Origin of the sequence: Dysgonomonas sp. (genome assembly GCF_035323175.1) — a bacterium.
Taxonomy (GTDB): domain Bacteria; phylum Bacteroidota; class Bacteroidia; order Bacteroidales; family Dysgonomonadaceae; genus Dysgonomonas.
The window spans coordinates 1-57,671 of sequence record NZ_DAOKYH010000001.1; the positions used below are offsets into that span (position 1 = coordinate 1).

The 57,671-nt window shown below is 41.8% G+C and carries 43 protein-coding genes and 1 tRNA gene (1 of these 44 running past the window's edge); 22 read left to right on the top strand and 22 right to left on the bottom strand.

What is annotated here, in order from left to right:
• The first annotated feature begins 31 nt into the window (after positions 1 to 31).
• The 6 genes from PKC55_RS00005 to PKC55_RS00030 all read left to right on the top strand — a co-directional run bounded on the left by PKC55_RS00005 (position 32) and on the right by PKC55_RS00030 (position 3,995).
• The gene (locus tag PKC55_RS00005) at positions 32 to 1,231 is read left to right on the top strand and encodes a hypothetical protein (protein WP_324371298.1); all 1,200 of its coding nucleotides are present in this window, start codon (positions 32 to 34) and stop codon (positions 1,229 to 1,231) included.
• A gap of 186 nt (positions 1,232 to 1,417) precedes the next feature.
• The gene (locus PKC55_RS00010; protein ID WP_324371300.1) at positions 1,418 to 1,696 is read left to right on the top strand and encodes a hypothetical protein; all 279 of its coding nucleotides are present in this window, start codon (positions 1,418 to 1,420) and stop codon (positions 1,694 to 1,696) included.
• Complete coding sequence (locus tag PKC55_RS00015) at positions 1,693 to 1,974, top strand: hypothetical protein (RefSeq protein WP_324371302.1); 282 nt, start codon at positions 1,693 to 1,695, stop codon at positions 1,972 to 1,974. The genes PKC55_RS00010 and PKC55_RS00015 overlap by 4 nt, the downstream gene beginning before the upstream one ends.
• Complete coding sequence (locus PKC55_RS00020; RefSeq protein ID WP_324371304.1) at positions 1,974 to 2,456, top strand: terminase small subunit; 483 nt, start codon at positions 1,974 to 1,976, stop codon at positions 2,454 to 2,456. Before PKC55_RS00015 ends, PKC55_RS00020 begins: the two co-directional genes overlap by 1 nt.
• A 338-nt stretch (positions 2,457 to 2,794) precedes the next feature.
• Positions 2,795 to 3,241 carry a hypothetical protein gene (locus tag PKC55_RS00025; RefSeq protein ID WP_135104689.1) on the top strand — a complete coding sequence of 149 codons (447 nt, stop codon included), beginning with the start codon at positions 2,795 to 2,797 and terminating at the stop codon, positions 3,239 to 3,241.
• A 325-nt stretch (positions 3,242 to 3,566) separates the two neighbouring features.
• Positions 3,567 to 3,995 carry a hypothetical protein gene (locus PKC55_RS00030; protein ID WP_324371308.1) on the top strand — a complete coding sequence of 143 codons (429 nt, stop codon included), beginning with the start codon at positions 3,567 to 3,569 and terminating at the stop codon, positions 3,993 to 3,995.
• A gap of 130 nt (positions 3,996 to 4,125) precedes the next feature.
• Here the strand turns inward: PKC55_RS00030 and PKC55_RS00035 are convergent, their stop codons facing one another.
• Complete coding sequence (locus PKC55_RS00035; protein ID WP_324371310.1) at positions 4,126 to 8,136, bottom strand: hybrid sensor histidine kinase/response regulator transcription factor; 4,011 nt, start codon at positions 8,134 to 8,136, stop codon at positions 4,126 to 4,128.
• A 358-nt stretch (positions 8,137 to 8,494) separates the two neighbouring features.
• Between PKC55_RS00035 and PKC55_RS00040 the strand changes: the two genes are divergently transcribed.
• The 7 genes from PKC55_RS00040 (at position 8,495) to PKC55_RS00070 (ending at position 21,548) form a co-directional block, all read left to right on the top strand.
• Entirely contained in the window at positions 8,495 to 11,488 is a 2,994-nt protein-coding gene (locus PKC55_RS00040; RefSeq protein ID WP_324371312.1) for a SusC/RagA family TonB-linked outer membrane protein, read from the top strand.
• Positions 11,489 to 11,506: 18 nt separating this feature from the next.
• Positions 11,507 to 13,105, top strand: coding sequence for a RagB/SusD family nutrient uptake outer membrane protein (locus PKC55_RS00045; RefSeq protein WP_291029134.1), 1,599 nt, complete (start codon positions 11,507 to 11,509; stop codon positions 13,103 to 13,105).
• 97 nt (positions 13,106 to 13,202) lie between these two features.
• Complete coding sequence (locus tag PKC55_RS00050) at positions 13,203 to 14,153, top strand: glycoside hydrolase family 43 protein (RefSeq protein ID WP_324371315.1); 951 nt, start codon at positions 13,203 to 13,205, stop codon at positions 14,151 to 14,153.
• Positions 14,154 to 14,314: 161 nt separating this feature from the next.
• Complete coding sequence (locus PKC55_RS00055; protein ID WP_324371317.1) at positions 14,315 to 15,970, top strand: sialidase family protein; 1,656 nt, start codon at positions 14,315 to 14,317, stop codon at positions 15,968 to 15,970.
• A gap of 320 nt (positions 15,971 to 16,290) precedes the next feature.
• Positions 16,291 to 18,258, top strand: a complete 1,968-nt coding sequence (locus PKC55_RS00060) for a hypothetical protein (RefSeq protein WP_524536930.1) — start codon at positions 16,291 to 16,293, stop codon at positions 18,256 to 18,258.
• A 250-nt stretch (positions 18,259 to 18,508) separates the two neighbouring features.
• Positions 18,509 to 19,522: a family 43 glycosylhydrolase gene (locus PKC55_RS00065; RefSeq protein ID WP_324371321.1), complete on the top strand. Its 1,014-nt coding sequence runs from the start codon at positions 18,509 to 18,511 to the stop codon at positions 19,520 to 19,522.
• 217 nt (positions 19,523 to 19,739) lie between these two features.
• Positions 19,740 to 21,548, top strand: coding sequence for a glycoside hydrolase family 2 protein (locus tag PKC55_RS00070; RefSeq protein ID WP_324371323.1), 1,809 nt, complete (start codon positions 19,740 to 19,742; stop codon positions 21,546 to 21,548).
• A 71-nt stretch (positions 21,549 to 21,619) separates the two neighbouring features.
• On the opposite strand, the gene PKC55_RS00075 is transcribed toward PKC55_RS00070, so the two are convergent.
• The 6 genes from PKC55_RS00075 to PKC55_RS00100 form a co-directional block, all read right to left on the bottom strand.
• Entirely contained in the window at positions 21,620 to 22,402 is a 783-nt protein-coding gene (locus PKC55_RS00075; RefSeq protein WP_324371325.1) for a Cof-type HAD-IIB family hydrolase, read from the bottom strand.
• A gap of 123 nt (positions 22,403 to 22,525) precedes the next feature.
• Positions 22,526 to 22,948 carry a hypothetical protein gene (locus tag PKC55_RS00080; protein ID WP_291029145.1) on the bottom strand — a complete coding sequence of 141 codons (423 nt, stop codon included), beginning with the start codon at positions 22,946 to 22,948 and terminating at the stop codon, positions 22,526 to 22,528.
• Positions 22,949 to 23,219: 271 nt separating this feature from the next.
• Complete coding sequence (locus PKC55_RS00085; RefSeq protein ID WP_291130405.1) at positions 23,220 to 24,932, bottom strand: SusD/RagB family nutrient-binding outer membrane lipoprotein; 1,713 nt, start codon at positions 24,930 to 24,932, stop codon at positions 23,220 to 23,222.
• 20 nt (positions 24,933 to 24,952) lie between these two features.
• Complete coding sequence (locus PKC55_RS00090; protein ID WP_291130402.1) at positions 24,953 to 28,120, bottom strand: SusC/RagA family TonB-linked outer membrane protein; 3,168 nt, start codon at positions 28,118 to 28,120, stop codon at positions 24,953 to 24,955.
• Between the two features lie 352 nt (positions 28,121 to 28,472).
• The gene (gene lptB, locus PKC55_RS00095; protein WP_006844650.1) at positions 28,473 to 29,255 is read right to left on the bottom strand and encodes an LPS export ABC transporter ATP-binding protein; all 783 of its coding nucleotides are present in this window, start codon (positions 29,253 to 29,255) and stop codon (positions 28,473 to 28,475) included.
• A 53-nt stretch (positions 29,256 to 29,308) separates the two neighbouring features.
• Positions 29,309 to 30,328: a branched-chain amino acid aminotransferase gene (locus PKC55_RS00100; protein ID WP_296951690.1), complete on the bottom strand. Its 1,020-nt coding sequence runs from the start codon at positions 30,326 to 30,328 to the stop codon at positions 29,309 to 29,311.
• 251 nt (positions 30,329 to 30,579) lie between these two features.
• On the opposite strand from PKC55_RS00100, the gene PKC55_RS00105 reads away from it, so the two are divergent.
• Complete coding sequence (locus PKC55_RS00105; protein WP_291130397.1) at positions 30,580 to 31,320, top strand: CPBP family intramembrane glutamic endopeptidase; 741 nt, start codon at positions 30,580 to 30,582, stop codon at positions 31,318 to 31,320.
• 464 nt (positions 31,321 to 31,784) lie between these two features.
• Here PKC55_RS00105 and def read toward each other — a convergent pair whose 3' ends face one another.
• Entirely contained in the window at positions 31,785 to 32,423 is a 639-nt protein-coding gene (def, locus tag PKC55_RS00110) for a peptide deformylase (RefSeq protein ID WP_291130395.1), read from the bottom strand.
• A gap of 256 nt (positions 32,424 to 32,679) precedes the next feature.
• Here def and PKC55_RS00115 point away from each other — a divergent pair, with 256 nt between their 5' ends.
• From PKC55_RS00115 to PKC55_RS00125, 3 genes are all read left to right on the top strand, one after another.
• Entirely contained in the window at positions 32,680 to 33,168 is a 489-nt protein-coding gene (locus tag PKC55_RS00115) for an RNA polymerase sigma factor (protein WP_135104704.1), read from the top strand.
• A gap of 9 nt (positions 33,169 to 33,177) precedes the next feature.
• Positions 33,178 to 33,786 (top strand): hypothetical protein, encoded by a 609-nt coding sequence (locus PKC55_RS00120; protein WP_291130393.1) that lies wholly within the window; start codon positions 33,178 to 33,180, stop codon positions 33,784 to 33,786.
• Between the two features lie 147 nt (positions 33,787 to 33,933).
• Complete coding sequence (locus PKC55_RS00125; protein ID WP_291130391.1) at positions 33,934 to 34,851, top strand: TraB/GumN family protein; 918 nt, start codon at positions 33,934 to 33,936, stop codon at positions 34,849 to 34,851.
• A 94-nt stretch (positions 34,852 to 34,945) separates the two neighbouring features.
• Here PKC55_RS00125 and PKC55_RS00130 read toward each other — a convergent pair whose 3' ends face one another.
• The 9 genes from PKC55_RS00130 to PKC55_RS00170 form a co-directional block, all read right to left on the bottom strand.
• Positions 34,946 to 35,329, bottom strand: a complete 384-nt coding sequence (locus PKC55_RS00130; RefSeq protein ID WP_291130389.1) for a DUF2752 domain-containing protein — start codon at positions 35,327 to 35,329, stop codon at positions 34,946 to 34,948.
• Positions 35,330 to 35,341: 12 nt separating this feature from the next.
• A complete protein-coding gene (locus PKC55_RS00135; RefSeq protein WP_291029156.1) occupies positions 35,342 to 35,899 on the bottom strand; it encodes a CD225/dispanin family protein in 558 nt (185 codons plus the stop codon).
• A 27-nt stretch (positions 35,900 to 35,926) separates the two neighbouring features.
• The gene (locus tag PKC55_RS00140; RefSeq protein WP_414647320.1) at positions 35,927 to 38,311 is read right to left on the bottom strand and encodes a transglycosylase domain-containing protein; all 2,385 of its coding nucleotides are present in this window, start codon (positions 38,309 to 38,311) and stop codon (positions 35,927 to 35,929) included.
• 183 nt (positions 38,312 to 38,494) lie between these two features.
• Positions 38,495 to 40,933, bottom strand: a complete 2,439-nt coding sequence (gene priA / locus PKC55_RS00145) for a replication restart helicase PriA (protein ID WP_291128731.1) — start codon at positions 40,931 to 40,933, stop codon at positions 38,495 to 38,497.
• A 9-nt stretch (positions 40,934 to 40,942) separates the two neighbouring features.
• Positions 40,943 to 41,560, bottom strand: a complete 618-nt coding sequence (locus tag PKC55_RS00150) for an outer membrane beta-barrel protein (RefSeq protein ID WP_135104711.1) — start codon at positions 41,558 to 41,560, stop codon at positions 40,943 to 40,945.
• A gap of 545 nt (positions 41,561 to 42,105) precedes the next feature.
• Positions 42,106 to 43,887, bottom strand: coding sequence for a TonB-dependent receptor (locus PKC55_RS00155; RefSeq protein ID WP_291128734.1), 1,782 nt, complete (start codon positions 43,885 to 43,887; stop codon positions 42,106 to 42,108).
• 27 nt (positions 43,888 to 43,914) lie between these two features.
• Entirely contained in the window at positions 43,915 to 46,911 is a 2,997-nt protein-coding gene (locus PKC55_RS00160) for a tetratricopeptide repeat protein (RefSeq protein ID WP_291128737.1), read from the bottom strand.
• On the bottom strand, positions 46,908 to 47,429 hold the full coding sequence (locus PKC55_RS00165; RefSeq protein ID WP_283685811.1) for an NUDIX domain-containing protein: 522 nt from the start codon (positions 47,427 to 47,429) through the stop codon (positions 46,908 to 46,910). The genes PKC55_RS00160 and PKC55_RS00165 overlap by 4 nt, the downstream gene beginning before the upstream one ends.
• A 68-nt stretch (positions 47,430 to 47,497) precedes the next feature.
• On the bottom strand, positions 47,498 to 48,085 hold the full coding sequence (locus tag PKC55_RS00170) for a DUF3109 family protein (RefSeq protein ID WP_283685812.1): 588 nt from the start codon (positions 48,083 to 48,085) through the stop codon (positions 47,498 to 47,500).
• Positions 48,086 to 48,290: 205 nt separating this feature from the next.
• On the opposite strand from PKC55_RS00170, the gene PKC55_RS00175 reads away from it, so the two are divergent.
• Positions 48,291 to 48,362 (top strand) — tRNA-Arg (locus PKC55_RS00175).
• Between the two features lie 406 nt (positions 48,363 to 48,768).
• On the opposite strand, the gene PKC55_RS00180 is transcribed toward PKC55_RS00175, so the two are convergent.
• Positions 48,769 to 50,271 (bottom strand): phage tail-like protein, encoded by a 1,503-nt coding sequence (locus PKC55_RS00180; RefSeq protein WP_291128951.1) that lies wholly within the window; start codon positions 50,269 to 50,271, stop codon positions 48,769 to 48,771.
• A gap of 414 nt (positions 50,272 to 50,685) precedes the next feature.
• Entirely contained in the window at positions 50,686 to 50,853 is a 168-nt protein-coding gene (locus PKC55_RS00185; RefSeq protein ID WP_167755438.1) for a hypothetical protein, read from the bottom strand.
• A gap of 382 nt (positions 50,854 to 51,235) precedes the next feature.
• Here PKC55_RS00185 and PKC55_RS00190 point away from each other — a divergent pair, with 382 nt between their 5' ends.
• The 4 genes from PKC55_RS00190 to PKC55_RS00205 all read left to right on the top strand — a co-directional run bounded on the left by PKC55_RS00190 (position 51,236) and on the right by PKC55_RS00205 (position 54,355).
• Positions 51,236 to 51,418 (top strand): hypothetical protein, encoded by a 183-nt coding sequence (locus tag PKC55_RS00190; protein ID WP_283685816.1) that lies wholly within the window; start codon positions 51,236 to 51,238, stop codon positions 51,416 to 51,418.
• Positions 51,419 to 51,629: 211 nt separating this feature from the next.
• Positions 51,630 to 52,493, top strand: coding sequence for a hypothetical protein (locus PKC55_RS00195; RefSeq protein WP_291128949.1), 864 nt, complete (start codon positions 51,630 to 51,632; stop codon positions 52,491 to 52,493).
• 94 nt (positions 52,494 to 52,587) lie between these two features.
• A complete protein-coding gene (locus tag PKC55_RS00200; RefSeq protein ID WP_291128947.1) occupies positions 52,588 to 53,367 on the top strand; it encodes a 4Fe-4S binding protein in 780 nt (259 codons plus the stop codon).
• A 7-nt stretch (positions 53,368 to 53,374) separates the two neighbouring features.
• The gene (locus PKC55_RS00205; protein WP_135104720.1) at positions 53,375 to 54,355 is read left to right on the top strand and encodes a Gfo/Idh/MocA family protein; all 981 of its coding nucleotides are present in this window, start codon (positions 53,375 to 53,377) and stop codon (positions 54,353 to 54,355) included.
• Between the two features lie 11 nt (positions 54,356 to 54,366).
• Here the strand turns inward: PKC55_RS00205 and PKC55_RS00210 are convergent, their stop codons facing one another.
• The 3 genes from PKC55_RS00210 to infB form a co-directional block, all read right to left on the bottom strand.
• Positions 54,367 to 55,536, bottom strand: a complete 1,170-nt coding sequence (locus PKC55_RS00210) for an MFS transporter (RefSeq protein WP_324371353.1) — start codon at positions 55,534 to 55,536, stop codon at positions 54,367 to 54,369.
• A 71-nt stretch (positions 55,537 to 55,607) separates the two neighbouring features.
• Positions 55,608 to 56,132, bottom strand: a complete 525-nt coding sequence (locus tag PKC55_RS00215) for an OmpH/Skp family outer membrane protein (RefSeq protein ID WP_006843393.1) — start codon at positions 56,130 to 56,132, stop codon at positions 55,608 to 55,610.
• 210 nt (positions 56,133 to 56,342) lie between these two features.
• Positions 56,343 to 57,671: the final stretch of a translation initiation factor IF-2 gene (infB, locus tag PKC55_RS00220; RefSeq protein WP_291127659.1), read on the bottom strand. Its footprint extends 1,644 nt past the window's final position; the window shows 1,329 of its 2,973 coding nt (coding positions 1,645-2,973); the start codon falls outside the window, past its right edge; its stop codon occupies positions 56,343 to 56,345.

Sequence of the window (57,671 nt, forward strand, 5' to 3'; positions counted from 1 at the left end):
AAAAAGAACTATTAAACTAATTATTAAGCTTATGAAGAAAATTTTATTGATGATTACCCTGATATGCGGATATATGGGAAGTATGTGGGGGCAGATCAGTTCTATTTCAGGTAATCCGAATGTAGTTACAGGAGAGACATGGATGTATTCATTATACTTTAACTCTCCTTTAGATGCGGATACTAATTTTATAATCAAGGTAGAAAAAGGTTCTTTCCAGTATGGTAAAGAAACAGAAAAAGTAGAAAGGGTAAAGAAAGGAGTTAGACGATATGACTTTTTCGTAACATGGGGAGATACCGCAGCGGATGACGCTAAAGTTATAGCATATAAACAAGGTGATTTGCCTTCTAATATCAAGACCTTAAAGGTCAAAATTACAGGTATTCCTCCTAAACCAGAGCCAGAAAAGCCAAAAGAGATTATTTATGGTTTAGCTGGTCCAGCATCAGTCTTTCCTGAAGATACAATAACATATCATTTCCATATACAGAGTAATACGATAAAAGAGGGAGACCTTTCTTGGTACTATGAAGGTGATTATTATACGAGAATTCCCAATAAGCCGCAGGATGATTTTAGGACTATAACTTTTACAGTCAAGTATACGGATAAAGACTTACCGACATCAGTCAACGTAGTTTATAAAGGGATGAACAACTTTGCTAACACTACAATTAAAGGAATGCCATTTACTATTACGTCGTTAGGAGAGCCAATCGTCAATTTTGGAGTTAATAATCTTTATAAATTAAATATTCCAGCCAAATTGAAAGGTGAAAAACCTATCACTTGGCTTGCCGGCAATAATATGACTTTAGTTTCAGGGCAAGGTACAACAAATGCTACATTTAAATCTACAGGATACGGTTTGGGTACAGTTAAAGCAATGGTTATGTATGAGGGAAAAAGTTATACAATAGAGAATTCTGTGGTAGAGATAGTTAATCCGGATGCAATACTTATTACAACTGATTTCTCAAGATTCTTTGCTGGCAATCATTATAGTGCTTATATCCCCAATGTATTGCCCGGGTACAAATATACTTGGAGTATTTCGGGTGCAACGATTGTTAGTTCTAATAATAATAGTGTCTACTTTAAGGTTGCTAACTTTGACTTGGATGCTTCTGTTTTGATTACTGTTACAACCCAAAGTGGTAAGCGAATTTCAAAAAGTATCCCTGTAAAAGGCCTCGGAGGCGGTGGAGGTGTCTATCCTGAAATTTGATAATTAAGGTACGCTTTTAGGGTGCTATACTAATCACTTCTTACTATCTCTTTGTTATTTTCAAAAGAGTAAAATGTAAATATCCTCTCTCCATTCCATCTTATAGGGTGAAATGCCAGAGAGGATATTTTTCTCTTTCCTCCCCCAAAAACTGCATTATTTCTCTACAAAATTATCTTATTATATATGGATGCGCTAATTATCATTATTACGATGCTGTGTTGCATTGTCACCTCCCTTTACTGCGGAGTGGTGCTGTCGCTAAGGCTTCCCGAAGTGTGGACTTTGCTCGACCGAAAGCCTTTCAATTGTCGTCCCTGTCTCACCTTTCATCTCACATGGATGCTGTTGGGAATATTTGCTTTTGCGAGGCAATCGTGGACTTTGGCAGGTATCGGCATTGTGGTTGCATTCATTGTATTTTTCATTGTAAAATATATCGACAACAAAAAAATAGTAAAATGACAAATCTAGCATTAAGATCAGAAGTAGAAGCATTGGTACGCGAAGTAGAGAAAACACACCGTTACTCGATGAGCCGTATCTATGGATTATATAATCGGGTTTTCGGCACAAACGAAACCCCTCAGTCGTGCGCCAGTTGCCTGATACGCAAAGTAAGAGAGTTGAAAAACTGGCTTGCTAAAAGCTCCGATAACGAGCGTGTTGCAGATCGAGAAACTCCCGCACTAAAACCTGCAAGAGCAAAGACAGAAAAGAAACATTTGAAAAAAGATAAATAATGGCTGCCCGCAAAACCTGTTACAAAAGCCGTGAAAACAACGGCAGGGAGATAAGGTATGAAAGCCCGGGCAGCCTTCTCGCACAGGCATATAAATACTTCGAGTGGTGCGACAGTAATCCCTGGCACAAAGCCGAGCTGATTCGCTCGGGAGCAAGGGTAGGAGAGGTGGTAGAGCTTCCTGTGTCACGCCCATACACCATCGAAGGCCTGTGCGTTTTTTGTGGGATCAGTCTTGCTACTTTCTCGCGATATGAGTCTGACCCTCACTTTGGTGAGGCTATAGAGCATCTCCGATTGACAATCCGTCAGCAGCAGCTGGAGGGAGAATGTATTGGCGTTTACAATGTAAATGCTCTGTCTAAGGTTACAACCGCAGAAAAAAAGGAGGAGGCAGACCAACCTTCCGAATTAGTTATCAACGTGCTGTCTCACGATACAAAAGAAAATTTGGAAACATTGAAGAAAAACCTATCAGGGTAAGAGGTGTTGAGTGATTAACATATACATTCTGTTTTCGTAAACTCATAAAGTAAAGATAATGAGGTTCTTTTTTTTGATATTGTAGGCCTTTTATGAAAAATTTATATTATTTTTATAAAACAAATACAAATATTCTCATTTTAGGGAATCCGTTTAATATAAAGCCTGTTCGTATGGAGTAATGGTGATGAGCCTATGAATATGCAGCGTTTTTAACACAGCGATATTCTTCTCGAAAGCTCATTTATAAGTTAAAAAACTTATTATACTATAATACGTATGTTTCTTTAACTCGGAAGCATTTTAAATCTATTGTTTAACTAAACTTTTTTATGCTTATGAAAAAAATTATTTTAGTGGTTACCCTAATGTGTTTATATATTGGGGGCGTATGTGGACAGAGCTCTGGAGTGAAGCCAGCCGTAGCTAATGGAGAGAAAAGCGATGCAGCCGAAAGTTCCGTAGTCTGTGTGGGAGTGCCTCAATACAATTATTCTGCGGATAATAATGTCCTTACTCAATATAGAGATATGACCAGTACCTTTATGTTGAATGCTCCTTTTACTGGTTATCCTACATCTTATGAATGGAAAGTGAATGGTCAGCCATTATCCTACCGATATATGACAGATGATGAAGGCGGTATTTCTATCTTATTTAAATATCTTCCTGTAGGAGTTTATGACTATTCGGTAATCGCAAGAAATAGTTGTGGAGCATCTCAAATAAAGTATTTTAGGGTTACAATAACGAATGATCCTAATGATGCGCCTTGGATGAGATAAACTATTGTCTTTGTTGTTAAATTATTTTATACATCCTCTTTGCTATTCTATCTGATACTTTTGATATTGTAGGCCTTTTATGAAAAATTTATATTATTTTTATAAAACAAATACAAATATTCTCATTTTAGGGAATCCGTTTAATATAAAGCCTGTTCGTATGGAGTAATGGTGATGAGCCTATGAATATGCAGCGTTTTTAACACAGCGATATTCTTCTCGAAAGCTCATTTATAAGTTAAAAAACTTATTATACTATAATACGTATGTTTCTTTAACTCGGAAGCATTTTAAATCTATTGTTTAACTAAACTTTTTTATGCTTATGAAAAAAATTATTTTAGTGGTTACCCTAATGTGTTTATATATTGGGGGCGTATGTGGACAGAGCTCTGAAGTGAAAGGACCTAAAGTGTGTGATGCAAATGTTGAAAACGAAAGTTCTGTTAATCAGGTTAATTCGATCACTTATACTGCTTTGTATAATACTATCGACTTGGGTCCCGGAGAGCTTGTGGGTACATTAACTCTTGGCTCAGAAATAGGTGGAGCTACATCATTTAGCTGGGGTGGGTTATTTCCTACACAATTTAAGGGTAGTAGAACGGCACCGATTGTAAATGTGAGCAAAAAGCACATCATACAGATGGGCGGAATGTATGTATGGGTAGATGCTTCTAATGCCTCTGAAACTGTTAGGATTATCTATAATGTGACCGTTGGAGGCGAAGGTGCTCCTAATCCATTTGAATAAACTATAATTAGTTATATAACATATTGATTTCTGGATATCCTCTTTGCTCTTTTTTTATAGATGCAAAGAGGATATTTTTCGATTATCTCTTTTTATTTAGCTTACTTATTTGTATCTCCTACCGAAAATATTACTCCCCGCTTTTCATCTTATTTACAAATTCCTTTGGCGACATGCCATAGCTTTTGAAGAATGCCTTGGTAAAGTACGATGCCGAGTTAAAACCTACGTAGTAAGCCACTTCATTTATCCGCATGTCTGTCTCCAGCAGAAGTTTGCATGCTCTTTTCAGGCGATAATTGCGCAGGTAGTCGCCTGGAGTTACGCCACTTATGCTCTTTAACTTGCGTTGCAGGTTGGAGCGACTGATGCTCAGTATATCGGTTAGCGATTCCACGGTGAATGTTTCTTCCGAGAGGTGTTTTTCTATCTCTTCGTTCAGCTTGTTGAGGAATGTTTCGTCACCCTTGTTGGTTACCAAGCTTGCGTAAGACGATAGCGGCGAACGGTTGAACGCTTCGAGTATCGCCTTCCTGTTTTCCAGCAAACTCGCTATCTGAGCTCTGAGGTACGATATCGAGAACGGCTTTTCTATAAACACATCAGCCCCCGATAACAGTCCTTCTACCTTCGCCGTATTTTCGGTCTTTGCCGATAGCAGTATCACCGGTATATGGCTGTAGTTGAGGTCGGCTCTCAGTCGCTTGGTAAACGATATACCATCGATGCCGGGCATCATAATATCCGAAACGATGAGGTCGAAGCTCTTATCTTCGAGCAGTTTCAACGCTTCGGTAGCACTTAGTGCCGTATCTACTGTATATTCGTTCTGTAAGCTGTTTTTTATAAATTGTATCATCTCGGGATTGTCGTCTACCACAAGCACGCTGTTCTTGCCGTTGATTGTTGCTAGTCCTCCATCCTCGAAGGAGATACTTTCACTACTTGCCGTTTCGCTTTGGTCGATAGAAAACTCTTTCGATATATCAGAGAAAGTGAACGCAAACAATGCGCCGCCAGTTTTGCTGTCTTTTACCTCGATCTTTCCTTTCAATATCTCTGCCAAATGCTTCACCAGCGAAAGCCCGATGCCTGTGCCTACCTTGCTGTCGTCTTGCTGCACCTGATAGAAAGGGTCGAATATCAGTTCTTTATGATTGTCGGATATGCCTCGTCCGTTGTCTTCTACAGTGACGGTATATGTTTTATCACTGTTCGGTATAAGAGTAAGGATAATTTTGCTTCGGGTAAATTTCAAGGCATTGGTCAGCAGGTTACCTATTATTTTGGTCAGCGCATCCGGATCGGATATTACATCTATTATAGATTGGGCAGGCATGTGCAACTCAAAGTCTATCTTTTTGTTCTGCGCCGTTTTCTTAAATCGTTCATACAGTTCGCTGATATGCTCGCTAAGGTTTATTGTTTCGGGATTTACGATATATTTAGTCGAATCCATCTTACGGAAATCGAGCAACTGATTGATGAGCACCGTCAGCCTGTCACAGTTTTTCTCTATCATCGAAAGGTTCTGATGAGTCTCCTTGCTGCCTTCGCCCGAAGAAATCACCTCTTCGAGCGGTGCGCTGATAAGGCTGAGCGGTGTGCGTATCTCGTGTGCAATGGTGGTAAAGAAATCGATCTTCGATTTGAAGGCAAGTGTTTCCTGTTCGGCTTTGTAAGCTTCGAGGTGTTTCTGCTGCTTTATCTTGCTTTTCTTTGTATAATACGACACCAGCATATAAATCAAGAATATAACGAGTGCAAAATAAACGAGCCGTGCCGGTATCGACAACCAGAAAGGTGGCAATATTTCTATCTCTATCGCTGTGCCCGTTTCGTTCCATAGTCCATCGTTGTTCGAGGCCTTCACCCTGAAGGTGTATTTGCCCGGCGAAAGGTTTACATAGGTTACGCTCTTGTTGTTGCCCGCATAGTTCCATTCCTCGTCCGTTCCTTCGAGCATATAGGCATACTGGTTTTTGGTTTGCGATATATAGCTGAGGCTAACGTACGATATGGTGAACGACGAACGATTGTAAGGCAATTTTATGCGCTGTTTTTTATTTAAACGGGTTTGTATCTCTTGTTCCTTTTCGGCACTGATATTTCCCAACACACGTATCTGGGTGATCTCTATGGATGGAATAATACCGTTTTTATTCTCGCTCAGGTCTTTCGGGTAAAAACAACTGAATCCGTTTATCCCTCCGAAGTAAAACTTGCCGTCTTTGGTCTTGTAGCTCGACTTGTAATTGAACTGGTTGCTCTGCAGCCCATCTGCTTTGTTATATATCCTATGACTTTTTGGGTCGGATGTGTTGAAGGTTACCAGCCCCTTATTGCAGCTTACCCAGAGGTTGCCAAAAGGGTCGTCGAGCACGCCGTAAATCACATTGTTAGGCAAGCCGTCGTCTTCCGATATATTTTTGAAGTTGTCCGTTTTGTAGTCGTAGATAAAAATGCCACGCCCTTCGCTCGAGAATATCACCCGCTTCGTATTGTCGATGTGTATGCTCGTTAGCTTGCTGCCTACAATGGGGTTGCTGCGTCCTTGTATCGTGTCGTAGTGTACCCATTTGTTGCGGGTCATATCCAGTTTTATCGCACCCCTTCCGTATGTTGCCACCCACAGGTTGCCGTAGTCGTCTTCCTTCATGTCGTATATAAAACCGAAGGCCTCGGGGATACGCTTAAAGCTGTTATTGCTTCGGTCAAACTTATTCAGCCCCACAGGTGTACCGGCGTATATATCTCCATTCTTGGTTTTATAGAGCGAGAAGATACAGTCGTCATTCAGCGTGCTTTCGTCCCTGATATTGCTTCGGTGGTTGACGAGCGAATGGCTGCGTGTATTATATATGTCTATCCCGCGCGAAAATGTACCTATCCACAGGTTATCGCCATCCATCATCAGGGCATGGGTGTTGTGATAAGAGGTTTTTACGGGTTGCGAAAATACCTTTGTCTTGGTATCGAAGTAGTTGAGCCCGCCGTCTTCGGTGGCAATCCAGATGTTGGATAAGTTGTCTTCCAAAAACTGGCTGACCGCCTTTCCCGATAGCAGGTTGTGCAAAACATCGGGGTAGTAAGTCTCTATATTCAGCAGTGAGGTATTCAGATAGTTTACTCCTCCAAAGTAAGTGCCTATCCATATCCCGTTCTCCTTGTCTTTGGCTATCGAGTACACATTTTGGTCGCTGAGGCTGTATTTCACCTGAGGCGCATCGAGCCGTTTTATCGACTTGGTGTCTGTATTAAAGAGGTACAGCCCGTCGTCGGAACCGATAAGCAGCGAGTTGTCGGTATATTGAAATATAGAGCGCACGTGCGTAATATAGTACGACTTAGATCCCAGCCCGAAGAAGGAGGTGTATTCGTTGGTTTGCTTGTTGAACAGCCTGATGCCATCGTCCCACGTGCCCAACCACAGATTGCCCTTGTTGTCGTCGAGCATGCAAAGTATTTCGTTTTGCGAATTGTCTTGTATACTAAACATGCCTTCGGGTGCTTCCAGCTTGCCTTTGTCGGGGTTGTACCTGAGCAGCCCCAGCCTTGTACCTACCCATATCGATCCCGATTTGTCGGTTACGATAGACCACGTAGCGTTCAGCCCCAGCCTGTATTTCTCTATCTCTATGGCTTTCAGTGTTTTTTTTGCAGGGTTGTACATAAATATGCCTTGCGCCATTGTTCCTATCCACAGATTGCCGTTTTTGTCTATATACAATGCATTTACGGCTGAGGTAACCTCTATGCCGTTGGCGGTTTTGGTATTTATCTTCGCAAAGCTCTCGTCGGTCATATCCATTCTGTATAGTCCGGCATCTGTACCTACATAAAGTATGTTTTCTTTTCCTTCGGCAATGCAACGGATAAAATTGTTGCCCAAAGACTGGTTGTTGTGATTGTTTTTTCTGAATATGCGGAAGTTATCCCCATCGTAGCGGTTGAGCCCGTCTTTGGTTCCAAACCACATGAAGCCTTTCGAGTCCTGTAGGATACAGTACACGGCGTTTTCCGAGAGCCCGTCATCTACCTGAATCTTACGGAAGTGAAAATTGGAATTTTCCTGAGCAAATAGATTTATGGTATAAAAAACGGTCAGAAAAATGGTGAAAAGTAGTCTTCTGTTTTTCATTTTTGTAAAAATACAGTATATCTGCGAACATACGAACTCTTCGGGAAGCTTATTTTGTGGTAAAAAATAACCAAATACTTGTAATAATTGAGCAATTACACGTCTGGACTGTTTTTTACACTTTTTTAGTTGAAAAATACATTTGCTTTTGTTCGCTCTCCTGTAACTTTGATTTATCAGAAAAACCTATTAAAAATCAAACCATGAAGTGAAGACTATCTTAATGCCTCTCTATTATTGTGTAATGCCACTAGAGTACGGCAACAATCATTTATCAAATACCAGAAAGGAAAGAAATTATTATTTATCCTCATAAATAATGAGTTAACCTAATTATAAAAAACCAAAATCTAGAAACATGTTAAAAAGAATTTTATTTCTACTGTTTGCGGTCTGTTCATTAGCAGTTTATGGGCAGAATGTGGAGGTAAAGGGAAAGGTTGTGGATGATATCAACGATCCGCTTCCCGGAGTGAGTGTCAGTATCAAAGGTACAACAAGGGGCACTATCACTGATGTTGACGGTAATTATTCTATCGAGGTATCTCGAAATCAGACTTTGGTGTTCTCCCTTGTGGGAATGACACCGCAGGAGGTTGTTTATACAGGACAGCCTGCTATAAATGTATCACTGGCTACCGACGATAAACGCTTGGAAGAGGTAGTCGTGATCGGGTATCAAACCATCAAGAAGGCAGACCTAACAGGAGCTGTTTCGGTATTCAATCCGACTGAAATGAAAAACACGATCGTAACCGGTACTGTGGGCGATGCTCTGGGTACACTTCCGGGCTTGACTGTACGTACAGCCGGAAATCCGGGTAGCGAAGGAAAGGTAGAGATTCGTGGTACAGGTACGTTGGGAGACAGTCAGCCGCTGTATGTGGTGGATGGTATCGTTTCGGGAGCCAACCGAGACTTCAACTTCAACGATATAGAAAGTATTCAGGTGCTCAAAGATGCTTCGGCAGCAGCTATATATGGCTCGCGCGCGGGTAATGGTGTTATCATCATTACCACCAAGCAAGGGAAAGAAGGCAAGATGAAGATAGATGTATCTTCGCGTATGACACTCCAGTGGTTGCCTAAATATAATCTTACAAACCGCGACCAATGGATTCAGCTCAACGACCTTGCTTTTGCCAATGCGGGCAAAGCTCCGGCAAACCACTTTGACGGTAATACCGACTGGCAGGAAGAAGTATTCAAGACCGGTATTGTACAAGACCATAATATCTCCTTCTCGGGAGGAACAAAAGACAGCCGTTACTTTATTTCGGGTAACTATCAGCACAATTCGGGTACTACAATCGGAGCTAAGAGCGAGCGTTTCACATTGCGTTCCAATACTTCAGCATCACGCAACTTTGGCGATAATGTAACATTCCGTATCGGCGAGAATATTGTACTAAGCCACTTCGGAGTAGATGAACTTAATACCAATCCGATTATAGATGTATATCGTATGTTGCCTACCATCCCTATTCACGACTCTAACAATGCAGCTAAGGGTGGTTACGGATTTGGTGACGGTAGCCGTGATGTTACCTTCGGTTCTAATCCGTTTGCGAAAGAAGATTTTGAAAATACAACAAATAGCAACTTGCGTATCAGAGGTAATACTTTTACTGAACTGGAAGCTTTCAAGATGTTTAAATATCGCTTCAATTTTGGATTCGACTTTAGCAACGATAAGCATAAATATTTGCGTAAAGAAGGTTACTGGACATACAATCAGCCATACGATCCTTCTTCACTAAATAAAAATCAGGCTCAATATCAAGGATTCGTATTCGATAATACATTAGAATTCAATAAGAAATTCGATAAGCACGATATTTCTGCCGTATTGGGTATTAGCTACCAGACTTCTACTTATGAACAAATCTGGGGTACAAAGAATGATGTGCTCATGACGGGAAGCGACTACTTTGATAATCTCGATGCAGCACTATCTAATCCTAAGACAGGTAACTATAAAGACTTGCAAAAATTGTTCTCCGTATTTGGACGAATCAATTACAATTATGACGACAGATATCTCATGAGCTTTACAATGCGTAGAGACGAGTCTTCAAAATTCTCACCTAGCAACAGAGTAGGATATTTCCCTTCTGTATCGGCAGGGTGGAGAATCAGTAAAGAAAGCTTTTTCGATGTGCCATGGGTAGATGATCTGAAGCTAAGAGCGAACTATGGAGTGCTGGGTACTTCAAATATAGGTGTGTGGGATTGGGTTTCATTTATTACCGTATTCCCTCAGGCGGTGTTTGGTACAGGACAATCTGTACAAACAGGTATGACTCAAATCAAACTAGCTAATGCCGATTTGAAATGGGAAAAACTTTCGCAAATCAATGCCGGATTCGATGCCGCTTTGCTGAACAACAAATTAGCGATATCGGTAGACTACTTTATGAAGGAGACAAAAGACGTGCTGACTCCGATGCAAATACTAATGGTAACCGGTAACAATGGCGGTAACCCGAATGTAAATGCAGCTACCTTGCAGAATACAGGTATTGAGGTATCGGCTACATGGCGCGATAAGATTGGTAAAGACTTTGGCTATAGTTTCAACGTAAACGGATCTTTCCTTAAGAATAAGATTAAAGAATTAGGATATGGACGTACAGAGTTTACACAGTGGGATACGAAGTCGAAAGTAGGACACCCTATCGGAGAGTGGTATCTGATCAAAACCGATGGTTTGTTCCGTTCCGAAGAAGAGGTACAAGCTCACAAAAATAGTGAAGGCAAACTGATACAGCCAAATGCCAGACCGGGTGATGTGAGATTTATCGATGCCAACGATGATGGTATGATTACCGATGCCGACAGACAATATTGCGGCTCTACTTTGCCAAAATTCCAATTGGGGATGAATTGGGGCTTCGAATACAAAGGATTTGATCTTCAGTTGCAGTTCTCAGGTGCATTCGGGCATAAATCATTCAACGGACCTCGCAGTGCTTACGACAGGTTTGACGACAACTCGAACTATCGTGCCGACTACGACCCTTGGACTCCCGACAATCCGAACGCAAAAGATCCGCGTCCTATCTACGCCGATTCTCGCAACGTGCGCGGCAATCAGGATCGCTGGTTAGAAAACGGAAGCTACTTGAGAGTAAAACAAATGGCTTTGGGATATAATCTTCCAAAATCTCTATTGGGTGAAGTATTCAGTGGTATTCGTGTGTATGTGAATGCTCAAAATCTAATCACATTTACATCATACAAAGGGCTTGATCCTGAATTCCTGAATACGAATATCTGGGATCGCAGCTACGATGGCGGGTCATTCCCTAATCCTCGTGGGGTAACTTTTGGAGCACAAGTATCATTCTAATCTAAAAATACCAAAACAATGAAAAAACTTATATATATATTATTCACTGTATTTTTATTCAGTGCTTGTGATGTGGATGTAGACAATCCAAATACGATCACAACTGCTACCTTCTGGAAGACAGAAAAAGATGCATTGTACGGAGTAAACTCTGTATACAATATGTTTTACAAGCCCGGCACATATAGCCGTTGGATGTGGTTCCGCTTAGACCTTACTTCCGATGAAGGTTTTAGCCAGAGCCCATGGGCAGAGTTGAAAGAGTGGACTGACTTCAGATACAATAATTATAACTTCTGGGAAGGTAACGCATGGACGTACCGCGACTGTTACGAGGCTGTTTTCAGAGCTAATCAGGTTTTGTACTATGTGCCGAATATAACATTCGCCGACGAGAACAACAAAAATCAGATTCTGGGTCAGGCATATTTCCTTCGCGGATTATATTACTACAACCTGGCTTTGCTATGGGGTAGCACCAACAAGAGTCTGCCTATCGTGCTCGAACCTTCTACACCGGGTATGCAACCCGAAGGACATACCGGAGCTGAGGTATATCAGCAGGCTATCAATGATTTTACAGAAGCGCAAAAAGTGTTGCCGGAAGTATGGGGTGACAACGACAAAGGACGTGCGACCAAAGGTGCGGCATTGGCTTTCAGAGCAAAATGTTATATGCAGCTACATCAATGGAACGAAGCCAAGACAGATTTGAGTTGGCTGGTAGAAGGCGAAGGCAAGAAGTATTACGACCTGACAACAAATTATTTTGATAACTTCAACAAGGATAAAGAGAATAATATAGAGTCGGTATTCGAAATACAATATTCTGATGCACACAAGGCTCCTGCCGGAGATGGTGACTTTGATGTAGATCCGAACTTGGGATTGAACCGTGGACAATTCTTCGCACCTCCCGGTATCGGCTGGACTGACGGCGAGCTTCGTCCTTGGTTGGTAACAGAGTTTAAGAAAGAAAAAGATTTGAATAGCGGTTACGATATACGTCTCAGATATACAGCTTTCTATGAAGGACAAGAGGCGGATTTTACCAATAACGAGAGGATTTATAAGTATACAAGTAATGCTGCTACATGGGGTCAAAACAACTGGAAAGGACGTGTATTCTTCCGCAAGTATGGCTCAGACTATTATCGCGATTATGATGATTATCACAATCCTACCAACGTAAGACTGATTCGTTTTGCCGATGTACTTTTGATGTATGCCGAATCTATTGTTCAGTCAGGCGGAAGCCTCTCTACAGCAGTAGCACAAGTAGACAGAGTACGTGCCAGAGCCAATATGCCTAAACTGTCGGTAAACCACCCTGCGGCAACCACCGATAAGGATACATTCCTCAAGCGTCTGCAAATGGAACGTGTGCTTGAGCTCGCTACCGAAGGGCATCGTTGGGCTGACATCAAACGTTGGGGATTGCTCGACAATCAGGCAGGTATCGATGAGTTGAAGTTAAGAGATGCTGATTTCGCTCGCTGGGATGAAAAAGAGCAAAAATGGATACAAAATTTTGTTATTGGACGTCACAATTGTTTGCCTATCCCATCCGATGAGGCTAATAACAACCCGAATATTGATCAAAATCCTAATTATTAATATGAGTATTTGATGAGGCTGCTCTCCCGAGCAGCTTCATCAAAAAAATATTTTCTCTATTCTTAATAAGAAGGGGGAAATCATAAAACAGAATAGAATGAAAAAATTACAAGCTATTGTATTCCTGCTGCTTTCTTTTGTTTGCCTGTCTTGCGGCAGCAGCGAAAAGACCGACTTTGAATACAAAAACCCTGTACCATTGGGCGATCCGTTTATCATGCTGTACGACAATGTATACTATGCTTACGGAACCAATGCCGAGAATGGAATAGAAGTGTACACATCCGACGATTTGCTGACATGGAAAAAAGAACCCGTTCTTGCTCTCGACAAAAAAGACTCGTGGGCAGATCGTTGGTTTTGGGCTCCCGAAGTATATTATATTAAAGAAAAGAACAAATTCTTTATGTACTATTCTGCCGACGAGCATATTTGCGTAGCGACAGCCGATTCGCCGCTCGGACCTTTTGTACAGGATGTAAAAGAGCCGATGATGGCAGACGAAAAATGTATAGATAACTCTCTCTTTGTAGACGACGACGGCAAACCGTATCTTTATTTCGACCGTTTCAACGATGGTCTGAATATATGGGTAGCCGAACTCGAAAGCGATCTGAAGACCATCAAAACCGAGACGCTGACCAAGTGTATCAACGTTTCGCAAGCATGGGAAGAGGTATGGCCACGTGTCAACGAAGGTGCATTTATAACCAAGCACAAAGGGATTTACTATCTCACCTATTCGGCAAACAGCTACGAAAGTCCGTTTTATGGCGTAGGCTTTGCTACAGCTACCAGCCCGATGGGACCTTGGACAAAGTATGAAAAGAATCCTATTTTGCAAAAGCCTGACAGCCTTGTAGGGGTAGGGCATAGCGCCATGTTCCGCGACAAAGCGGGTCAGCTCAAAATAGTATTCCATGCGCATCACTCCAAAGATAGCATTCACCCACGTGCGATGTACATTGCAGATGTAAGTTTTACGGACGATGCTGTGCCGGTAATGAAAATTACAGGAGATATTATTAGCCCTAAAGTTGCAAGATAATTTTTTGGACAGTTTCTTCATTTTGCCTCAGTGTAAAATGAAGAAACTTTACTATCCGATATTCTCTTATTTGTGATATAGGTAGTTTAAAATAATTACTCGAGATTATTCTTTCGTCCCAAAGCGCAAAAGATTACAAATGAGTTTATAAAAGTATTATAATGAAATATACAGCTTTATTCTTATCCGTATTGTTGTCTTTCACTGCCTGTCAGTCGGAGACAAAGAATACTCCCGAAGAAGAGATCGAAAGTACGGTAGATGGTATTCGCATAGCTTGGGACTACAGTTCCATGCAGCAGCTTGCCGAGCGGGGAGGTTATCCACGCTTGCTCAGGATGCAGGATAATTCGTTGATTGCCATCTTTGAAACACGGACAGGTAGTGTGGAATTTCGCCGTAGCTACGATGAAGGGCACACATGGTCGTCTGCGGTAACCGTATTCCCCCGATTTACTTATCAAGGCAAAGATGGAGAATCTACAATAGTGAATATCGCAAACGCAGAGATCACACAATTGCAGAATGGCGACATTATTGCAGCTTGCAACTATCGTCCAGCGAAGCCCGAAATAGCACCTTACTCCATTGTGATAAGGCGCAGCACCGACAACGGAGCTACATGGCTGCCGGCACAGGTGCTATACAATGCAGCCCCACGTTTCAACGATGGATGTTGGGAACCCTCGTTCCTGCAATTGCCCGACGGGGAGGTGCAGATATATTTTGCAAATGAAAATCCGTATCAGCAATCCGACGAACAGGAGATATCCCTGCTTCGATCTGCCGACAATGGTGCTACATGGAGTGATGCCCAAATGGTATCCTTCCGAGAAAACAGGCGAGACGGTATGCCGGTAGCCCGAATATTGGGTGACGAAATAGTAGTGGTTATAGAAGATAACAACGTAGACCGCTTTAAACCATACACAGTGCGTACAAAACTGAAAGATAATTGGGTGAAACCTGTACTGGCAGACTCTCCACACAGAGAATACGCCCTTGCTGAGAAGATAGACAATTCGGTATATATGGGTGCTCCCTATCTGCTGAAACTCCCTACAGGCGAAACTTTGATTTCGTATCAGACAAACGAAAAACGAGCCTCCGACTGGGAATACTCCACACTCGAAGTAGCGATAGGAGATAAGTCCGCTCGCAATTTCACGAAACGAACACGTCCTTTTGATGTGCCGCTCGATAAAGAGGCAAAATGGAACTCTTTGGCACTGTGGGACGAAAATACAGTTGTGGCTTTTGCTTCATCCAATTTCAACTCCAAAGAGGTAGCGCCGTGGCTTATCAAGGGATATATTATTCCTGAACTAAAGGTTGCTACAAAAGATATTACCGCATACCCCCTGTTTGTAGGGGCAAAGGGCGAAACAAATCTTCGTGCGGGATTAGGCACAGACGAGGAAAACCTGTATGTCGAATGCAAGGTTAATGATAATAAATTATATGGTTCGCAAAGCTCTGATGCTGATGGTGTATATGTTTATCTCAGCGATGGAATGGAGTCGATGAGAGTATGGTGCAGCTATCAGGGTAATGCAGAAGTAAGTGAACTGAAAAAGGGGGTGTGGCATACCAAAATGGTAAGCGATGTGCAGGCGGTTTCCTCTACAAATGATAAAGGTTACGATGTGAAGATCATCATTCCTAAGAAGTATATAAAATCTGGCAGTGGCAAAGACTTAAGATTGGCATTGGGATTATCAGCCTATAGTGATGCTGTAAATGGTTATAAAGAAATGCTTGCAAACAGCGAAGAAAATAAACCGAATACATGGCTGAAAGTAAGCTTGTTAAATTAATACTTGCAACACTTTGTGATGCTGAGTAACGAAGCCTCTCGACTCTTTCTAGATAAGAGATTCTATCGTCCGTCTCTCGTTTTTTCGGATTTGTAATCCGAAAACTTTTACGGCGGATTTTAAATTTGCTAAAACAAACAGCTTTCGGATTGAAAATCCGAAAGAACGAAGGATACAAGAGATTCCTCACTTCGTTCAGGATGACAGCAAAGATGAAAATATGATAAGCAGATACAAGAATGAAACGACAACCAAATAAAACTTAAAATATAATGAAAAAGAGATTGCTTTCTGTTGTCTTACTCCTCTTTTCTTGCGCAATGATAGATGCGCAGGAAGTACAATCGGAGTATAAGATTACATTAAAATCGCCCGGAAATCCGGCAGAGTCGTATACCCTTACCGAAGATGCTTCGGGCTACCTGAAAGCCTCGCAGCTTTTGCCGATAGAGATCAGGCAGCAAAAGGAGGAAAACGGCTCTGCAACACGTATCACTGTCACACTGCGAGCTACAGATATTGTTTATTACAACTTCGAAGAAGTGTGTAAACTATCGGCTATGCAGCATGCCGATTGTCAGTTTCTGATGCCCGGATTTTGGTATCACCGTAATATGCGTTCTCCAAAAGAGGCTCCTTCGTTTGCCACAAGTGACAGCTGGCAGGTACGTGAAGACCGCCTGAGCACACCGCTAACGGGTATCTATAGCGACAAAACAGGCGACTTCTATACAGTCGTACGTCTCGATAAATTCGAAAATGAAAGCTTGGCTACCCACAGTGCAGGCGAAATTATCCTTACTGACAAAACTTCGCTTGGCTTTACCGGATTCCGTAATGTAGGGGGTACTACAGCCCTTGTTTTCGGATTCCCGTATAGCGAAGCACCAAAAACATACATCCGCAAACTGACGTTGGCTCCTGCTGTTCAGGCATTCGAAAAGCTAGAGAAAGGAGAAACCCGCCAATTGGTATGGGAGATTCGTAAAGGCAAAGCCGCCGACTACTCTGCTTTTGTAGCCGATGTGTGGAACTATTCTTACGATACATATCGCCCGCAGGTATATGCCGATGCGATGAGCACTGCCGAAGCAAAACGAGTTTTGTCTAACTTCTTTACAGAGAGTTATGTAAACAAATACGATCTCAAATATTTCTCAGGAGTACACATGCGTACCGATGATTGCGAGAGCACCGGTTCGGTTGAGGTAGGATTTGTAGGGCGTGTATTGCTCAATGCCTTCAATGCGTTGGAGTATGGAGAGGAAACCAACAATACCGACCTAATAAATAAAGCAAACTCGGTGTTCGACAGTTACCTAAAGCATGGTTTTACTCCAAACGGATTTTTCCGTGAGTTTGTAGATTATAGTCACAACAATGAAACAGATATATACAGCATTCGCCGTCAGTCGGAAGGGGCATTTGCTATCCTTAATTATCTCAACTACGAAAAGAAGCAAGGACGCAAGCACCCCGAGTGGGAAGCCAAGATAAAAACACTGCTTGCTAATTTCCAAAAGTTGCAAGGACAAGACGGTAGTTTTCCTCGTAAGTTTGACGGCCAATTCCGTGTTACCGACCCTTCGGGAGGCAGCACCCCATCGGCAACCTTACCTCTTACGATGGCTTATACCTACTTCAAGAACAAGGAATATATGGAGAGTGCAAAACGTACGGCTGTATATCTCGAAAAAGAGCTGATATCCAAAGCCGATTACTTCTCTTCTACGCTCGATGCCAATTGCGAAGACAAAGAAGCGTCGCTATACGCATCCACAGCCATGTATTATCTGGCAATGGCTTCTGCCCCAAAAGAAAGAGATCGTTACATCGACCTTTCTAAAAAGGCGGCATACTTTAGTCTGTCGTGGTACTATATGTGGGATGTGCCTTTTGCTCAAGGGCAGATGCTGGGTGATGTGGGCTTCAAATCGCGCGGATGGGGCAATGTCTCGGTAGAGAACAACCATGTGGATGTCTTCATCTTCGAATTTGCAACTGTGCTCGATTGGCTAGCCAAAGAACGCAACGAACCCCGTTTCTCACAGTTTTCGTCGGTAATAAAAAGCTCTATGTTGCAACTAATGCCTGTAAAAGGACACATGTTCAATATCGGTAAGGTGGGTTATTATCCCGAAGTAGTACAGCATACCAACTGGGACTATGGCAAAAACGGAAAAGGATTTTATAACGACATCTTTGCTCCCGGCTGGACTGTAGCTTCTCTTTGGCAAATGCTGAGCCCCGACAGAGTAGAGACGTATTTTAATCCGAAGAAAAAATAAAAACAATGGGCAGGGAAGAAATTCCCCGCCCATCTTAAACTTCAATATACGAGCCTTAAAGGAGAGTGACGCTAATGATAAAAATCGGTCAAATAGTAATAAAAACTAGTCAAAAGCCGAATTTGGCTTATTTTGATACTCTTTTGGTTGAAAAGTATACCTATCTTTTATTCTTGGCATGCTAACTTAGCAGTGCAGAACGCTACGAAAAGCATGTCATAAGATAATGCAATAAAATTCGAATAATACCATGAAGAAAATTTTTACATATATGTTCATTATACAGTTGCTTGTGGCAACGGGATGTAATGCATGTAGCAGTTCTGAAAAAGAAGAACCTGTAACTCCAAATCAGAAATATACAAATCCTGTAGTGGCTCTGAGCCTGCCCGACCCAACAATCATAAAGGCACAGGATGGACATTTTTATTTGTATGCAACAGAGAATACACGAAATACTCCTATCTACAGATCGGATAATCTTGTAGACTGGACATTTTTAGGAACGGCATTTACGGATGCTACACGCCCCACCTTCGAGCCCAACGGAGGTTTGTGGGCGCCTGATATTAATTACATCAACGGCAAATATGTGCTGTACTACTCCATGTCGGTATGGGGTGGCGAGTGGACATGCGGCATTGGCGTAGCTGTTGCCGACAAGCCCGAAGGACCATTCACCGACAAAGGAAAGCTTTTTAGAAGCAACGAGATCGGCGTTCAGAATTCCATCGACCAGTTTTATATCGAAGAAGGAGGCAAGAAATACCTCTTCTGGGGCAGCTTCCGTGGTATCTATGCTATAGAGTTGAGTGACGACGGACTGTCGGTAAAAGAAGGAGCGCAGAAAAAACAAATAGCCGGAACAGCCTTTGAGGGAACATATATCCACAAGAGAGGAAATTATTACTACATGTTTGCTTCTATCGGTAGTTGCTGCGAAGGTGCAAATAGTACCTACGAGCTTGTTGTTGGTCGTTCCGAATCATTGTTTGGCCCTTATGTGGATAAAACAGGCAAGGATATGATGGATAATCGATATACTGTGGTCATAAGCAAAAGCTCCCGCTTTGTAGGCAACGGACACTGCTCCGAAATAGTACAGGACAAGGCCGGTAACGACTGGATATTGTATCATGGCGTAGACCTTAACCACCCCGATGGGCGTATGCTGCTACTCGATCAAGTGAAATGGGATAACAATTCATGGCCTTATGTAGAGGGAGGCAAACCGTCTTCTTCGGCAGATAAGCCCGTGTTTTAAAGATATAGTGATTGTAATAGATAGGAGATTGCAACCTAATTAATGATTGGTATTTACTGCCCCGGACGAAGCGAGCCCAGAACATAAGCTTCGTTCGGGAAGTAAAGAAAGAGGAAAGTTTTCTTTCTCTCACTACACGAAGAACAACATAACATATCGATAATTTTTATAGAATAAGCATTATTCTAGAAGAAATCATTAACTCAAAATATAAGACATGAAGAAGAATTTTTTATTGTTAATATTATTTGTCACCAGTATCGGTCTTTTTGCCCAATGGAAACCAGCGGGAGATAAAATAAAAACAAAATGGGCCGAGTCGCTCGATCCCAAAAACGTATTGCCCGAGTATCCGCGTCCGATAATGGAGCGTACCGATTGGGCAAACCTAAACGGACTTTGGGAATATGCAATCTTACCTATCGGGCAAGCCGAACCTCGCAGCTTTGACGGACAGATACTTGTTCCGTTTGCTGTAGAATCGAGCCTGTCGGGAGTGCAAAAAGAACTTGGAGCGAAAAACGAACTTTGGTACAAACGTACTTTTTCAGTACCATCGTCATGGAAGGGTAAAAATGTGATCCTTCACTTTGGTGCGGTAGACTGGAAGACTGAGGTTTTTGTTAACGATATAAAAGTTGGTACACACAAGGGCGGATATACTCCGTTCAGCTTCGATGTTACTCCTTTCCTTACATCAGGCACGCAAAAATTGGTTGTGAAAGTGTGGGATCCTACTACAGACGGCTATCAGCCTGTCGGCAAGCAGCACAAAGACCCTCACGGTATATGGTACACCCCTGTGTCGGGTATCTGGCAAACAGTGTGGCTAGAGCCGGTGAATAACAAACATATTGCAAATATTAAGGCTATACCTAGCCTCGATACGAAGAAAATAGCATTCGATGTATGTGCGGCAAATACTTCATCTTCAGATGTTGTAGAGGTAGTAGTAAAAGATAAAGGACAAACTGTAGCTTCGGGAAAAGCCGTTGCGGGACAGACGCTCGAATTACCTATTGCAGACCCTAAATTGTGGTCGCCCGAAAGTCCGTTCTTGTACGATGTAGAAGTAACACTTTACAGTGCAGGCAAAGCTCAGGATAAGGTAAAGAGCTATACGGCAATGCGTAAGGTTTCGTTCAAACGTGATGATAATGGCATTATGCGTTTGCAACTCAACAATAAAGATTACTTCCAGTTTGGCCCGCTCGATCAGGGTTGGTGGCCCGACGGATTATATACAGCACCTACCGATGAGGCTTTGGTGTACGATATACAGAAGACCAAAGACTTTGGATTCAATATGATACGCAAGCACGTAAAGGTAGAGCCTGCACGTTGGTACACTCATTGCGATCGTCTGGGGATATTGGTATGGCAGGATATGCCTAACGGAGACCGTTCGCCACAGTGGCAAAACAGAGATTACTTCAAAGGATCAGAGCTGATTCGTAGCGCCGAGTCGGAAGCGAACTATCGTCAGGAGTGGAAAGCGATAATGGATTATCTGATCTCTTATCCTTCTATCGCTGTGTGGGTTCCGTTCAACGAAGCATGGGGACAGTTCAAGACACAGGAGATAGCCGAATGGACAAAAGCGTATGATCCTTCTCGCCTTGTAAACCCTGCCAGTGGTGGTAACTTCTACCGTACAGGCGATATGCTCGACTTGCACAATTATCCGGGTCCAGACATGTATCTCTACGATGCCGAACGTCCTACAGTGCTTGGAGAGTATGGAGGGATAGGTCTTCCGCTACAGAATCACTTGTGGCAAACTGACAAAAACTGGGGATACGTTCAGTTTAAGAATGCCAAAGAAGTGACAGACGAATACGTGAAGTATGCCGAACAGTTGAAAAAGCTTATCAAAGCCGGTTTCTCTGCTGCTGTCTACACCCAGACTACGGATGTGGAAGGCGAAGTAAACGGCTTGATAACATACGATAGAAAAGAAATAAAAGTGGACGAACCACGAGTAAAAAAGGTGAATTTGGAGATATGCAATTCCTTGTCTAAATAACTAGGAACAGTATTTCCTGAATTTAGGTGATTTTAGGTTTGAAAAGAGGTGGAAGGGATTTTCGCCTCTTTTTACTTTATTACTCCAAAATGCCTCAATGCATTTGCAACGCCATTATCGTCTATGTCGTCGGTAACGTAGTCGGCAGCAACTTTTACATCGTCGCCGGCATTGCCCATCGCTATGCCGATAGCCACGTGACGAAGCATTTCTATATCGTTGCCTCCATCGCCGAAAGCCATCGTTTCGGACTTTTGGATGCCGAAATGTTCGAGAAATTTATCTATCCCTGTGCTCTTGTTTATCCCCTTGATATTTACATCGGCAAATGTAGGATGCCATCGGCTGGCATGGCAACTTACCAATGCTTCGTTCATTATTCTTTTTTCCAACGCATGGTCTACATACAGGTTTACTTGTAGAACCTCTTCATCGATAAGTTCCTCAAGGTTTCTTACAGGAGGCACATTTACCTTCACAAGGTTAGCTATCTTTTCTACATTGCTGTCTATATAGTTTACAAACGAACCTTCGTTGAGCATGAAGGCTAAAGGAAATTTTACTTCGTTTTGTTGATACTCGATCAGTGATTTCAGCTCTTCTTTGGGGATCAGCTTTTTGAATATGACATCATGGTCGGTAGTTACACAATACGCTCCGTTTACGGTTATAAAGCCGTCGAACTCCAAGCCGCCCAGATTTTGTATCTGCTTTCTCAAGCGACCTGTGGCAAGGAAAACCTTGATGCCTTGTCTCTTTACTTCGTTGATAGCATCGATTGTAGATTGTGGAACCGAGTGTGTCTTGAAACTTAATAACGTACCGTCTATATCAAAAAAAATAGCTTTTGTCATAATGTTTTAGGATAGATTGCAAAGGTAATGTTTTTGTAGTGATAATAAAATTGCAGCGTAGAGTCGGAAATAAAAAAGCGCCCGAATATTCAGACGCTTTTGATCTTGTTTTATGAGTAAATTTCAATAATAATTTGCGAAAACAATTGGGCGGGTACTAGCTGCAACTCCGTTTACTTTGCTGAGTAGCATTATTACTGTAGGGTAATTTGTTAAATAGATTTCGATAGGAGAGTATCCCTGAGGCAGATTTACAGTCATGTAAGTAATCATCGTATTCGTATTGGGCACATAGCAGCTCATATAATTTGACCAATCTATTACCTTATATCCGGCTGCACTGTACGAAAAAGAAGGATGCTTACTTGTTCTCAATTCGAAAATAACAGTTGACGGCTGGCTGCTATAAACATCAGCAGTTACTTTCGATTTGTCAGAACTCAGCTTGTCATTTGTGAAAAATACGTCGACTGACTGGGCTTTCAGGCTACTGCATGTCAGTGTAAATACAAAAACAGCGATTAATGTGTACAAAGCTTTTTTCATGATAACTTAATTTAGCGTTAAACATAGAATTTTATGTATCTTGAAATTAGTAATAATTGACTGAAAATAAGGGTGGTGTAAGCCTGGATATGACTTTTTGTAGAATGTGAATCGTGATAAAATATTGTAGTGTAATTGTTTAGTAGTCTTTTGTTTGTGTTGTAATATGACTTTTTTTAGCCTGAGTATGGGCTTTTGGGTAAAAAAGAAGGAGCTGTCTTCTTAAGAACAGCCCCTTTTTTGCTCGTTTATAAATAGTTAGCAGTAAGCCTTATTGTTTATCCCACCATACACGGGAGGTCATTTTATCTCCATCCGATAGGCGGCTTACAGCCTGATCGTAATTAGTAGCGTTGTATTGAGACTCGTTGCTTGGATAGGTAAAGCGGCGAGGTATCTCTGTACTGATACTATTGGTATAAGCCGGACGATTGTGCGGTACAGCATACACTGATTTTATTTCAGGGTATCCTGTTCTACGCCAGTTGGCAAATGCTTCGTATTCGTCACCAAATGTAGTGATGTAGTACTGCCAATTAATTTCTTTTAGCGGATTGGCATCAAATCTATTCAATGCATCTGTTAGGTATTTATCCACATTTGTTGATGTCAGGTAAATATCATACAATGTTTTAGCCGCAGGGTAAAGTGTAAATTGCTCCATAGCCGCTTTCACTCCTTTTTCGAAATATTCTTTTGCCTTTGCTTCTCCTCCGGGAATAAATCCACGTGCAGCAGCATCAGCCAACAGCAGGTTGTTTTCGGTATAAGTAATCAATACCGAAGGTACATCCGGGCGAGAGTATGTCAGACGGTTAGGAAACGCACAGATGCTTTCCCAGTCTTTCCATTTTTCCGCATTTGCTTTTATTGCATTTTCCTTTTCTTTCGGATCAGATATCTTATCAGGGTCTATGTAGTCAGGGAAGAATGGACGAACTTTTTGCTCTTTTTGGATACCCCATGTCGTTGTTCCTTGCTCATACCCGATAGGGAATCCTATCAGTTCGTCGCTATTGGTACTGTTTCCGAAGTCGAAGCCTTCAGCCCATTTGGCTCTCGGGTTTGTTGTTTTAGTAGCAATGAGGTGAATACGAGGGTCTTTTGTTGCCTTTAGCTCATCGATGAAAAATTCGCTGATGTAATATTTTCCTGCATCTTCGTTCGAATGAATTTTTCCGAATGGTTCGGCAGAGTCGTTTGTTACTACTGCATCCGAATGTTTTAGTATCGCATTATCTGCTGCACTGTCAAACAAACCATTCGCCAACGCTTTTGTTGCCCATGTTTTAGCTTTTTCGGCATCCACCTTCGATAAGCGCATTGCAGCACGAAGCATCAATGAATTGGCAAACTTGCGCCACTTCTCAGAGTCTCCGTTGAAAATAACGTCAGCCTTGAACGAGCCTGCATTTGAGATGTTGGCTTTCAACGCCGTATTCACTTCATCCATTTCCTTTAATAGGTCGTCGTAAATAGCCTGTTGAGTGTCGTATTTCGGATAACCGGTGACGCTAGGGCGTGCGGCCTCGAAGTAAGGAACATCTCCGTACAAGTCGGTCATACGTTGAAACATATATGCTTTCATCACACGTGCATACTGATACTCGTTTGCATATTTGGGTTTTTCTTTCCAGTTTTCCATTACATCCACCACATTTCTGATAGCGGCTCTTCCCCCGGTGTAATAGCCATCCCAATAAGCGGCGTTGTAACCTTCCGACCAAGTGTAGAACACTCCGTAGCGGCTTCTTGCCGAAGAGGTATGCTGTATCATATTGGCAGCGTATATAACAGAGTTTCTCCAGATATCCCAGTCAGACCCTGCTATCTGCGATTGTACTTGTGTAAATACAAGGCTGTAATCCATATTACCTTGGTTCAGGTGTTCGGGATCGATATTTACATCTCCAAAGTCATTGCAGCTAGTAGTTGCCCCCATAAGGCAAGCTGCTGCGAATATATATAGAATTCTTTTTTTCATTATTTCTGTGTTTTGTTAGGTTAAAACTTAACGTTTACATTAAAACCGATACTTCTGGTAGCCGGATATCCGTTTAGCTCCAATCCCTGACCGTTAGAGTTGTTGTATGCAGCCTCTGGATCGATGTTGTCGGTATGTTTTAAGATAGTCCAAAGGTTGCGTCCTACTAAGGAAACTGATAACCCTTTTACTGTTTTGTTGCCTAATATCGATTTAGGGAAAGTGTATCCGATAGACAGTTCACGAAGCTTGATGAAGCTAGCATTGTAGATAAATTCTTCGGCGATACTGTTCGATGCTATTGCCTGCCAGTATTTTTCGGCAGATACGGCTACAGTATTTGGCACATATTTGTCTCCTGAGAGCATAACTCCGTCACCTACGATTGTTCCTTTTCCGTCAGTTCCACGTCCTTCAAGTGTATTCTTGTGAAGTCCATTGCTGTATAATGAATAATTTGTTCCTGAGAATAGTTTAGCTCCGAATTTGAAGTCTAATAAGAACGAAAGTGTAAAATCTCGGTATGTTAGCTGGTTGCGCCATCCTCCCGTTAGTTTATAAACACCTGATCCCAGATTGTGAAGTTCGTCTGAACGCTGAGCAACTCCGTCTTTGTAAACAATCTGTCCGTCTACTCTCTTGTACTTGTAACCTACCAGTTCGCCGTACGGTCTGCCCAAAACATTCTGAATAGACACGTTTCCGCTACGTGATGTAGCACCTGCAATACCTATAGCCTCCACCAGTTTTCCTTGGTTCTCTCCCAGATATTTTACTTTACTGTCGTTGTAAGAGATATTGAAAGTAGAATTCCACATAAAGTCTTTCGTTTGTACAGGAACCGCATCTACCATAAATTCGAAACCGTTGTTTCTGATTTCACCTACGTTCATGATTGTAGAGTTGAAGCCCGAAGCGCTACTGGTGCTTATGGTAACAATGTCGTCTTTTGTGGTTTTATTGTAGAAAGCCATATCGAAAGACAAGCGGTTTTTGAAGAACGATAGATTCAATCCAGCTTCCCACTCAGAGATGCGAACAGGTTTCAGGTTCGGATTGGGATAAACATCATTATTGATGGTTCCATTGTTGAGCCCGTTTATGATATAATCATTCAGTTTGTAGGTCAGTAATGTCTGATACGGACTTGTTCCGTTGGACGCTGAGGCATAGGCTACACGTAGTTTACCAAATTCCAAAGCTCCTTTAGAAGCAAATGTATCAGTAAATACCCATGATGCACCTACAGAAGGGTAGAAGTAACTATTGTTGTCGGGGTTCAGTGTCGAGAACCAGTCGTTTCTACCTGTAAGATTCAAGAATATTTGGTTTTTGTATCCAAAATCGGCAGTCGCATAGATTGAGTTTACACGATATTCGATATAACTTTTTGTCATCGGACGATTTCCTACATTATTTACCGATTCAAGTCCCGGTACTAAGAATGGACGAACGCCATCAGCCATCCATTGTTTGGTAATATTGCGTTGACGGTTACCTCCAAACGTAGCGCTGGTGCTCCAGTCTCCAAATGTTTTGTTGAATCCGATGAGGTAATTTAAGTTTATTTCTGCGAAATTTTTAGAATATTCGGTCATAAAACCCTGCGGATCGGCAGCTGCACCCATTGGTTGCACTTGTTTGAAGTCCATATTGTAACCATCGCGTGTAATACCTCCCTGGGCATATAGCCAGTCGAAGATATCATATTTCAGGGTCATTCCGCCAGTCAGACGGTTTTTGTTTGTTACGTTTGTTTTTCTGTATTGTAGCCAGTATGGGTTGTTGAAGTATACGTTATCTCCTCCCAGCAGCTCTTTTCCTTCGGCTGTAGATCCCCATTGTGAATCGGCATCATCACGCTCCAACCAGCGTACATCGAACGAGTTGGCACGGTAAAGTAACGAGGCATTCGTGTTTCCGTTACCATCCGATAGGTTAGAACGTCCTTTGAATTTTTCAAATACATAGTTGGCATTTACGCTCAACTGTATCTTAGAGGTAATGTCGTAAGTGGTGTTCATGTTTATACCTTGCTGGCTGATGTACGAATTAGGCAGAATACCTTTGTCGTACATATTGGATACGCCAAATCGGTAAAGGATCTTATCTGCTGCACCGCTTACAGAAAGTGAAGTAGCATCGTTAACCCCGGTGCGATAGAAGTTGTCCCAGTTATCTACGTACGAATATTTGTATTCGTTACCTAAGAAGTTAATTGCTTTACCTCCGTCGAGTGGAGCTCCCCAGCTTGATGTCTCAGTGCTTATCGCATCTTCTTTCGACAAGGGACGAGTACCTTCGGTTCCTTGTCCGAATTTCTTCTGAAAATCACGATAGTCGTAAATTGTGTTGAATGTTAAACTATTATTGAATTCGATACTTACCGGCTGTCCTTTTTTACCCGATTTGGTCGTGATCAGGATCGCTCCGTTACCTCCACGATATCCATAAAGGGCAGATGCCGCAGCACCTTTCAGTACCTGGATGCTTGCAATATCATCAGGGCTGATGTTGGATAGTCCGTCTCCCATATCCATTCCGCCCCATGTGCCGGCACTTCCCAAGTTGCTATTGTCGAATGGCACACCGTCTATTACATAAAGAGGCTGGTTGTTTCCCGTAAGCGAAGCGTTTCCACGAATTACTACACGGCTGCTTCCTCCTGCTCCGGTTGCATTTCCTGCAACAGAAACTCCCGCTACCTTACCTGAGAGGGCATTCCCGATATTGAGGTCACGGGCTTGGGTAAACTCATCGCCGCCTACAGACGTAGTTGAGTAACCTAACGATCTTTGCTGTCTCTTGATGCCCAGTGCTGTTACAACAATGTCGTCTAATACTTTAGAATCTTCTTTCAAGATAATGTTTAATGGTTTTCCGTCCCATTTAACTTCTTGAGGGATATAACCCACAAAGCTGATACGGATAATGTCTCCAACTTTAACGTTGGTCAATGAGAAATCTCCATCTACACCGGTAACAGTTCCGTTAGTTGTTCCTTTCACAACTATCGATGCTCCGATAATGGTTTCTCCTGCTTCATCTTTTACTATTCCGTTACATCTTTCGGCCTGGAACACAGTGCTGATTTCTGTATTTTCTTTTACAGACCCGGCATAGATTGTCCCTGTGCTTACTGTACACAACAAAAAAAGTAAACGTGCTGTTTTTAGTGATTTTAACATAGGTTTAGTTTTTGTAAAAATGGATATAATTCTGTGTATTCTTCTTTAGATTGGTATCTATTTGATTGTAAAAATACCTATTGTGATATAGAAATGCAACTTTATTGTGTTTTTTATCCCCTGTTTTTAATTTTATTTGTTTTATTATGATAGTTTATATGGTGTCTAATAGTTTGGTTATAAGAGCTTTGTTGAGAGTGCTGTTTTTTTTATAAATTTTATTTATATTGAATATCAAAAGCTATTTCTGCGTGTTAACTTATATGTCTGTCGTTCTTATGTTATTCTATTTTTCAGCAATAAAAAAAGCGCAGATTATATCAATCTGCGCTCTCTGTTATTTTTTATTCTGCTATTTCAAATGTTCAAAATTGCGTCGTTTCAGCTGGAAGTCACGTCCGAGATATTTCTCCCTTACCGTTTCATTTTCAGCTAATTGCTCGGCACTTCCTTGGAACAATACCTTCCCTTCGAACAAAAGATATGCACGGTCGGTGATACTCAGCGTTTCGTCCACATTGTGGTCGGTGATGAGAATCCCGATGTTCTTATATTTCAGCTTTGCCACAATTTCCTGAATGTCTTGCACGGCAATAGGGTCTACCCCCGCAAAAGGCTCGTCAAGCATGATAAACTTAGGGTCGATAGCCAAACAGCGGGCAATCTCCGAGCGGCGGCGTTCACCTCCCGATAACCTGTCTCCCAGATTTTTGCGAACCTTGTGCAACCCAAACTCATCGATGAGGCTTTCCAATTTTTCTTTCTGATACTCGGATGATGTTTTTGTCATTTCCAGTACCGACCGGATATTGTCTTCCACAGTCATCTTGCGAAAGATGGAGGCTTCCTGTGCCAGATAGCCGATGCCATGTTGCGCCCGCTTGTAAACAGGGAACTTGGTTATCTCCGTATCGTTGAGGAAAATCTTGCCTTCGTTGGGCATCACCAATCCTACGGTCATGTAGAACGTTGTGGTTTTTCCTGCACCGTTGGGGCCTAGCAAGCCGACAATCTCGCCCTGCTTCACATCTATCGAGACGTGATTTACGACAGTACGCGACGAGTATCGCTTTACAAGGTCTTCGGTGCGTAGCACCATCCTCTCTGTGGGTTGTATATTGTTATCTTCTGCCATTATTCAATTACTATTGTAGACAAGCAAACAAGTTGTTAGGATTGTATACCCGATCAGTCGAGAACTGTTACCCAGCCGTGTGTGTCGGGTTCGTCGCCCTGCTGTATCGCTCTTAGCTTGTTGTACAGCTTGGTGCTTACAGGCCCAGCATTACCATCTTTAGATATCACATACGACTTGTTTTCGTCCAGATCATCTACTCTTAATATCGGGCTGATCACGGCTGCTGTTCCCACTTGTCCCGCTTCTTCGAATGTCGCCAATTCGTCTTCATGTATCTGACGGCGTTCTACCTTCATTCCCATATCTTCGGCCAGTTGCATCAGGCTCTTGTTGGTGATGGAAGGAAGTATCGAACTCGAAAGCGGTGTGATATATGTATTGTCTTTTATTCCGAAGAAATTTGCAGGACCGCATTCGTCCAGATATTTCTTTTCTCTGGCATCGAGATACAGAACGGCAGAGTATCCCATTTCGTGCGCTTTATGTCCTGCCACGAGGCTGGCTGCATAGTTGCCACCTACCTTGATTGTACCTGTACCCAGCGGAGCAGCACGGTCGTATCCTCGCAGGATGGCAACCGGAGTAGGTTTAAACCCTTCCTTGAAGTATGGGCCTACAGGGGTAACGAATACGAGAAACATATATTCGGCAGCAGGTTTTACGCCCACCTGTGCACTTGTGCCTATCAGTAGCGGACGGATATATAAAGAAGCTCCGCTTCCGTATGGCGGAACAAATTTTTCGTTCAGTTTTACAGCTTTTAATACTGTTTCTTCAAAAACTTCGACAGGAAGCTCGGCCATCATAATACCATGACATGAAGAAATCATACGCAAAGCATTATCGCGCATTCTGAAAATTCGGATTTTCCCGTCTTTACCTCTAAACGCTTTGAGTCCTTCAAATGCTTCTTGTCCGTAGTGGAGGCAAGTGGCAGCTATATGAATGTCAATACTCTCAGAAGTAGTTTCGGTTGGTGTACTCCATTTTCCATCTTTGTAATGGCTTCTTACATTATAATCTGTCTTCATGTACCCGAAAGACAAATTAGACCAGTCTATCCCATTCATGTCGATAAAAGTTTAAATCAATACTTTCGATAAATTGTTTATATCACAAAAGTACAATTTTCATCGATATTCAGGCGATGTTTTTTCTTATTAAGTAAATATTTAAGCTCATTTTTCAGATTTTAGGAGTTTCTTCTTTTGGAGATGATATTTAAAATGTATTTTTATTGCCATGCTCACAAGTGGAGAATCTTATGTCAGAATAGAAAAAGATACTTCATTTATACTTTCAATCGTAATACTTATTTGATATGGAATCACTACACAAAATATGGTCACGCTATTTCAGCTATAATTGGCAATTTGGTCTTGCGCTAATTCTATTGTTTGGTATTCCTCGTTTTATTCTGGTGTTGGATGCGAACATGTCGGGCGGATATGGCACAGCTTTTATCATCTTTTTCATCATGTGGTTCACCCCTTTTATTTTTCTCACTCGCAAGGGCAGGAGAGAAATTGGCTTTAAGCGTCCTAACAGTTACCTTCGTTTGCTTTATTCTTTTGCCTTGGGTGCATTGGCGTGCGGAGCTATATACGGGCTGTTTTATCTTTTGTATGGCAACACAATCAGCAATTCGCTTGTCTATATCTCTAAAGCCAGCACGTCTGTCGTGTTGGACGATAGTCATCGGCTTATCTTCTTCCTTATTGCCGCTATACCCAGTATGCTATTCAGCCCTATCGGCGAAGAATTTCTGTACAGAGGGGTAATACACGGCAGCTTTGTTCTCAAGTTTGGCGAAACAAAGGCTTCTCTCTTCGATAGCCTCGCTTTTGCATTAACGCATCTGGCTCATTTCGGAATCATTTTTGATGCAGGGGTGTGGAAATTGCTTCCTGTTCCGGCACTGTTGTGGGTACTGTCAATGTTTGCTGTCAGTCGACTGTTTTTTGCGTGCAAGCAGATGTGTGACTCTATATTTGGAGCTGTGCTGTCGCATGCCGGATACAACTTTGCGATGATGTACTTTATCTTTTATCACATCTTATAACTTGTTTTTTGCCGCTATAAATTTAACACGTCGACAATATTTCTTTCTCTGCGAGGGGATCTCCAAATAGCGGAAACGCTTTTCCAATGCCCTTTCTACTGTAAATATTTATAAATGTTTACACCTTTTGTTGCTTCCTGAGTGAGTTTTCGGAGCATAGAAAAATGGTCGGTAATTTTTAGTAAACAGTTTTTATTTTCAAAGAATACATTCGAAAAAACAGCTTTATATAATTTGCTTGTGTGGAGAAAAGTTGTGGTCAGGATTTATAATAGTTAACATAAGTGCAAAATGAATACTATACTTTTGCTTTACAGTCTTACTTTAGACGACGATTATGTTAACTTTCTAATCTTAATACGAACACATACAAAACTATATTCGTCAAAAAAAAGAGTAAATCATTTCCTTGATTTACTCTTTTTGCTTTTATGTTGTCGATTGTTTTTCTTCAAATGGCAGCATCAATCCTCTTTCTGAACCTCAGGAGAAACGGCAGTAGCCAGTCTGTCGGTAAACAATATACCTTGCAGATGGTCGTACTCGTGCTGAAATATTACGCCCGTAAAGTCTGCGCCACGTGAGCCGCCACTTAATCTTTCTTTTATAAGCGTTCCGTTATCGTCGTAATACTCCACATCTACCCATGTGTAGCGATTCGTTGTGCCCGATAGTTCCGGTACGGAAAGGCATCCGTCTCTTTCGAAGAGGAATGTCTCAGCCGAATGACCTACAATACGTGGATTGATGGCTACTTGCACAGGCATCCCTTTTTGGTCGATACGCAAGAAAAGGAACAAGTTACGCCCGATACCCACCTGCGGAGCTGCGATTCCGACTCCCGACTCTACGGCAAGTGTCATTTGCAGGCGGTCGATAAGGAGTTGCAGGTCTTTGTTGGTTGCAATGTTCTTCGCATCCACATCGATGCTTTTTTTTCTGAGGAAAAGAGAATCTTTTTGGTTGTCGGTTTGTAATACTCTGAACGGAGTATCTGCACTTCCGCTATTTATCAGTGATTTTTCGTTGCTTGTCATAAACTTAACAGATTTACACGCGGATATGCTAAACAAAATAATCAGCAAGTATACTATCTTTTTCATTATATCCGATGTTTATATTTTTTTTGCAAAGATATGAAAAATGGCTAGTACATAACAAAAAATATATCTTACAGTAGAGGCTATTCTTGTTGTTAATCGAATTGAGAACATGCCCCTAGCAACAAGTTTTTACATCCATTTTTTTGTTACCGCTTCATATTTTCATCATCTATTCGTGATTAAACATTAAAAAATTCCTAATATTGTGACAAATCGTACACTTTTGCGACATATATAATAAAGCGACTTCTAATAGATGAAAGAAACGAAGGAAAGGGATGAACAATTCTTAGAGATGATACGTCAAAACGAGGGTATTATCTTCAAGGTAGCTTCCTTCTATGTCGACAAAGAGCATCCGATCGGCGATCTTTATCAAGAAGTCGTACTCAACCTATGGAAAGGGTATCCGTCGTTCAGGGGCGAAAGCAAGTATTCGACCTGGATATATAGGATTGCGCTCAATACCTGTGTGTCTTTCTATCGCAGGAATAGAATTAATGTTTCCTATGTAGATATATCGACAGATATTCCCGACGTGGTGGACAACAATGAAGAAATACAAGAATTGTACAAATTAATCAACCGTTTAGGAAAAATCGAACGCGCCCTAGTCTTACTCTATCTCGACGATAAACCGTATAAGGAGATAGCCGAAATCACAGGGCTTTCTGTGACAAATGTGGCAACCAAACTGAGCCGCATAAAAGATAAGTTGAAGCAGATGTCGAATGGAGAAAACTAACCAAATTATATGGATCTCGATAGCATAAAAAAAACGTGGCAAGAAGCGGATATAAAGCCGACAATCGATGAATCAAAGATTCAGAAAATGTTGGATAATAAGGGGAAAAGCGCTTATGCAAATTTATTGAAGTATGACAAGTGCTTTTTGTGGCTACTCATACCTTGTGTGTTTGCAGGAGTCTTGTTCTATTGTATGCATCCTCTGCCCGGTATCCTTTATTTTGCATTGCTTATCCCGGCATTTTTCTGGCAGCTGTATAAGATCAGCTACCTGAAGAAGGCGGATGTGTCTAAAATGGGAATACTGGAAATATCGAAGGGGGTGACACTCTACAAGAAATTCTTGGTGTACGAAATTATTATAGGAGCGGTGTGGATAGTCGCTTTCTCGGTGTCGTATATATATTATGGTCTGCCGAGTATGTTTCCTAAGCTGATGGGGCGATATTCGTCCGACGGCGAGTCGTCGTTTATGCTCTTGTTGCTTATCTTTATGATTGCATCTACGATGGTTTTCTCTTTCCTGATATATAAATATTTATATCTGAATAATATAAAGAAGATACAAGATTCGATACGGGAAATAGAAGATTTTGAGAAAGATAATAATGACTGAATAAGTAGAATATCCTCTTTGTCATTTTGAAAGGAGTGAATTGAAAATCGGCATAGCCAATAATCTCTTGCCGTAAGAAATGCTTCTAGTCGTCAGCATGACAAAATATAAATAACCTTTGTAAGAAACTTAACGAATAAATGTAATATGAAAAATCTGGTTGCAACATTTTTTGCACTGATACTATTTGTAGCTGCTACAACGCTCACAGCTCAGAACGAAACGAAGTATGATAACGCTTTGCTTTGGAAGGTTTCGGGCAATGGGCTATCAAAGCCTTCTTATATACTTGGTACGCACCATCTGGCACATGTGAGCTATGTAGATAGCATTCCGGGACTAAGAAGTGCCATGGAAACTACCGAACAAACGGTGGGCGAACTTCTGATGTCTGATCAGACGGCGATGCAGGCCAAACTGCAACAGGCGGCGATGATGCCGGCAGGCGAGAGCTATGAAGCTTTGTTGTCTCCCGATGATTATACCAAGCTGGATAATGGGCTGAAAGAGCTTTTCGGTGTTGGTCTCACTCAGTTTGGACAACTCAAACCGGGTATGCTTTCTATGTTGTACACCATCACGTTATATACAAAGTTTTATCCAGAGTTTAACCCTATGGCACACGAAGCTATCGATGGATATGTGCAACGCATAGCTACCGAGAAAGGAAAAACCGTTGTTGGTCTCGAAACTGTCGAAGATCAGATTTATGCTCTGTTCGATGCCGAACCGTTGAAAGATCAGGCTGTTTCATTGGCATGCTATGTCGTGAATAGCGACAAGGCAAAAGATATGTTGGATAAGCTGAATGCATACTACAAGGCAGGACAGCTGACAAATATGTACAATCTTGCATTTAATAATCCTGACGATCCGTGTGGTGTATCACAAAAGTCGCAAAATGCTCTGAATAAAGACCGTAATGATAAGTGGATCGCAAAACTTCCTGAGATAATGAAAAATAAATCGAGCCTCATTGCCGTAGGTGCGTTGCACCTTGCCGACAAGGACGGATTGCTCGCTCAGCTTGCTACTAAAGGATACACAGTAGAAGCTGTGAAATAAAAGATATACTTTATTTTCTTCCCCCTTCATTAGATTCACTCTTTTCTATTGGAGGGGGAAATTGTATCCGGTGGTTTGCTATCCCTGTTATATATTATGAAAAGCTGATATTCCTCCCTATCCAGAAAAGCACAATCAGTATAAGGACTATAACAATAGCCCTTTTTCCGAATAGTATCTTCCGTGCGGTCGGATATTTTTCTTTACCGCCAAAGTATTCGAAATAAATTCCAATGATAAGATAGGGAATTGCCAGTATAAGGAGAGGGTTACTTGCAAATGCATCTTTCAGCCTAAAGTGTAGTAAATGATGTATGGCTCGTTGAGAACCGCAGCCCGGACAGTCGAACCCTGTGATCTGATGAAAAGGGCATTGGGGAAAATATGCCGATTCTGCGGGACTGAACAGAAAGTATATAATTGCGGCAAGCAGTAGTACGCAGCCTATCACAATAACTCTGATTAGATATTTCGGCATTGTTTCTCGGTTTTAATACTGCGAAAGAGCTGCAAGCAAACCTAAAATGAACAATAACATATAGATAACAGGCAAGAATGCAATACCCCATAGCGTCCATAGTTTGGCCTTGCGTGATGCTTCTTGCGAAGCTTCATATTCTCTCTTGCCATACAGCGTTTCTACCTTCACGGCATAAAATATTCCAACAAGGCTTATCGGCGAACAACAAAATATAGTAAGTAATATCGATTCTATAAGCCAATTCTTGGGCATGGGTATTATGCCATCCCACTTGTGCTGATCGTCATATTGGTATCGCTGCCCGCTGTTATATGTCGGGTTTTGTCTATTCTGCTGCTGTCGTATTGGAGGAGGTGTCTGCTGCTCTTCTCTACGGTCTTGCGGTACAGGGGCTTTAGTGTCGAAAAGGAAATTCAGCTCCTGCAACGTTCCGGCTTCAGCCCAGTCTGCCATCCCCGAACGCCAAACGATTGTTTCGGGGCTGATATTCTTCCGAAGTAACTCGTTTGAAGTAAATGGGCCGCATTGCAACTTCGATATATCATCGATGTAGTAATATTTCAGCATAAAGTCTGGCCGGATTATAGCCGGTTTTTACTTAAACATTTCGTCTATCTGAGCCGGAGGCGGTGCATCCTGAACCTCTTCGTCGCTGCTCTTGTCGCAAACACCATATCCCGGTACACTCTCAAACTGGTCTCCCTGGCTATAACCGAGTCGTTTGTCTGCAAATACTTTTTTGAAGAACAAACCTACTATCGGCAGTGCCATGCTGGCTCCCTGTCCGTCAGTTGTGCGGTCGAAGTGTATAGAGCGGTCTTCTCCACCTACCCAGCATCCGGTAGAAAGTTTAGGTGTGAATCCCATAAACCATCCGTCGGAGTTATTTTGTGTTGTTCCTGTTTTTCCTCCCATTGGCGCTGTTATCCCATAGTTGCGTCTGATGCGTCCGCCTGTACCACCATCCACTACTCCGCGAAGCATGTCGAGCATCTTCACATACGTACTTTCGCTGAACACCTCGTCCATCTTCGGAGCGAAGGCTGCATCAGCTATTATATTGCCAAAGGCGTCTTCGATGCGGGTAACATATACAGGGTTGGAACGTATTCCTTTGTTAGCAAAAGAGGTATAAGCGGCAACCATTTCCGACACAGACACATCGTGTGTACCCAGAGCCATAGAAACCACAGGGTCTATACGTCCGGTGATACCAAACGAGTGTAACATACGTGCAAAGGCATACGGTGTGGTACGTCCCATGAGGTAAGCCGTAACAAGGTTGTCGGAGTTTTGCAGCCCCCATTTGATGGTGACCGTTTCGCCAAACATAGAAGCTCGCCCTCCTCTTGGAGTCCACTCTTTACCTGTTTCGGCAATGAGGGTTTGAGGCACATATAGCATCTGGTCGCAAGGCGTCATTCCGCTTTCCATCGACAGGGTGTAAAGGAATGGTTTGATGGTCGAACCTATTTGTCGGCGTCCCATGTTCACCATATCATACTGGAAGAACTTGAAGTCTATTCCTCCCACATAAGCTTTTACATATCCGTTGTGATTATCCATCGCCATAAAGCCCGAACGCAGGAAGCTTTTGTGATAGCGTATGGAGTCCCAAGGGGTCATTGTCGTATCTACTTCTCCTTTCCAAGAGAATACTTTCATATCTACAGGCTTCTTGAATATCTGTAGTATTTCTTTGTCGGACATTCCTTCATTTTTCAGAGCCTTGTACCTGTCGCTAATCTTCATGGCACGATATAGCAATGTGTCTACATCTTTGGCTACCGAGTAGGAGAAAGGAGCATACGAGCGACCTCTCTTTTCTTTATCGAAGTCGGGTTGCAGTTCCTTGCTGAGGTGTTCTGCCATCGCCTCTTCGGCATACTGCTGCATGCGAGAGTCGATCGTTGTATATATTCTCAGTCCGTCGGTAGAGAGGTTGTAATTAGAGCCGTCCGGCTTTTTATTCTTGTTGCACCATCCGTACAGCGGGTTTGTCTCCCAGCTGATAGAATCGAGCGCATATTGTTCCATTTGCCACGAAGCGTAATTCGATTTCTTAGGCTTTTTGGCTGTCATAGCCATACGCAGATACTCTCTGAAATAAGGAGCAAGCCCGTCTTTGTGGTCTACCCGTTTGAAGTCGAGTTTCAGTTCTGTTTGTTTCAGCGAGTCGTACTGTTGTTCGGTAATGTAGTCGCTCTTGTACATCTGTTCCAATACCACATTTCTACGACCTTTTGTTCTGTCGGGATATCTTCTCGGGTTGAAGTACGAAGGGTTTTTACACATCCCTATCAGGGTAGCGGCTTCTTCTATCTTGAGCTCTTTGGGTGTTTTGTTGAAGTACACCTGTGCAGCCGACTGAATACCTACAGCATTGTATAGGAAGTCGAACTGATTGAGGTATAGGTTCACTATTTCTTCTTTTGTATAATATCGTTCCAGCTTTACGGCAATAACCCATTCGATAGGCTTGCGTAAAAACACACGTTGAACCCAGTTTTCGGAAGGAGGAGAATAAAGCAGTTTTGCCAGCTGCTGAGGAATGGTACTACCCCCACCGCCACTTTCCTGCATCAGTATACCTCTTTTCACTACGGCTCTGAGCAATGCGTATGCATCAATACCTGAATGTGAATAGAAGCGTGCGTCTTCGGTAGCTACCAACGCTTGTACCAGATACGGAGAAAGATCTTCGTAGTTGGAATATATCCGGTTGTTTTTTGCAAGGGAATATGTGCCCAATAGTTGCCCATCGGTAGAATATATCTGAGAGGCATATTTGTCAATCGGGTTTTCTAACTCTTCTACATCAGGCATATAGCCGATTGCTCCTATACTGATAAGGGCAAATGTGATGGTGAGTACTCCGATGAAGCAGGCAAACCCGATCCACATCTTTTTTATGATGGTCTTCGGGGTACGTTTTTTATTTGTCTTATTATTCCTTCTTTGTTTTTCCTTCTCATTCATAAGTGTATGCAAGTCTTTTAACTTGGCGCAAAGTTATATAAAACGTTTCAATAATGCAGATAAAAAAACTTAAATGCTTTTCAATAATTCTTGTTATGTTCAGTAGCGGAAAGCGTTTTTTATATTTAGTGGGAAAAGATCCTTCTTTCCGTTCAGGATGATAATCTAACAGCGGGCGTAAACCTACATCGGATCAACATCGTAGTGCAACAACAGCGACTTGAACGTCGGGTTGGCAAATACAAGGGACTGGCATTGGAAAATACCTTCACGAACCTTCTGTATCGATGCCTGATTTTCAATTTTGAGCATAATGTGGCGGATATACAACGACTGTATGCGTGATACCGGCGGCTTGCCCGGTCCCAACACACGCTCGCCAAAGGTGGTGCGCAAGGCTGAGACAAACTCCCGTGCTGCGCTGTCGGTCAGTTGCTCGTCTCTGCCACGTACTACAATGTTTATCAGACGGAAGTAGGGTGGATAACGGAACATTTTTCGCTCCTCGGCTTGCAGTTCGTAAAACGATTCATAGTCGTTTCTCCTTACAAAGCTGATCAACGGGCTACCCGGATGTGAGGTTTGAAGGAAGACCAAGCCCTGTTTATTTTTACGTCCGGCACGTCCGCTTACCTGTGTCATGAGTTGGTACGCCCGTTCATATGCTCTGAAGTCGGGATAGTTGAGCATATTGTCGGCGTTGAGTATGCCTACAATGCTTACATTATCAAAGTCTAAGCCTTTGGATACCATCTGTGTACCGATAAGTATATTGGTTTTGTTTTGTTCAAAGTCGGAAATAATACGTTCGTACGACCGCTTCCCTCGTGTGGAGTCTAAGTCCATACGTGCAACCGAAGCTTCGGGAAAGAGTTCTGCAACTTCTTCCTCTATCCGTTCCGTTCCATAGCCTAGCATGTCGAGCGTAGGGGTATTACAATCGGGGCAAACGGTAGGCACTTCGTATGTTGCTCCACAGTAGTGGCATACCATCATGCGCTGCCCTTTGTGATAGGTGAGGCTTACGTCACAGTTTCGGCAATGCAATGTCCACGAGCAGGTCTTGCACTCGAGCATAGACGCAAATCCACGTCTGTTTTGGAAAAGTATGATCTGTTCTTTTTTGCTCAACGCCTCCTTCATTTTGTCGATGAGGGGAGGAGAGAGGAAGGACTTCATTTGTTTCTTCCTTCTCAGCTCTTTGGTGTTAACGACCGATATCTGTGGCAACTCGATATTTTCATATCTCTTGTCCAGCCTTACCAGTCCGTACCTTCCTGTGAGAGCATTATTGTATGTTTCGAGCGAAGGGGTCGCTGTACCCAGCAGCGTTTTGGTGTTGAACAGAGAAGCCAATACGATAGCTGCATTGCGTGCGTTGTAGCGGGGAGCAGGGTCTTGTTGCTTGTACGAGCTTTCGTGTTCCTCGTCTACAATCACCAGATCTAAGTCTGTAAAGGGCAGGAATATAGCGGAACGTGCTCCTAAGATAACTTGTATGTCGTTGTTCTTTAGTAGGTTGTTCCAAATTTCGGCTCGCTCGTTATCGTTAAACTTGGAGTGATACACCGCAAGTTTGTTGCCAAAAACGGCTTTTAGCCTGTCGGTTATCTGGGTGGTGAGGGCAATTTCGGGCAGAAGGTAAAGCACCTGCTTGCCTTTTTCTATCGCCTCCTTTATGAGTTGTATATATATTTCTGTCTTTCCGCTCGATGTAACGCCAAAGAGCAGGGTAATATCTTTTTCCTTGAATGAGTCTTTTATCTCCTCAAGGGCTTTTTGCTGATGTTCGTTCAGTTCCGAAGCGGCATCTATATTGGTATCGCCATAGTCGAAACGGCTGACTTCGTATTCGTATGTTTCGAGGAACCCTTTTTTTTGCAGTTCAGACAGTACGCTAGCCGAAGTATCGGCTTCTTCGAGCAGTGTTTTCTTTAGCACAAGGGGAGTCTCGTCTTTCATAAACAGAAAGGTAGAAAACAAGTGCTGTTGCTTTTTTGCCCTACCCAGCTCGTCCATTATCGCATTTAGCTCTTCTTCGCTGTATTGGCGGGTGAGGCGTATGGCTGTTTGGCTCTTTACGGTATATGTATCTTGTATGTTTTCGCTGATGTATGCCGCTTTTTTGTCTACCAAGGTTTTGATTGCAGTTACGGCATTCGATATTCCCGCTTGCTTTTCTATCTCGGCTATCGTTTTGGCTTTATCGGATGACAGGCAGTAGAAAACTTTCTGTTCGTTGGCGGTAAGTGGTTCGGAAGTCTCAAAGTCGGCATTGAGCAAAACGTGAGTTTCGCTTTCCAGTTTCAGGGCTGAGGGTAGTGCCGCACGATACACATCGCCCAGCGAACACATATAATACATAGCCACCCATTCCCAGAACTTTAGCTGGAGAGGGGTCGCTATCGGATATTCTTCGAGCACGGTAACAATGTCTTTTACCGGCTGTGATAATTTTTCTTTTTCGTATATCTGAAAAACAATGGCTGTGTAAAACTTCTTTTTGCCAAACTGTACAATAACTCTACTCCCTGCGTATACCGATTTTTTAAATTCTAAAGGAATAGCGTAAGTGTAAGTCCCTTGTAGCGGCAAGGGTAATATTACATCAGCATACAACATTTTTGTTTATCAGAAGTAGTAATTGAGTCCTACGGTCCAGTATTGGTTTTTCTTGTTTTGGAACGTATCGGCATCCATGTATTCTTCTTTATAATTGTTGGTCAGGTCGCCACGGAAGTACATTCCCAAATCTATATTTCTGAATAAAGTAACTCCTGCTCCTGCACCCAATCCGAAGATAAAGTTTTTGTGCTTGAAAGCGTTAACCACTTCATTTGCATTTTTAGCATTGTCGTCACCCACTTTCACATTGCCATATACTCCACCTGTAACAAACAAGCCCAAAGGACCAAGCTTGATACGTTGCTTTAAGTTGATAGGCACGCTTATATAATTATAGTCGGATAGAGACGCGTTGTCTTGCTTTTCACTGATCTTATATTCTTTATGTCCGTACAGAACAGAAATGTCTCCCCCGAATCCCGAAATAGGAACTACAAATTCGGCGGTAGGGCCTATCTGGAAGCCTAATCGGTTGCTGGCCTTCAATATATCGGTATTCAGCTTGTTGCTGGCTACATCTACACCTCCCCTTACACCTAAACGAAACTGGGCTGAGGCAGTATTAATACTCAGTACGCAAATAAGTACAAAGAGTGCTAGCGATACTAATTGTTTTGTTTTCATACGTAATACCTTTTATTAACTCTTTTTTTATAACACATAAATAGAGAGAGAAGTTCGTTTGTGCCCGATTGTTTTATAAAATGTTTTCTGAATAAATTGGTGGAATTTCTGATTTTCGAAAGTATTCTGATATTCATTACTCGCATTTTACAGTTTACGAAAATAGTTAAAATTTACAAACAAACAAATTATATGTGGATAATTTTTAATGATTTGTTTATAAGTTGATTACATACCCTTCTCTATGCGATGTTTAGTATGGCTTTAGATCAACTTTTAGTTATAAACTACACAGTATAACCGTTGTTATAAACTATCTTTCGGGGAAATATCGTAAGAACTCCTCATGTTTATAACGCTATTCGAGCCGGCATATTGTTTATTTGTAGTTAAAGAAAGGGTTAAAATGTATTCTTGTCTTCTCTCATACTCCATAATTTCTGCATAACAAAAAATACAGTAACCCTACAAAGAAAACGGAGTGAAACGATCCGTTGCACGAACGGGGTCTCACTCCATTTATGAAGATTAATGTATTTTTTTTTTTAGAACTTGAGGCTTACACCTGCCATGAAGTTAAAGCCTTGTAGCGGATATCCGTATTGTAACTCATACTTCTGGAAAAGCACGTTGTTTAATCGTCCGTTTACGGCTATATAGTCATTTATCTTATATTCGGCTCTGAAGTTCAGCTCATTTATATCCTTCATATTTGCAATCGTCCATGAGGTGGTACTTGCATTTGAGGCAAGAGCCTTGCGTCCGCCTGCATATAGATAATTCACCGATAGGGTAAGGTTGTTGATTGGATTAACGTCAGCGTTAAACTCGGCAGTGAATGTAGGACGTCCCCAAGGTTTGGTATCAGGCAACGTCTCTGCGTCTATTACTTGCACATACGGTTCGTGATATTTCACATTGTAGAAGTAGGCAGTCATACGAGCCGAAAGGTCGGTGTATGGGATCAGGTTGGTTTTCAGCAACCCGCCGATGTGTCCTGTAGAGATGTTAGCATATACAGGGCTTCCAACATTTCCCCATCCTTCTTCTTTATAATAGTTGTATACATAAAGGTGGTCTCTTCTTACGTGCTTGTATCCGGCAAAGAGGTCAAATTCCAAACCACTGACAACACCCGAACGGAATCCGATCTTGGCATTGTAATATGTTTTTGAATATTCGATGCGGGTGCTAGGGTCTGCATAACGGTTTTCTTGCAAAATGTCGAGGAATGTATTGTTGTTCACGCCTCCGCCTACTTCGGCATAGAGTGTGTTTACTTCGTAGAAGCTCACGCTAGCTTTTACATTTGGTGAAATAGCAAAAGCCGTTTTCACATCAAACAATGCACTCAGGTTTGCTCCTAAATCGGCATTCCAGTTTGCTCCTTGAAACTTGATATATGGCGTACCTGTAATATTTGTATATCCGTGATGCGCATTGGGTAGGTAATCGGTTTTGTTGCTGAACGATTGGTTCAATATCATTCCCTTAATCCCTACTTGCTGATCGGCTCCAAATTCTGTATACAGGTTTAGGTCGGCATTGATAATGCCCCCTTTTACTCCGTCGTCTGCTTTTTGGCGACCATACTTATTTGTGAAATAATTGTAGCTCACATTTCCGTCATACTTGATCGGGCCTTCGTTCTCTTCTCTCGATTTCAGTCCTGCTCCGATCTTAAACACATTTACACCTTGCTTGCTGTCTACATCGAACGGATATACAGCAGACGATGTGATCGGAATAAAGCTGTTTCCATAATAATTGTAAGATGTATTATAGAACGATGCTCCTACCGATAAGACAGAAGGGTCGAACGTGTGTTGATATTTCAGGTTGCCTCCTGCATGCATATACTTGGCTTTTACATCTTTGCGGGCATAGTCGCTACCGTTGATATAGTCTACTGTAGAGCCTGTTGCGCTATATGTACCAAAAAAATCGAGGCGATCGTTGTCTCCGTTTACAAGTCTGTACCCGAGAGCTCCATCTATATTTCCACCTGTGCCTAAGCCTAATACTGCATATCCACGTTTTTTGTCGAAGGCTACATCTGTTTTGATATCACCCGATGCCGAAGCTCCCAGTTTGTTGTTGTCCAACCTGATCTGAGGGGTATTGCTCTCGAACTTGATTTCTTTCGGTTTGATAGTAGGGGCGTAGATATCGGGTTGTGTATTTACTTTCGATGCTTCTTGCATTGTAGGTACATAGTCTCTTTCGAGCATCACCTGACGAGTGATGGTAGAGTCTTTTTGTGCCGAAACTGTCAGGCTTATTATTCCCAGTCCTATGACCAATAATGATTTATATGTTGTTTTCATACGTTTTAATTCTGATTTGTTCATAAGTTATTTTAAAGCTGACAAGCGTTCGTCTATCATTGTTTTTATATCGGCTTCGCTGCCTTTATAATTTGCCTGAAGGCTTTCGAGATACTGACGTGCCGAGAATTTATCACCTTTGGCAACATAAGCATCCGACAATACCACCACCGCACGTGCCATCCAATATTGGTATGGCGTACCCTCTTTCATAAAGGCAAGCACTTGTTTCTCGGCTTTGTCGTACGATTTCCACTTGTAATACATATCTGCCAGTAAGAACTGAGCTTCGGCTCCGAATGCGCTGCGAGTATCTTTGGCTACTGCCTGCAAGTCTGTGGCTGCTTCGTCGTTCTTCTTTAGGTTGATATACGATTTTCCTCTGTAGAATCTGGCTTCGTTGGCTACGGCAGGAGTTGCTTTTGCTCCTTGCAATATTTTGCTTGCGGCAGCTACCACCTCGTTATCTTTTTTCAGAAGATAAGCACAACGCAACATACCCAGTTGGGCAATGTCTTTGTTTTCGGTATTGGATGCCACCATATTCAGGTGCTCGTAAGCGGCATAGGCAGCTTCATAGTTTTTGCGGTCGAACTCTATTCCCGATGCAAACACCAAGGCATTGGCAATGTATTTCGGGTTGTTTGAGTTTATAACTTCATTGAAGTGGGTGAGTGCTTTATCGAAATCCTTGGCTTCGAATGCCATATCGCCCAGATAGAAGTGTGTATCGCTTGCAAATACCCCGTTAGGATATGCTTGCAGGTATTTGTTGAATGCTGTTTTTGACTCATCTTTGCGACCTTTCATATATATGTTTTCGGCAGCCAGATAGGTGAGTGAGTCCTGACGGTTGGACGAAAGGATTGTGCCTTTACCCAACGAGTTGACATATGAAGCATACGAGCTGATGTCGTTCATATCTTTGTAAACCGCTTCAAGGCTTTCTATGGCAGTACGTGCTTCTTCCGAATTCGGATAGTTGGCAATTACCTGCTTGTAGGCTTCTGCCGACTTGCGAGGGTTGTTGGTGTTGAAGTATAACTGTCCGAGTTGTACTCCGGCTTTTTGTGCCAGATTGGATTTTGGATGGTCTTTCAGCATTTTTTCAAGAACCGATATTGCTTCCTGTTCTTTGTTTTGCATAACCAATGCACGGCTCTTTTCGTACAGTGCATCGTCTATGTATTGCGAGTTCGGATATTTTGCCATCATACTGTTCAGTGCCGTTACTTTTCCCGAGTAGTTGCGTTGTAATCCCAATACAAATGCTTTTTGGAATTCAGAATAATCGGCATTCTCAGGGTTTGAAGATACGGCTTGCGCATAGTATCTTTCTGCCTCTGAGAAGTTTCTGTTGTAGAGGTTTATATCCCCGATGCGGTTGAGGGCATCGGAATAGTTTGGCGATTGCTTGCTTCTTTCTGCCGAAATATATTTCTTGAAGTTGTTTAGAGCAGAAGAATAAACTTTATCCTGAAACTGTGCGTAAGCCAAGTTATATAGAGCAAGCGGATAATTGTTTTGCGAAGGCGATGCCTGACCGATGTAAGCCGTATAATCTCTAGCTGCTGTGCCATAGTCGGCACTGCGATAAGCTATATCTCCTCGCCAGAAGTATGCTTCGTTGCGCACTTCGGCATTGTAGCTACCCATATTGATGGTTGCATTGAAATCGTTGGCGGCAAGGTCGTAACGCTTGTCGATGAAGTTTTGAACACCCGACTGGAATAATATAATTTGCTTAGCTTCCAGTATCTGACGATCGGGCGACTTGATGCTGTTGATGGCCGCAAGGGCAGTGCTATAGTTTTTGGACGAAAGCAATGTGGAAGCTAGTGCTCCGCTTACTGCGCTCGTATATTTCGAATTTGGATACTGAGCAAGGAAACGTTGCGATGCTGTGATAGCTTCGCCAAAAGCACCTCCTCCGTCTCTGTTGCGTATCATTACGTTGTTGTATAATGCTCCTTCGCTGATAGAAGGGTCGAACTCGGAGCGTGCGGCAGCTTCGAAAGCCATAACGGCATTCTGTGTGTCGTTTAGTTTTAGGTAAGACTGTCCCAGAAGCATCTGTCCTGCCTGTCCCAGTTTGTCGGTTGTAGAAGCTACATCTTTCAGAGCTTCTACGGCATTGCCATACGCACCTGTTTGGTAGTATGCTTCTGCCAGTTGATACATATCTTCACGGAAAGGTGTAGATGTAGTGGCACGATATTGTTCATAGTTGCGGATGGCATTCTGTATGTTGCCAAGGCGGTAGTAGCTGCTGCCTAGCAGGCGATATACTTCTCCGATGTTTTTACTGCCCGGATACGACGAGATAAAGTCTTGTCCTTCGCTTATCGTTCCGTTCATATTGCCTTGCAGGAACTCGCTTTGTATGAGGAAAAATGTTGCATTCTCCTTGTATTCGGGTTTGCTTTTCAGTCTGCGGAATGTAGCGATAGCCTGATCGTATTCTCCTTCCTGAAAATTGGCATAAGCCAGATAGTAGGATGCCGGCTCTGCATATTTTTTACTATTGCGAGACAATAGTCCGAATAGGTTTTTAGCTTCTTTTCTGTCTCCTTTTTGGAGGCTGGCATACGCCATGCGGTAACTATAGTCTTCTTGTTCGCTTACCGATAGATAATCGATATCCACTTGTGAGAACCAATGAAGGGCTTTGTTCCAATCTTTTTGTTGAAAATGAATTGATCCTGTAAAGAAACTGATCTGATTGCGGTGATAAGATTCGGGATAATCGTCAAGAAAATCTTTCAAAATTGTTCCGTCACCGGCTTTGCCCTGATAAAATAAGGAGCTGACAATCATATAGTCTGCTTCTTCCATCAGTTTTATATCTTTCGACTGGTTCTTAAATTCCTGTAGTGTATTGATACATCCTACATAGTTATTGTTTAAGAACATTTCTTTGCCTTGCGAAAATAGCCTTCCGGGCAGTTCTGTGTACACTGACTTCTGAGCGTGAGCCAAATGTAAGCCCGATGCAAGGGTGATAACTAATAGCAGTTTTCTCATATTTTCATTATTTTGATTTCCTGTATTACTTCTTTTACCGAACGTAGCCCAAACAGGTCGGGGTTAAGCTCTGATATTTTTATAAATTGAAGGCTGGCGACATCGTCCTCAGCTTTTATGTTCTGCATATCGTCTACTTTGCACAGGTAAACCAGATCGAGGGTATGCACCTCAAACCCTGAATATATATATGTATTGGGTATAGAGAACATATATTTTGCTTGCGAAACATGGAGTCCTGTTTCTTCTTTTACCTCTCGTATAACAGCTTCCTCTCCTGTTTCGTTCATGTCTACAAATCCGCCGGGCAGGTCGAATGTTCCCTTTGCAGGGTCGTGAGCCCGTGTTGCAACCAGCAGTTCATCATTACTGTTGATAATAATGGCTATTGTGGAAGAACTGGGGTTGAAGTAATAAACGAAGCCACAAGTCTCACATCTTTTCGATTTGAAATTATTCTCCACAAAATGGCTTGAACCACATTTTGGGCAAAATTTGAATTGATGTAGTGGATGCATGTTTTGAGTTTAAAGTTATGAGTTTAAGTTATATTGTAAACCGATACAAACCATAAGCTCTTTACAGATTATTGCCATTTGTATCCTGCTTTTTTGTATTCTTCTGCTACCAGAACAAGTTCGTTATACCAATCTTCTCCGAAACGACGGATAAGGGGCTCTTTCAGGAATTCGTAAACTTTCAATCCTTCCTTCTTGCCGAGTAATACTGCCGCTTTGCAGATCGACCACCGATGATAGTTAACGGCGGTGAAGTCTTTATATTTTTGCAAACGGATAGGGTACAGATGGCAGGAGATGGGTTTGTAAAAGTTGGTACGCCCTTCCCGGTATGCTTTTTCGATGGTGCATTTACAGATGCCTTTTTCGTCGTAATAGGTAAACACACAGTCTTTTCCGTTTACGATAGAGGTTACCATGTCTCCATCGTGGTCGCGATAGGCTACTCCATGCTCTTTAATTACTGCTTGGGCAGCGGGCGACAGGTCGTCCCAGACCTCAGATAAGAGGTCTTCTATTATCTTTACTTCGTCTTCTTCGAGAGGTGCACCGGCATCGCCTTCTACGCAGCATTCGCCCATACAGGCTGAGAGGTCGCATAGAAAATTTTCTTCGATTATATCTGATGCGACTATTGCATCGCCAATTTGAAACATTTATTTATTGTTATGTTTTTAAAAAATATTTAGCAAATATAGATGTTTTTATAGCAGCACACAATTGGCTAAAGTCCTATTTCCTGAAAAAACAGGGTTTCTTTAACACTATTTGATTAAATCGCAGAATGTATTTGCCTAATGTCGGAAATTCTCTTATTTTTGCAGTGATTTTATCGGAAACAATAGTGACGGTAGGATGTATGGCGCAGTAGTTCAATGGATAGAATAGAAGTTTCCTAAACTTTAGATTCGGGTTCGATTCCCGGCTGTGCTACACGGAAAGTCGCTGGTGAAGCGGCTTTTGTTGTTAGAAAGCCTTTCTACATTAATCTTCGGATTGCAAATCCGAAGAGACGAGGCTGTATTTTTATCACAACTTTGCAATATTGTAAGAATGCACATATTCCTGTACACGAAAGTAATAAATTGATGCTTAAATATGCATAATAAATAAGTTCTGGATTCTACGTAGCGGAAAACGCTAAGCTTTATTCCCCTTTTATGATGTATTTAAGAGGTATTTACCTCTATCTATTTTTACAATAGATTGGTAAAGTTTAATCTAGAGAATCAATAAGTACTGAGCTTTCGTTAAAATATAAGTTTTAGCCTAAGAGTAGTAGGTTTTGAAACCAAAACTGCTCTTAGGCTAAAAACCTTTTATTAAAAATACATCTTTTTTAGTATAAACGTTGTATAGAGAGATATAGTCTTCTAACATCGTCGCTAGTTGATGAAGTGTCTTTGTTATCTACGTTGATGAAATAATAAACACGATACCATTTATCATCCAAATTGATATCCATAGTTAAAACTTCCTGATTATCGGAGGTTATTCCTGTTTGACTAGTACGACCACTACCTGTAATATAATCGTTGTACCCAAGATTGGAGTATATACCGTTGTCCAAGTTTACAAATCCATTTGGAGCCAATACGATGTTTGCTCCATTGGCACGATCTACATTTGTTAGCGCAGCAAACCAGAACTTAACATTAGAAGATGATATATTTACTAGTCTTGGGTTAAAGCTTACCGTTCCTGCTCCTGCTGAAGCTGGTGCAGTGAAATATCCGTCCAATCTTAGTTTCCCTCCTATCACGGGTAGATTAGTAGCATAATAGCTTAACCAATAATTAGCTGTTGTAGCGCTAGCTCCGCCGCCTCCAATGGTGGCCGGAATATCATCAGCTTTGTAATACACCAAATCGCCGGGAGCAATACCATCTCCGGCACCTATTGTTGCATTACATGTTTGTCCTCCAATATTTATAGGAAAAACCGTAACATTAGGGGTTGTAACTGTTGGGGTACCTGTGATCGTATAGCTCAAAATACCGGCACCATTACTGAAATTACCAGCAGAAAGTTTAGCCGTAAGACCATTTATGGGGCCTATTGTTTGAGCTTCGTATATACCTCCGTTTCCATTTGTATAAGGAACATTCATTATGCCTTCAAAATAGGTTCCCGAAGTATATATACTTGGCGTTAAAACTACGCTGTTGCACGTAATACTGCCTATCGTACCTGTTTCTAAAGATGTGCCGCTTAATGTTCTCCACGAGCTTCCATCCCAAAATACATAGCCGTTATACTTTAAAGTTCCTGCTCCGGTATTATATACCAATAATCCAGTGGCCGGATTAGTAATAGTGGTAACATCTGTAGTCGATATTAGTGCCACTTTGGGGCCGAGTATACCTTTGTTAGTTACCCCCGAGATATCTAATATAGCAGAAGCATCAGGGCTTATGGTGCCAATTCCTACTTTTCCAAAACGATATATAGGAGATATTTTGTCTCCCAAGGCATCTGTAGTTCCGCCAGCAGCATACCAATCATTTACACCCGATCCCATAGGAATCCATTTGTTGCCATCGCTATAATAGCATCCTGGAGTTACATTGTTTGGTGAAGTACCATCTGTAGCTGTATTATAAACTACCATTCCATTGGCGAAGGCTGCCATTGGCGAAGGCGAAGTAGTACTTGTCAGAGCAACTCTTGGTAATATAATCCCTTTGGAAGATGTTCCTGTGATGTTCTCTTTTAGATCTAATAAGGCATTCGAATCTGGCGGTATATCTGAACCTATTGTTACTTGTGCCTGTGCGGAAAATGTTATAGCAAATATTCCCCATAATAATAGAAAAATACTTTTTACTGGATATAACCTCATTTGTTTGTAAGTTTTATAAAAGTTATTTAAAATATTAACACAACAAAAAATACTTGAGAACGTAAGTTGTTTGTATTAAATGTACTATGCTGAAATCTGAGAATTTGTTCTGTCTTAATATGTGGTAATGTGCAAATTTACAATTATTTTTCTTATTGGGAAGAAATATCTTATATAGTTTATTTTTTTTATTAAAATATAATTATTAAGTGTATGTCGCTAAATATAAAGGGGGTAAAATTGTTTCCTATTTATGATAATTTCGTATGTATCTTTAATATTGTGACTGCATCTTTTATAAGATTGATCTGCAGTGTTTTTGGAAATAGATTGAAAAAGTATTAAACTGAAATAAAAAAGCCCCTTAACCAAAGGAGCTTTATAAATAATAGTGGAGTCTTATTTTACCCGCACCTACCCTCTATCATTAGAGTTTTCATCCGGATTAATTCTGTTTGTGGCAGCCTTTACCGATTTTTCGGAGCTAGGTACAGGATTTTTGATGTTTTTTACTTTTCGGGCATGTTCGTATCCCTCAAATTTATGTTCTTTGGATTGTGTCTTTGATATATCTTCTTTCATGGTTCAATAAATTTAATGTTCGACATACATAGACTAAACAAAACGAATCGGAATAATGTTCTCAGTTCGTTTATTATCTATCTGTATAAAAACAAAAAGGCTGTCATCACGACAACCAATCTTCAATTTTATAACCTAAAGTCTAATACCATGAAAAATACATTACAAAGATAAATCGTCTTCGATATAATAGCAATACCATATTTATGGTAAATTGTTAAGTTATTGATAAGAAGTAATCTGGCTTTTCTGCGATAATTGATCAAAAAAGGCGGCTAAAGGTGTTAAGATTCTTATTTTCATGTACTATCAAGAAACAATTTGATGTTAAGGGCTGTTTTAAGATAATACAGTTTTAATTGCTAATCTAATAAATACTACCATGCTTAACGATGACGATAAATTGAAAAATAGGTCTATGCTCGATAGCAGGCTGGGGGCCCCTATGAAAAAAGTAGAAGGATTGAGTAGTGACATGAAAAAGGCTGAATCGGAACATCTTCATGCGTTCCGCGGAGATATTACCATAAAAGATAGTAAAGAAGACGATCAAAAAAGGAAATAAAAAAGGCTGTCATCTCGACAACCAATCTCAACTTTTTAACCATAAATCTAATACCATGAAAAACACAGTACAAAGATATATTGTGTTTCTGCTCAATACAATACCATATTTATGGTAAATGATAATCAAAAAGGCTTACTTTACTTTATCTGAAAAATAAAAAATGTTAACTTTGAAGATAAAAGTAACAAACGCCTAGATATCATAAACTATGAGAAAAATAGTATTCATTCTACTTACATTCCTATTCCTATATTCGTGTTCCGATGGCAATGATCTTGGTAAAGATGATGGTGATGATTCCGGCAATGGAAATAATTCCTCTTCGGTAAAAATCTCTTTAAAGGCAAAGGCGCAAGAGGCTAATATCCATACTATGATGGAATTTTACTTAGTGCCCGGTGAAGACTGTACAATGCTCGATATAATGGAGAGCTACGACTCTTTGGTTTGGCGTATAGAAGGAGAAAAAGGGCGTCTTAATTTGCTGTCTCATGGCGATAATTGGATGTCTTTAACGAATAAATGGGTACATTCTTTTTATGAAGAGAGCCACGGAAATGTTATCCTTGAGGGTTTTAAGGATGGTAAGGTAGTATTATCCGATTCGGTGAAAATTGATGTATACAATAAACGTGATTTTCTCGGATACAATTGGAAAGATATTACTTCTTCAACACATCGTACAGGAATAGCAAACATATTGAAACCTGAATTGGAAATTTCTTTTATAGAAAGATATATCGATGGATTACCTTCGTTGTATGTTTATTTTGAGCCTGCTTGGGAAGTTGGTAGAGATGAAAAATTATCAAAGATTTTTTATACTCAGAAGCAAGAGACCTTGATACGAAACTATATTTCGAAGCTATATGGCGATCCGAAGTTCAGTTTCGAAAAAGATGCGGATAAACTTGTAGAATCGTATCATAAGATATTTAAACAAGAAGAAGATGCTTACACACCTAGATATGTTTGGGAAACAAAAACAACCAATATTGCCTTAGTTTCAAAATACGTAGACTGGGGAGACTATCAAGCATATTATATTTATGCCGAACCCAGAAGCAATTGAGAGTCGTATAATCATATAATAAAATAAGACCCATCTCATAAAGGTGGGTTTTGTATTTATTTGTAACTTTAATACCGATTATAAAACTACCGACATGAAAAATATACATCTTATCTATTTTAGTCCTTCCCTGTCTACTCGCAAGATAATCCGCAAGATCGGCAAAGATATGGGTGCAACGGTTAGAGAACATGACGTTACAATGGGATTCCCCGATACATTGAACATCGAGAGTCATGATCTTGTCATATTTGGAATTCCCGTTTATGCAGGACGTGTGCCTCAATTAGCGGTTAACGCATTTGAGAAGATAAAAGGTGATAAGACTCCCGCCGTGTTGGTATGCGTGTATGGCAACAGAAACTATGATGATGCCCTTCTTGAACTCAAAGATATATCTGAGGCAAATGGCTTTGTGCCCATAGCAGCAGGTGCTTTTATTGCACGCCATTCTATCTTCTCCGATGTTGCTGTGGGGCGTCCCGATAAGGAAGACAAGCAGGAGATTCAAAAATTTGCACAAGAATGTTTCCGATTATATCAATCTTACGACAAAAACAAACAATATAGCTTGCCAGACGTTAAAGGTAATTATCCCTATCGTGAACCAACACAGGGAGGATATGTCCCTACCGGTGATGATAGGTGCGACGATTGCGGAACATGTGTAAGTCAATGTCCCACAAGTGCCATACCAAGGAGTAATCCCAAAGTGACGAATATGGATTTATGCATCCGTTGCGCACGTTGTATTACTCTATGTCCTGAGCATTCGCGTGCGTTTAGAGGCGAATTATACGAAACGGTAAAAGCGAAATTTGCACCGCTTATGGCTGCACGAAAAGAGCCGGAAGTGTATATGTGTAAAATATAAAGGCGATATGAAAAGTGTAAAATGGGGTATAATAGGCGCAGGAGCCGTATGTGAAAGAAAAAGCGGACCTGCATTTTATGAGATAGAGCATTCATGGTTGCGGGCTATTATGCGCCGTGATGCAGAAAAAGCAGCGGATTTTGCCAAGCGTCACGGTGTAAGAAGATATTATACCGATGCCGACCAATTGATCAACGATCCGGAAGTAAATATTGTATATATAGCTACTCCGCCACATTTGCATAAAGAATATGCAATAAGGGTGTTGCAGGCAGGTAAGCCTGTTTATGTAGAGAAACCAATGGCCATGAGTTACGCCGAATGTCTCGAAATAGTAGAAGCAGCGAAGCAGGCCAATCAGAAGTTATTTGTAGCACATTATCGCAGGGCACTGCCTTATTTCCTGAAAGTAAAAGATCTGATCGACAGTCAGGCTATCGGTAAGATTTTAACAGTCAATGTTCGTCTCTTCCGTCCTGCCAGTGCTTCCGATATGGATAAGCAGCAGCAGACGTGGCGGCTAAAACGTGAGATAGCAGGCGAAGGTTATTTTTTCGACCTCGCTCCACATACGCTCGATATACTCGATTTTCTTTTAGGTGAGATTACTGATGCCAAAGGGTATTATAGCAATTTGGGGGGATACTATGACGTTGCAGACACTCTGTCCGCAATTTTACAGTTCAAGTCGGGGGCGCAAGGTGTTGCCGAGTGGTGTTTTATATCGTCCGAAAAGACGAGAGAAGATACGATAACTATTACAGGGACGGAAGGTTCTATTCGTTTCAGTACCTTCCAGTTTACGCCTATTCTCTTATCATCAACCGATAGAGAGCAGTTCTTTATGCCCGCTCAACCCGATCATATTCAACAACCGCTCATTCAGACAATAGTAGATGAACTCAGAGGTTCTTGTACGTGCCCATCTACCGGAGAGACCGCATTAAGGACGGCAAAGGTGATGGATATGATAATAGGGAAGATATAAATTACAGCGATTTATCTGAGCCTCTTTCTCTTAAAGATGACCCGCGAGCAAGTCCAGTATACAACTACACTTATCGCGCACAGCCCCGAAGCAACCATATATAGTGTTTCGAAAGAGAAATATCCTGTGAGGTAACCACCTACCAGCATACCCAGTGCCAGACCCAGATCGAACCCAATGAGGTAAGTTGAATTGGCTGTCCCTCGCTGATTATTCTCTGCAAGATTGATATATAGTGTTTGCAGTGCCGGAAACATCATCCCGAATCCCACACCGATAAACAGTCCCGATATGCAGAAGGCATAAATATTATGAACCAGAGCAAATACAAGGAAAGCAATAGCAACGATAGCCATTGCCGATACATTTACCTCATGTATCTTGCCTTTGTCAACCAGTTTTCCCGCAAAGACGCGCGAAGCAATAATACCGCCCGCCCAAAACAGGAAGAAAATCCCCGCATTCGGAATACCTATTCCCTTGCCATACTGCGCAACGAATGGGCCTATCGTACCCCATGCAAAGCAGGGTAGGAGTTGGTTGAGGAATATAGGCCAGCCCTTGATCAGGAAAAATCGGTCGAACGAAATTTTCTGTCTTTCTACTTTTGTCTTTATAGGTGCTTTTATAAGCGATACGGTGATAATACCCAGTGCTCCCATTGCAATGGCGCACCATAGCAATACATCAAATCCGGAATGATTGTATATATGAATGGCTATAAAAGGGCCGATGGCCATCGCTACATTCATGAATGTACCATAGTAGCCAATACCCTCTGCTCGCCGCTCGGAAGGAACAACGTCTATCGCCAGCGTGCTCGACGATACGGTAGACAATCCCCAAGTGATGCCATGTATGAAACGGACAACAATGAACAGCAAGACGGTTGTTGCCCAAAAATAGCCGAAGAATATAAGTACATAGCACGAAAAAGCAATCAGCAGTATCTTCTTGCGGGAATACAAGTCTACGATAAATCCCGAAAAAGGACGAACAAACATCAGCGCAATGGCATACGATGCCAGTACAATACCCGTTTGAGATTGGGGAACGCCCATCTGTTCGGTAATATATAGAGGTATGGATGGCATTAGCAGATTGAATGAGCATGCCATCAGGAAGTTAGCCAAACATACATTGAGATAGCTTAACGACCAAAGTTTTGCTTTTTGTGACATATACGGTGTTGCCTAAAAACAAAATGCTTCCGATAATCAGAAGCATTCATTATACAATTATTTGATAAATCTTACCTGATTCCTAATTTCTGTTTTACTAACAATGTAGCATTAGTAGCGTCCGGAGTAACGAATGCTATAGACGGATTGGCAAGATCGTAAATACATACGAATCCGTTTTCGATACCTACCTGATAGATAGCATCCTTTAGTCTCTGGCGTAGAGGTTCTATCAGGGCTTTCTCCTGATTTTGGATATCCTCCTGTGCCACTTTCATAAAATCATTGATTTGACGCTCAAGCTCGTAAAGTTCTTGCATACGGCGCAAACGGATATTTTCCGCCATAGATGTCTGATATGATATGAAGTCAGAATATTTTTTATTATAATCATTCTGCATAACCTTCATCTCTTCCTTATACTTGTTATTCAGGTCGATCAACTGATTCGATGCTTTCACCTTTTCGGGCATAGCTTCGAGCAACTCGTTCGAATTAATAAACGCAATCTGTTGAGCAGTTTGTGCTGCCAGATCTTTCGCAAAAAATAAAGGAAGAATTATAAGGGTAGATATAAGAATAATTTTTTTCATCATGATGATTTGTCGTTTCTGTGTGTGACAATTTTCAAAATCTGACGAAGAAATTTTTGTAATCAACCGCAAAACTGATTGATAGTTGTGTGTTTCGGTGGCATGGTTAGTACCACCGACCTTCAAGGCAAGATTTGCTTGTAACAACTATCAATTGGTTTCTTAGGTTAAATCTTTATTATATTCGATACAAAGGTATACAATAATTTAATATTACAAAGTTTTCTTCACTTCTATTTCTTCAAATGGCTCAATAATGTCGCCAACTTTTATATCATTGTAGTTGTGGATGTTCAAACCGCACTCATATCCCGATGCAACTTCTTTCACATCGTCTTTGAAGCGTTTGAGCGATCCCAGCTCTCCCGAATAGATCACGATACCGTCGCGGATAAGGCGAATCTTGTTTGCACGTTTCAGTTTTCCTTCTTTCACCATACAACCGGCAACTGTTCCCACCTTCGTGATCTTGAACACTTCGCGTACTTCCACATATCCGGTTTGTACTTCTTTGATTTCAGGAGACAACATACCTTCCATCGCCGACTTCACTTCTTCTATAGCATCGTAGATGATAGAATATAGGCGAATTTCAACACCATCCTTATCTGCGGATCTGCGTGCTGCCTGTGACGGACGCACCTGGAACCCGATAACTATAGCGTCTGATGCGGCAGCCAGCGTGATGTCTGATTCCGATATCTGACCTACGGCTTTGTGTATTACATTCACCTGTATCTCTTCTGTCGACAGCCTGATCAGCGAGTCTGCAAGAGCTTCTACCGAACCATCCACGTCACCTTTCACAATCACGTTGAGCTGTTGGAAGTTACCGATAGCAATACGGCGACCTATATCATCGAGCGTAAGTATTTTCTGTGTACGCAGACCTTGTTCGCGTTGTAGCTGTTCACGTTTTGTGGCTATTTCGCGGGCTTCCTGTTCTGTTTCCAGCACATGGAATATATCACCGGCCTGTGGAGCTCCATTAAGACCTAGTATGAGTGCAGGAGCGGCTGGCGCAGCTGCATCTGTAGGTTGGTTACGCTCGTTAAACATTGCTTTTACACGACCGTAATATGTTCCTGCCAATACGATGTCTCCTTTTTTGAGTGTACCGTTTTCTACAAGTACTGTAGACAGGTATCCTCTACCTTTGTCGAGAGACGACTCGATAACCGATCCGGTAGCTCTCCTGTTAGGGTTTGCTTTCAGATCTAGAAGTTCGGCTTCCAATAATACTTTTTCGAGTAGTTCATCTACGCCGAGACCTTGTTTTGCCGAGATATCTTGCGACTGGTATTTTCCACCCCAGTCTTCTACAAGGTAGTTCATTCCTGCCAGTGTTTCCTTTATCTTTTCAGGATTGGCACTTGGCTTGTCTATTTTGTTGATAGCAAACACGATTGGTACGCCTGCCGCTGCTGCGTGGTTTATTGCTTCCACGGTTTGAGGCATGACGCTGTCGTCGGCTGCTACAATGATAATTGCTATATCTGTTACTTTTGCTCCACGTGCACGCATCGCCGTAAAAGCTTCGTG

Coding starts and splice junctions, on each gene's coding strand:
- PKC55_RS00005 (WP_324371298.1), top strand. CDS start 32: ATGAAGAAAATTTTATTGATGATTACCCTGATATGCGGATATATGGGA.
- PKC55_RS00010 (WP_324371300.1), top strand. CDS start 1,418: ATGGATGCGCTAATTATCATTATTACGATGCTGTGTTGCATTGTCACC.
- PKC55_RS00015 (WP_324371302.1), top strand. CDS start 1,693: ATGACAAATCTAGCATTAAGATCAGAAGTAGAAGCATTGGTACGCGAA.
- PKC55_RS00020 (WP_324371304.1), top strand. CDS start 1,974: ATGGCTGCCCGCAAAACCTGTTACAAAAGCCGTGAAAACAACGGCAGG.
- PKC55_RS00025 (WP_135104689.1), top strand. CDS start 2,795: ATGAAAAAAATTATTTTAGTGGTTACCCTAATGTGTTTATATATTGGG.
- PKC55_RS00030 (WP_324371308.1), top strand. CDS start 3,567: ATGAAAAAAATTATTTTAGTGGTTACCCTAATGTGTTTATATATTGGG.
- PKC55_RS00035 (WP_324371310.1), bottom strand. CDS start 8,136: ATGAAAAACAGAAGACTACTTTTCACCATTTTTCTGACCGTTTTTTAT.
- PKC55_RS00040 (WP_324371312.1), top strand. CDS start 8,495: ATGTTAAAAAGAATTTTATTTCTACTGTTTGCGGTCTGTTCATTAGCA.
- PKC55_RS00045 (WP_291029134.1), top strand. CDS start 11,507: ATGAAAAAACTTATATATATATTATTCACTGTATTTTTATTCAGTGCT.
- PKC55_RS00050 (WP_324371315.1), top strand. CDS start 13,203: ATGAAAAAATTACAAGCTATTGTATTCCTGCTGCTTTCTTTTGTTTGC.
- PKC55_RS00055 (WP_324371317.1), top strand. CDS start 14,315: ATGAAATATACAGCTTTATTCTTATCCGTATTGTTGTCTTTCACTGCC.
- PKC55_RS00060 (WP_524536930.1), top strand. CDS start 16,291: ATGATAGATGCGCAGGAAGTACAATCGGAGTATAAGATTACATTAAAA.
- PKC55_RS00065 (WP_324371321.1), top strand. CDS start 18,509: ATGAAGAAAATTTTTACATATATGTTCATTATACAGTTGCTTGTGGCA.
- PKC55_RS00070 (WP_324371323.1), top strand. CDS start 19,740: ATGAAGAAGAATTTTTTATTGTTAATATTATTTGTCACCAGTATCGGT.
- PKC55_RS00075 (WP_324371325.1), bottom strand. CDS start 22,402: ATGACAAAAGCTATTTTTTTTGATATAGACGGTACGTTATTAAGTTTC.
- PKC55_RS00080 (WP_291029145.1), bottom strand. CDS start 22,948: ATGAAAAAAGCTTTGTACACATTAATCGCTGTTTTTGTATTTACACTG.
- PKC55_RS00085 (WP_291130405.1), bottom strand. CDS start 24,932: ATGAAAAAAAGAATTCTATATATATTCGCAGCAGCTTGCCTTATGGGG.
- PKC55_RS00090 (WP_291130402.1), bottom strand. CDS start 28,120: ATGTTAAAATCACTAAAAACAGCACGTTTACTTTTTTTGTTGTGTACA.
- lptB (WP_006844650.1), bottom strand. CDS start 29,255: ATGGCAGAAGATAACAATATACAACCCACAGAGAGGATGGTGCTACGC.
- PKC55_RS00100 (WP_296951690.1), bottom strand. CDS start 30,328: ATGAATGGGATAGACTGGTCTAATTTGTCTTTCGGGTACATGAAGACA.
- PKC55_RS00105 (WP_291130397.1), top strand. CDS start 30,580: ATGGAATCACTACACAAAATATGGTCACGCTATTTCAGCTATAATTGG.
- def (WP_291130395.1), bottom strand. CDS start 32,423: ATGAAAAAGATAGTATACTTGCTGATTATTTTGTTTAGCATATCCGCG.
- PKC55_RS00115 (WP_135104704.1), top strand. CDS start 32,680: ATGAAAGAAACGAAGGAAAGGGATGAACAATTCTTAGAGATGATACGT.
- PKC55_RS00120 (WP_291130393.1), top strand. CDS start 33,178: ATGGATCTCGATAGCATAAAAAAAACGTGGCAAGAAGCGGATATAAAG.
- PKC55_RS00125 (WP_291130391.1), top strand. CDS start 33,934: ATGAAAAATCTGGTTGCAACATTTTTTGCACTGATACTATTTGTAGCT.
- PKC55_RS00130 (WP_291130389.1), bottom strand. CDS start 35,329: ATGCCGAAATATCTAATCAGAGTTATTGTGATAGGCTGCGTACTACTG.
- PKC55_RS00135 (WP_291029156.1), bottom strand. CDS start 35,899: ATGCTGAAATATTACTACATCGATGATATATCGAAGTTGCAATGCGGC.
- PKC55_RS00140 (WP_414647320.1), bottom strand. CDS start 38,311: ATGAATGAGAAGGAAAAACAAAGAAGGAATAATAAGACAAATAAAAAA.
- priA (WP_291128731.1), bottom strand. CDS start 40,933: ATGTTGTATGCTGATGTAATATTACCCTTGCCGCTACAAGGGACTTAC.
- PKC55_RS00150 (WP_135104711.1), bottom strand. CDS start 41,560: ATGAAAACAAAACAATTAGTATCGCTAGCACTCTTTGTACTTATTTGC.
- PKC55_RS00155 (WP_291128734.1), bottom strand. CDS start 43,887: ATGAAAACAACATATAAATCATTATTGGTCATAGGACTGGGAATAATA.
- PKC55_RS00160 (WP_291128737.1), bottom strand. CDS start 46,911: ATGAGAAAACTGCTATTAGTTATCACCCTTGCATCGGGCTTACATTTG.
- PKC55_RS00165 (WP_283685811.1), bottom strand. CDS start 47,429: ATGCATCCACTACATCAATTCAAATTTTGCCCAAAATGTGGTTCAAGC.
- PKC55_RS00170 (WP_283685812.1), bottom strand. CDS start 48,085: ATGTTTCAAATTGGCGATGCAATAGTCGCATCAGATATAATCGAAGAA.
- PKC55_RS00180 (WP_291128951.1), bottom strand. CDS start 50,271: ATGAGGTTATATCCAGTAAAAAGTATTTTTCTATTATTATGGGGAATA.
- PKC55_RS00185 (WP_167755438.1), bottom strand. CDS start 50,853: ATGAAAGAAGATATATCAAAGACACAATCCAAAGAACATAAATTTGAG.
- PKC55_RS00190 (WP_283685816.1), top strand. CDS start 51,236: ATGCTTAACGATGACGATAAATTGAAAAATAGGTCTATGCTCGATAGC.
- PKC55_RS00195 (WP_291128949.1), top strand. CDS start 51,630: ATGAGAAAAATAGTATTCATTCTACTTACATTCCTATTCCTATATTCG.
- PKC55_RS00200 (WP_291128947.1), top strand. CDS start 52,588: ATGAAAAATATACATCTTATCTATTTTAGTCCTTCCCTGTCTACTCGC.
- PKC55_RS00205 (WP_135104720.1), top strand. CDS start 53,375: ATGAAAAGTGTAAAATGGGGTATAATAGGCGCAGGAGCCGTATGTGAA.
- PKC55_RS00210 (WP_324371353.1), bottom strand. CDS start 55,536: ATGTCACAAAAAGCAAAACTTTGGTCGTTAAGCTATCTCAATGTATGT.
- PKC55_RS00215 (WP_006843393.1), bottom strand. CDS start 56,132: ATGATGAAAAAAATTATTCTTATATCTACCCTTATAATTCTTCCTTTA.